Origin of the sequence: Labrenzia sp. 011, from assembly GCF_003075075.1 — a bacterium.
Taxonomy (GTDB): Bacteria; Pseudomonadota; Alphaproteobacteria; order Rhizobiales; family Stappiaceae; genus Roseibium.
The window spans coordinates 1-57,508 of sequence record NZ_QCYM01000010.1 but is presented as its reverse complement, the minus strand read 5'-3'; the positions used below and the strand labels follow the sequence as shown (position 1 = coordinate 57,508).

Sequence of the window (57,508 nt, the reverse complement as noted above, 5' to 3'; positions counted from 1 at the left end):
GGAAATGGCGGCCGAGATCTACGGGCTGGATATCCTGCGCCGTGATGTGGAGGACGCCGCCCACAACACGACCCGCTTCGTCATCCTGTCCCGCGAGCCGATGCAGGCGGCCTACAACGGGCAGCCGGTCATCAGCACCTTCATCTTCCGCGTCCGCAACGTTCCGGCGGCGCTCTACAAGGCGCTCGGTGGATTCGCCACCAACGGCGTCAACATGACGAAGCTGGAATCCTATCAGCTCGAAGGCCAGTTCTTCGCGTCGATGTTCTACGCGGATGTGGAGGGCCATCCCGATGACCCCTCCGTCGCCCTGGCGCTCGAGGAACTCGCGTTTTTCTGCGCGGAGCTCAATATGCTCGGCGTTTACCGCGCCAGCCCGTTCCGGGAGAAGATCAAGGAACCGGAAGCCAATCGCGCCCTGAGACCCAATCCCCATTCCTGAAGCCGCAATCAGCGGCATCACCAGAGGACCCCATGACAGAAACCAGATTTGACGCCTTGTGTATCGGCAATGCCATTTGTGACGTATTTGCGCATGTCGAGGAAGACTTCCTGCTTGATGAGGGCCTGATCAAGGGGTCCATGCGCCTGATCGATACGGAAGAAGCCCTGCGGCTGTTCGACAAGATGGGGCAGACCGTCCGCATCTCCGGCGGCAGCGCCGGCAACACGGCCGCGGGGATCGCATCGCTCGGCGGCAGGCCGGCCTATTTCGGCAAGGTCGCCGAAGATGAACTGGGCGACAGCTATTTCCACGACATGAACGGCACCGGCGTCTACTTCAACACGCCGCGCCTGCGCGACAGCAAGCCGACCGCACGATCGATGATCCTGATCACGCCGGACGGCGAGCGGACGATGAACACCTATCTCGGCGCCTGCACCGAATTCAGCCCTGCGGACGTGGATGAACAAGTGGTCGCGGTTTCGGCCGTCACCTATATGGAAGGCTATCTCTGGGATCCGGAAGAAGCCAAGAAAGCCTTCCTGAAAGCGGCGGAAGTCGCACATGCCCACGGCCGGAAGGTGGCACTCACCCTGTCGGACTCCTTCTGTGTGGACCGTTACCGCAGCGAATTCCAGGCGCTGTTGTCGGACGGGGTGGTCGACCTTCTGTTTGCCAACGAGCACGAGCTCAAGGCGCTCTACGAGACCTCAGATCTCGGATCGGCAATCTCCGGCGCCCAGGCCACCGGCGCCCTGACCGCCCTGACGCTGGGCGCGGAGGGCGCCATGGTGATCACCGGGAAGGAAACTGTGAAGGTCGCGGCCCGGCCGGTCGACAATGTGGTCGACCTGACCGGTGCGGGCGATCTGTTCGCCTCCGGCTTCCTGCTCGGCCTTGCCCGCGAGTACACGCTCACCGATGCCGCCGAACTGGGCTGCATCTGCGCGGCAACGGTGATCAGCCACGTCGGCGCCCGCCCGGAACGGCCGCTGAAGAATGTCGCGACCCAGAGCGGTTTCGAGGTCTGACAACAAAAAGGGGCGAAACCGCCCCTTTTTCCGCATGTCCGGTTCTGTCAGACGGTTCAGTCCGCCAGATCCTGCACGCTGAGAACTTCGCCGTTTTCGTCGAGCCGGTAGATGATCGGCGTTCCGGTGCCGAGTTCCCGCTTGAGGATTTCTTCCGGGCTGAGGTTTTCCAGATCCATGATGAGCGCGCGCAGGGAATTTCCATGCGCGGCGACAATCGTCCGCTTTCCGGACAGCACCTTCGGCAGGATCTCCGACTTGTAATATGGCAGGACACGCTCGGCGGTCATCTTCAGGCTTTCGCCTCCCGGAGGCGGAACGTCAAAGGAGCGGCGCCAGATGTGGACCTGCTCCTCGCCAAACTGCTTGCGGGCCTCGTCCTTGTTCATGCCGGTCAGGTCGCCGTAGTCGCGTTCGTTCAGCGCCTGGTCCCTGATGGTTTCCAGTCCGGTCTGGCCGAGTTCCTCCAGGATGATGTCCAGGGTCTTCTGCGCGCGGGACAGAACGGATGTGAATGCCAGGTCGAACGACAGCTTCAGGTCCCGAAGCTGCTGACCGGCCTGATGGGCTTCCGCAATGCCCTTTTCCGTCAGGCCCGGATCCTTCCAGCCGGTGAACAGGTTCTTCAGGTTCCATTCGCTTTGTCCGTGCCGGACAAGTACAAGAAGGCGGTCCATGCCATTCTCCCCGTTCTCGATCAACACCCCGCCATTTGAAGGCAGGACCCTCGATCTGTATTAAAATGTCAGAGCATCCTGTCCGGGTTCATCGGAACGCGGAAAGCTCCATAGTTTCTTCAAGCTCAATTCTCGAGGCCGAGCACATCGGCCATCGAATAAAATCCCGGCTTCTGGTCAAATCCCCACAGCGCCGCCTTGACGGCGCCACGCGCGAACAGCTGCCGGTCCTCCGCGCGATGGGTCAGTTCGATACGCTCGCCTTCACCTGCGAACACAACCGAATGCTCACCGATCACCGATCCGCCGCGCAGGGTGGCAAACCCGATGTCGCCGGGCCGGCGGGGCTCCATGATGCCGTCACGGGAGCGCACCGAATGGTCCGCCAGATCGATCCCCCGGCCGTCCGCCGCCGACTGGCCGAGCAGCAGGGCGGTGCCTGACGGGGCATCGACCTTGTGGCGGTGGTGCATCTCCAGAACCTCGATATCGAAATCCGCATCGAGGGCGGCGGCAGCCTTGCGCACGAGGTTTGCCAGCAGGTTCACCCCGAGACTCATGTTGCCTGACTTGATGATCCTGGCATGGCGGGCGGCCGTGTGCAGCGGCTCGTCTTCCCCGTCGGCCCAGCCGGTTGTGCCGATCACGTGGACAATGCGGGCCTGAGCCGCCAGTTCGGAAAACCACAGACTGGCCGCGGGAGCCGTGAAATCGAGAACACCGTCCGCCTTCGCGAAGGCGGTCAGGGGGTCGTCGGTCACCGGGACACCCAGGGTGCCCGCACCGGCCAGTTCCCCGGCATCCTGACCAAGAACCTCGGCACCTTCCCTTTCGACAGCCGCGACGATTTCCGCGCCGCTGGCTTCGGTCACGGCACGCGTCAAGGCGCGGCCCATCCGGCCCCCTGCTCCGACGACAACCAAGCGCATCTGCCCCATCCCGTTCCTTTCATGCAGCTATCGCAAGGGGGTATATCAGTTTCACGTAGGGAGGCAAACGTCTGATCACAGCCCTGCGGAGGGAAACAGACCGGACGATTCATTGTAAAATATGACGATAAATTCGAAGCTTTACGATAGGTAAAAGATAAGTTAAATTTCCATTTCCGTGTAATTACAGCCTGTTTTTATCAATATTTCAGATAAGCCATGAGAATATATGCCGAAAAAACAGATAATCTTTTCATGTATTTGGGACGTTCGCCCGGTTTTTCATGATAGTCTGTCCCTATGCACGTGATGCGTACAGGATTGACTTTTATGGGAAGATCAATGGCGCATTCGCCGATCGGCCAACCCGGACTGTTCCCGATGTCGCACGCCCGGGACACCGGGCATGGCAGGCACCCGCCCTGTGGAGAAACACGCCTGCCGGACGCATGGAGAACCTGATTGAAAAAAGGTTTTTCCATACCTTTCAGCCGGCTTGTCATGGCGCTGTTCACCTTCGGGCTGATCGGAACGGCGATTGCGCTTTTCCTGATCACCTATCTGGGCAGCCTGTCCATCGCGGAACACGAGATTGCCCGCAGCGCCAAATCCATCGCCACGCTCTCCAGACTGGTCTTCACGCAGCATCTGGAGAAGCTGGAGGGACATATCCGCGCCGTCGCATCCGACCCGGCAATCCGCACTGCGCTCGAAACAGACGACAAGGCCACGGCGAAGAAGGCCATCGAGCGGGCCACGGAGGGAATGACAAGCGCGGTTCTCGACATCCTGCTGATAGATCGCCCGGATGAGGACAGCTGGGTCAACGGCAGCCTGGGGCTGATCGATCTCAGCGACCAGCTTCCGGCCCAAGTCCGCACCGCCATGCCACCGGATATCTGGGTGACCTACACCGGTCATGATTCGGATCCCGCAATCGTGACCGCCGCCCTGTCGATACTGGTGCTCGATCCGGCAACCGGCGAGGCGATCGCAAGAATCTACGGCGGCACAACCGTCACGGATTCCTTTACGCTCCCCGGAGAACTGGCAAAAACCCTCCGCGCGCAGGATCTGGCCTTCTATCACGACGATTATCTGGTTGCCGGTATCGGTGACCTGACGACAGAAGTCCTGCCGGAGGCCCTGGTAACGACGAGCGACGAAGTGGGGTACCACCTGCGCGATGACAATCTTTATGTCTACGCACCGCTCATGAAGGGACTGGACGGGCATCTGCTGTCGGCCGTGACCAAGCAGCCGATAGACACGCTGCAGAACGTCAAGGAAACCTACAACCGGATGTTCACGCCCTTCCTGATCTATACGGCCGTTCTGGCGATCGGGGCTGCCCTGCTGGTCAACAGGATCACGAGCGCCGGACTCGGACGTCTCGTGACCTATGCGATGAGTCTGCGGCAGGAGCAGCTTGTCACACCGCCCCGTCCCGGACTGATCTCGGAGTTCAACAAGCTGGCCCGGATGTTCCAGGCTGCGTTCGAATCCGTGCGCGCCCACGATGCCCAGTTCAAGGACATGATCGATGGCTCTCTGCACGGGGTGCTGGTTCATGCAGACAACCGAATTCTCTATGTGAACGACGCCCTGCTGAAGATGCTGGGCTACGAGCCGGGCCGTCCCGAGCAACTCGTCGGCGCGCCCGCCCCGGCAATTTACGCTCAGGAGGAACACGGCCGTCTGGGCAGCTACTACAATGCGCTCGAAATCAGCGGCGCGCCCAAAGCCCTCGAGATCAAGGGGAACCGCAAGGACGGGAAGACCGTCTGGCTCGAGCAGCATGTGCGCATCACCGACTGGAACGGCGCCCCCGCCCATTACGCCACGATCACCGACATCAGCGAGCGCAAACGCCAGGAGGAGCTTGCAACCAAGAATGCCAATTTCGACATCCTGACCGGGCTCCCGAACCGGCGCCTGCTCATGGACCGTCTGCGGCAAACCCTGCAGCGCAACAGGCAGCTCGGCGAGCTGACCGCCCTGATGATCCTCGATCTCGACCGGTTCAAGACCGTCAACGAAACCTACGGGACGAACGCCGGAGACCACGTGATCGTCACCATCGCGAGCCGCCTGACAGAAGCCCTGGGAACGGATCAGACCGTTGCCCGCATCGGCGGAGACGAATTCGCCATCCTGCTGACCGACCCGGAAGACCGGTGGCGCGTCGAGCAGATGATCCGCGAGATTCTGCTGGAAGTCGAAAAGCCGATCGAACTGGACAGCGACATCCGCGTCGTCCTGTCGGGCAGCCTGGGAATCACCCTGTCGCCCCATGACGGCCACGAGGGCGAGGCCCTGCTTCAGCAGGCGGATACGAGCATGTATCAGGCGAAGGCGGAAAGCGGCTCCAGCTACCGGTTCTACGCCAGCCAGATGAACGAACAGGCCGCACGCACGGGGCAGATCGAGGCGTCCCTGCGGGAGGCGATAGAACAGGGCAGCCTGCGTCTGGATTTCCAGCCCATCATGGACTTCCCGCAGGGCAGGATCGTCTCCTGCGAGGCGCTGGCCAGATGGACGGATCCGAAGCTGGGTGTCATTCACCCGGCCGAATTCATCGCAATAGCGGAGGAGAGCGGACTGATCGTTCCGCTGGGCGAATGGGTGTTGCGCCAGGCCTGCGCCTTTTTCCGGACCTGTAACCAGAACGGACTGCAGCTCGAGAGCATCAGCGTCAATATTTCACCACGCCAATGCCGTGAAACCGGGTTCGTGAGCCGGCTGGAAGAGATTCTCACCGAGACGGGAACCGAGCCGACGCGCCTTCAGCTGGAAGTGACCGAGAGCGTCATGTTTGACGATCAGCGCGTCAATCCCGTCGATATCCTGGAGGCAATCAGTGCCCTGGGCGTCAAGGTTTCCCTCGATGATTTTGGCACCGGATATTCCTCTTTGAGCTATCTGAAGCGCCTGCCCATCGACACGCTCAAGATCGACCGGACCTTCATCAAGGACATCGAGGAGGACGCGGAAGGACAGGCCCTCGTCGCAGCGATCGTTTCAATGTCACGGTCGCTCGGCATTTCGGTCGTCTGCGAGGGGGCGGAGACCCGCGAGCAATGTGCCCTGATCGCCTCTTTCGGCTGCGCCCTCATTCAGGGCTTCGGCATCGCCCGCCCCATGTCCGCGGAAGACTTTCGCCAGTATCTCGGCCGGGTAAACGGTCTGGACGCGACGGCTGCCGGAACGGGTTGACACCAATGTTCGGGACTGACCCGGAGACGGCCGGCCGGATCAGGGCGTTTCGCGTTTGAGCGGTTTCATGGCGGCAGGCGATTTCCTGAAATCAATCCAACGAGACAGGCTAAAAAAAACGGGGGCCATGAAGGCCCCCGTTCGATTTTCCGTATCGGATGAACCGGCTTACTCGCCGTCTTCCTTGGGAATTTCCTTGCCGGTTTCCTGATCGACAACCTTCATGGACAGACGCACCTTGCCGCGCTCGTCGAAGCCCATGAGCTTGACCCAGACCTTGTCGCCTTCCTTGATCACATCGGTGACCTTGGCAACCTTGTGGGGGGCCAGCTGGGAAATGTGGACCAGACCGTCCTTGGCGCCGAAGAAGTTCACGAATGCGCCGAAATCAACGCATTTGACAACGGTGCCTTCGTAGATCACGCCAACTTCAGGCTCGGCGGCAATGGAGTTGATCCAGTTGATCGCAGCCTTGATCGCCTTGCCGTCGGAAGAGGCGATCTTGACGGTGCCGTCGTCCTCGATATTGACCTTGGCGCCGGTCTTTTCGACGATTTCGCGGATGACCTTGCCGCCGGAACCGATGACTTCCCGGATCTTGTCGACCGGAATCTTCATCACTTCGATGCGCGGCGCATGCTCACCGAGCTCTGCACGGGCTTCGGTGATCTCGTTGGACATCTCGCGCAGAATGTGAACCCGGCCGTCCTTCGCCTGGCCCAGAGCGACCTTCATGATCTCTTCGGTGATACCGTCGATCTTGATGTCCATCTGCAGGGAGGTGATGCCGTTTTCCGTACCGGCGACCTTGAAGTCCATGTCGCCAAGGTGATCCTCGTCGCCGAGAATGTCGGAGAGAACCGCGAAGCGCTCGCCTTCCTTGATCAGGCCCATGGCAATACCGGCCACCGGCGCCTTGAGCGGAACGCCGGCGTCCATCAGGGCCAGAGACGTGCCGCAGACGGTCGCCATGGAGGACGAGCCGTTGGATTCGGTGACTTCGGACACGACGCGGACGGTGTAGGGGAAGTCATGGTGCGGCGGCATCATCGGATGGATGGCCCGCCATGCCAGCTTGCCGTGACCGATCTCGCGGCGTCCCGGGGAGCCCATGCGACCGGTTTCGCCCACGGAATAGGGCGGGAAGTTGTAATGCAGCATGAAGTGAGCCTTCACGGTGCCTTCCAGAAGGTCGACGAACTGCTCGTCTTCGCCGGTACCGAGGGTGGCGACGGCGAGCGCCTGGGTTTCACCGCGGGTGAACAGGGCGGAGCCATGCGCACGCGGCAGGATGCCGACTTCGGAGGAAATCGAACGGACGGTGGACAGGTCGCGTCCATCGATACGGGTGCCCGTGTCGAGGATGGCGCCACGAACGATTTCGGCTTCCAGTTTCTTGAACTGGTCGCCAAGCACGGTGGTTTCGACCGCTTCGCCTTCGGCAGCGTTGGTGATCAGCGCCTCGACGACCTTTGCCTTGGCGGCATCGACCGCGTTCTTGCGTTCGGTCTTGGAGGTGATCTTGTAGGCGGCCGTCAGATCGTCGGCAGCGATGGACTTGATCTTCGTGAACAGGTCCGAATGATCCGGCAGAACCAGATCGCGCGGTTCCTTGGCAGCCGTCTCGGCGAGCTTGATGATCGCGTCGATGACAGGCTGGAAGCTCTTGTGGCCGAACATGACGGCGCCGAGCATGATGTCTTCGTCAAGTTCCTTGGCTTCCGATTCCACCATCAGAACCGCATCGCCCGTGCCGGCAACGATCAGGTCCAGATCGGATTCCGGCATGTCGTCAACCAGCGGGTTCAGGACATATTCGCCGTTGATGTAGCCGATGCGCGCGCCGCCGATCGGACCCATGAAGGGAACGCCGGAGAGCGTCAGGGCTGCGGAGGAAGCAACCAGCGCCAGGATGTCCGGCGCATTTTCCAGATCGTGCGACAGCACCGTGATGACGATCTGGGTGTCGTTCTTGTAGCCTTTCGCAAACAGCGGCCGGATCGGACGGTCGATCAGACGGGATGTCAGCGTTTCATGCTCGGACGGACGGCCTTCGCGCTTGAAGAAGCCACCCGGGATCTTACCGGCGGCGAATGCCTTTTCCTGGTAGTTCACGGTGAGCGGAAAGAAATCCTGGCCCGGCTTCGGTTCCTTCGCGGAAACGACTGTCGCCAGCACCTTGGTTTCGCCATAGGTCGCCATCACGGCGCCATCGGCCTGACGGGCAATCTTGCCCGTTTCGAGCACGAGCGGACGACCGCCCCACTCGACTTCTACACGATGAATATCAAACATCATCAGTCCTTGTTACAACTTTACCCGCCCCGCTGCTGCTTTCGGTACAGCACAAACGCGGGACAGGCACATTCCCGGTCGGCCCCGGATGGGCCGGTTACCGGCGGACATGCCACGGGCAAGACAACGGGCTGCTTTCGGATCGAAACCTGGAAAGAAGCCGGCAATCCTGCCCCATGACGTGTCACGAGGTTTCTATAGAGCGTTTGCCGGTAAAATGGAAACACTCATCAGCAAATCCGGAGCCACGGGTCCGGCGGGGCCGGTGACATGGTACGGTCTGCTCTCATGTCAGGGTCGGAGCTTTCCGTCCTGCAGACCGGCCTGCTTGCGCAAAGCGGTCCGGGGGAGAGGCCCCATACAAAAACGCGGCGGGCGTTTGTCCCACCGCGTTCTTTTCAGTCGAGATACTAGCGGCGAATGCCAAGACGCTCGATGAGTGTCTTGTAACGCTGTTCGCTCTTGCCACGCGTGTAGTCCAGAAGGGACCGGCGCTGCGCGACCATCTTCAGGAGACCGCGGCGGGAATGATTGTCCTTGCCATGCTCCTTGAAGTGTTCAGTCAGATTGTTGATGCGCTCGGTGAGGATGGCTACCTGGACTTCAGGAGAACCGGTGTCGCCTTCTTTGGTGGCGAATTCCTTCATGAGCTCTGCTTTACGCTCTGCGGTAATCGACATCGCTCTTTTCCTTTCAAAGAGTGGTGGTCCGTTGACCGGACACGTTGAACTGCCGGGGACCGGCCTGATCCGCGGGTTTCCAGAGCCGAGATGTCGTTCAGCAAAGGAGTCCTGCGGACGAATTGGACTGAACTGCCCAATGGCGGCGATATATGGCGGAAAATGCCGGGAAAAGCTAGTGGTATCTTTCACGAGTCGCCAGCCGTCTTCGGGTCCGCAACGTTCCGCGCTCCCGCGGCGTCGCCTCCGGCCCGGACGGTTCCGCGTGCCGACTACAGGTTGAACACCCGCGTCGGCTGGAACCGACCCTTTTCGATCGACCCGATCGCCACCGGAACATTGGCATGGCTGGCGAAAGCGATGTCCGTGTTGAGCGGCGCGTCGCGGCCGCGTAGGAGAACCGCCATGCCCTTGCGGATCTTCGCTGCATCGTCGAGGGACAGGGGCACTTCGATCAGGTCGTCCATGGCCTCGCGGACCGGCAGAACGAATTCGGCGACAAGCGCGTCGATGCCCTCGCCTTCTTCCAGTTCCCCGGCCGCTTCGAGAATATCGTCCAGTCCGACCAGATCCTCCTCGCCGAAGGGGCCGACCAGCAGGCGGCGGAGTTCCGTCACGTGACCACGGGTTCCGAGCCGGCGGCCGAGGTCCCGGGCCAGAGCGCGCACATAGGTGCCCTTGCCGCATTCAGCCTCGAAAACCGCGCGGTCGGCGTCGATGCAGTCGACCAGATCCAGACGGTGAACGTCGATGGGGCGGGCCGCGAGTTCGACCTCCTCGCCGTCGCGCGCCAGGTCGTAGGCCCGCTCTCCGGCCACCTTGATGGCCGAGAATTTCGGCGGCACCTGCTGGATGGTCCCCACGAATTCGCCAAGAACCGCATTGATCTCGTCGGCGCCCGGACGCAGGTCCGATGTCGCGACGACATGGCCTTCGGTATCGTCGGTATCGGTCTCGGCCCCCCAGGTCACCTCGAACCGGTAGACCTTCCGCCCATCCATGACGAAAGGCACCGTCTTGGTGGCTTCTCCGAAGGCGACGGGCAGCAGGCCGGAGGCCCGCGGGTCGAGTGTGCCGGCGTGACCGACCTTCTGCGGCGAAAAGATCCGCTTCAACTTGCCGAGCGCCTCGTTCGACGTGATGCCGAAGGGCTTGTCGAGCACCAGCCAGCCATTGATGGCATTCTTTTTTCTCTTGACCTGTTTCTGCCGTGCCATGTCAGCTTCGCCTGGGTGATGTGAGTGTTGTTGTCCGGTGAACGGGAGGAAACCGATGCCCCATGCCCTTGCCGGTCCTGCCGGCGACGTCCGGGAACCGTCCCGCCGACGCACCGAAACCGGGACCACGGGAGGGAACGGCGATGTCGTGCGAGATCAGTCCGCGTCGTCCGTGTCGTCCTTGCCAAGATCCTTGGCAACGTCCGGAGAATGCAACAGGGTGTCGATGCGGTCGTCGTCGTCGAACCGCGTGTCGAGCACGAAGCGCAGATCGGGCATGTATTTCATCGTCAGCCGCCGGGAGACCTGACCGCGCAGGAATTTTGCGCTGCGGTTGAGCGCCTTTTCGACCTTGTCGGCATTCTTGCCTCCGAGAGGCATCACGAGGCAGGTTGCCAGACGCAGGTCCGGTGTCATGCGCACTTCGGGAATGGTAACGATTGCCCCGTCCAGGTCCGGATCGGAGAATTCGCCGCGGGTCAGGATGTCCGACAGTTCCTTGCGCACGGTTTCGCCGACGCGCAACTGGCGCTGGGACGGACCACGGCTGTCTTGTCCGCTATGTCTAGCCATATCTATCGCCTTACGCTCTAACCGCCGTCACTACGGGCACCCGCAGGTTCATCCCGCGTCGCGTTCCGCATTCCGGCGCCTATGCCGCGTCATCACGTCAACGGATGCCCAGTCGGAAGCGACCGGCAGTCTGTTGATCGATCCAAAGATGCCGGAGTGTCCTGTCCGCGTCCGATTGAACGCGGGAGGCTCCGACGTGTCCAAATTGTGAAAAGAGCGCGCTTTCGCGCGCCCTCATGATCTGATGTACGGACCGGTTCGATCCTGCCTTGGGCTTTAAAGCGTTCTGGCGATCTGCTCGACGCGGAAACACTCGATGATATCGCCCGGACGCATGTCCTGATACTTGACGAAATTCATGCCGCATTCCTGGCCGGATTCGACCGACTTGACTTCGTCCTTGAAGCGCTTGAGCGTGCCCAGTTCGCCTTCGTGGATGACCACGTCGTCGCGGATGAGGCGAACGTTCGCGCCGCGTTCCACAACGCCCTCGGTGACCAGACAACCGGCGACCTTGCCGACCTTGGAGATATGGAAGACTTCCTTGATCTCCGCATTGCCGAGGAAGGTCTCGCGGCGTTCCGGAGACAACAGACCGGACATGGCCGACTTGATGTCGTCAACCAGATCGTAGATCACATTGTAGTACCGGATCTCGATCCCGTCGCGGGACGCCGCTTCGCGAGCCTGCTTGTTGGCACGTACGTTGAAGCCAATGATCGGCGCCTTGGAAGCCGCCGCCAGGGTGACGTCGCTTTCCGTGATGCCACCCACGCCGGAGAGCAGGATGCGCGCTCCGACTTCATCGGTGCCCAGCTCGTGAAGCGCATGGGCGATCGCCTCGGCGGAGCCCTGCACGTCGGCCTTGAGAACCAGCGGGAATTCCTTCTTGCCGGTTTCCTGCAGCCTGTTCATCATCTGCTCGAGCGAGCCGCGAGCGCCGGAGGCAACCACGGAGGCCTTTTCACGGACCTGACGCTGACGGTAGTCGGTGATCTCACGGGCGCGAGCTTCGTTCTCGACGACCGCAACCATGTCACCGGCCTCCGGAGTGCCCTGGAAACCCAGAACCTCGACCGGTTTGGACGGGCCGGCTTCCTTCACCTGCTTGCCGTTTTCGTCGAGCATGGCGCGGACACGGCCCCATTCGGACCCTGCGACCACGATATCGCCCGGCTTGAGCGTTCCCTTCTGCACCAGAACGGTGGCGACCGGACCCCGGCCGCGGTCGAGCTGCGCCTCGATGACGACGCCTTCCGCAGTGCGGTCCGGATTGGCCTGAAGTTCGAGAACTTCCGCCTGCAGCAGGATCATTTCCAGCAGCTTGTCGAGGCCCTGACCGGTCTTGGCGGAGACTTCCACGTCGATGACGTCACCGCCCATGGATTCCACGACCAGTTCGTCGCTCAGGAGCTCGGTGCGTACCCGGTTCGGATCGGCTTCCGGCTTGTCCATCTTGTTGATGGCAATAATGATCGGGGCACCCGAGGCCTTGGCATGCGCAATCGCTTCCTTGGTCTGCGGCTTGACACCGTCATCGGCCGCGACCACGAGGATCACGATATCGGTGGACTTGGCACCGCGGGCACGCATCTGCGAGAACGCGGCGTGGCCCGGCGTATCGATGAAGGTGATCTTCTGGCCACCCTGGTCGACCTGATAGGCGCCGATATGCTGGGTGATGCCGCCGGCTTCGCCGGTGACCACCTTGGATTTGCGCAGCGCATCGAGCAGCGAGGTCTTGCCGTGGTCGACATGGCCCATGATGGTCACCACCGGCGGACGCGGCTGCTTGGCAGACTCGTCGTCTTCCTGGGTGAACAGGCCCTCTTCGACGTCAGCCTCGGAAACGCGTTTGACCGTGTGGCCCATTTCCTCGGCGATCAGCTCGGCCGTATCGGCGTCGATCACGTCGTTCATCTTGAGCATCTGGCCCTGCTTCATCAGCAGCTTGATCACATCGACAGCGCGCTCGGCCATACGGTTGGCCAGCTCCTGGATGGTGATTGCCTCCGGCAGCACGACTTCACGGGAGATCTTCTCCCGCACCACCTGCTGCTGGCCGCGCTTTGCCTTTTCCTGACGACGGCGCATGGATGCGAGCGAGCGGGCACGCTGACCGTCATCGCCACCGGTGGCAGCGGAAATGGTCAGTTTGGAGCGACGGCGATCATCGCCACCGCGCGGACGTGCCGCGGGAGCCGGAGCCTGCTTCGGACGCTTGACCGGGCGCAGATCCTTCTTGCCGCGATCTTCTTCCTCACCCGGCTGGCGTGCAGCGGGTGCGGAACGGTCCTCTGCCGGCGCCTTCCGCCTGCCCATGTCATTCAGGCTCGGCGGTCTGCCGCCATCGGCATGGGCCGGCTGACGCACCGTGGCCGGGCGCTCGGGTTCGGCGCTGGCAGCCGGTTCGGCCGCAGCGGGCGCTTCCGCGGCTTTCGCAGCCGCAAGATGAGCGTTTTCCGCCTCATGCTTGGTGCGTTCTTCCGCTTCCGCCTTTGCGCGGGCTTCTTCTTCGATCTTGCGCTGCGCGGCTTCGGCAGCCCGGCGCGCTTCTTCTTCCTGGCGACGCTTGCTTTCCTCGACCTCACGCACCTTGGCCATCTCAAGCGCAGCCGCACGTGCGGCGGCTTCTTCCTTGGTCAGGGTCCGCAGAACGTTGCCATTGCCCTTCTGACGCTGGCCGGACGCGGAGCGGCGGGCCTGCTTGGCGGCCATGGAGTCCGGCTGCTGCGGCTTGCGCGGCGCTTCGGACGGCGTATCGAGACGCTGGGTCGTCGGAGCAGGCGCTTCCGGCTTGCCCTCCTGCCCCGGAATTACGAGACGGCGTTTCTTCTTTTCCACGACGACTGCTTTGGTCCGGCCATGCGAGAACGATTGCCGAACAGTTCCCTGATCGCCACCGCCGCGCTTGAGGCCAAGCGTTTTGCCACGCTCAACGCTGATTGTCTTGTCGCCTGGATTTTTCGTATCGCTCATATTGCCTTCAGTCCTGCGCAACTGCCTTATTAGCGTTGCCTGTATTGCCGTCTGCGTCGGAATAGCCGCGAAAACGCTCCAAGTCACGCACTCGTGCCAGGAAATTTTCGCTCGCCTGCCCCGCAAGCAGTGCAGCATGTATCACATTAGACCGGCCCAATGCCAAATCCAATTGAGACGAATCGAACAAACGGACGATTTGGCATCCGTTTTCCGGTTCCTCTCTGCCCGCGGCCACCGCCGCCAGCTTTCGTACCCCATCGTCTGCGGCGTCGGAGGCATGCAACAATCCGATGACCGGATCCCGTCGCAGCGCCGCGTCAACCTTTGCGTACCCGGTGACCAACCCACCTGCCTTGCGCGTCATGGAGAGCGCCTGCAGCGCCGATCGTTCCATGAGCGCATCGACACGATCCGCCAGTCCGGGCTCGACACGGGCTTCACACTTGAAGCCCCTGCCGAAAACTTTCTTCCGGTCCTTTTCGGCAACGGCGATGACATCGCTCGACGCCGTTACCCAGACACCGCGTCCGGGAAGGACCCGCTTCAGGTCCGGAACAACCTCGCCCTCGGGGTCGAGGACGAACCGGATCAGCGAACTCACGGGCTGAACCTCCCGGGTGACGGCACATTGCCGTTCGGTTGGTTCATTTTTCCTGGGCACGCGGCCACTCCCCCGGATCAACCTGCTCTCAGCCAGTTCCACACGAAAGCGGAAAAGCTGATCAATCTTAATTTGTCAAAGCTCCCGTCACACGCTCATGCGGTGACGGGAAACTCCGGCCGGGGCCTGCGCCCCGCCCGTTACCCGTTGAGGATTGCGCCGCCAGGCACTTCTTCCTGGACGGCCTCGACAGGTTCGACATCGTCTTCCCCGTCGTCCTCCGCCTCAGCCGCCTGCGCGGCCAGTTCCTCTTCGGTGACCCAGCCCGCCGCCAGGCGTGCCGACATCACCATATTCTCTGCATCCGCACGCGAAATATCGAATGCGGACAGCGCGCCCTCGAAACGTTTTGTCTCGCCGTCCTTGCGCTCGACCCAGCCGATGAGATCGTCCGCGGCACAGCCGGCCAGATCTTCCATGTTCTTGATCCCCTCCTTGCCGAGGGCAACCAGCATGGCGGTTGTCAGGCCATCGATCGAGCGGAGCTCATCGGACACACCGAGCGAGATACGCTCTTCGTCCTGTTTCGCCTCGAGTTCACCCAGGAAATCGCGGGCGCGGGCCTGGATCTCGACAGCGGTATCGTCATCGAAGCCCTCGATCATCGAGATTTCCTCGGGCTCCACATAGGCGACTTCCTCGACGGAAGAAAATCCTTCGGTCGCCAGCAGCTGGCCGACCATCTCGTCGACATTCAGGGCTTCCATGAACAACTGCGAGCGTTCCTGGAATTCCTTCTGACGGCGGTCGGATTCCTCCTGCTCCGTCATGATGTCGATGGCCCAGCCTGTCAGCTGGGAAGCGAGACGCACGTTCTGGCCGCGACGTCCGATTGCCAGAGATAGTTGGTCATCCGGCACGACAACTTCAATACGTTCGGCATCTTCATCCAGAACAACCTTGGCGACTTCCGCCGGCTGCAGGGCGTTGACGATGAAGGTGGCCGCTTCCTCGTTCCAGGGAATGATGTCGATCTTCTCGCCCTGCAACTCACCGACAACCGCCTGAACGCGGCTGCCGCGCATGCCGACACAGGCGCCGACGGGATCGATGGAACTGTCCTTGGAGATCACGGCGATCTTCGCGCGGGACCCCGGATCGCGGGCGACCGACTTGATCTCGATGACGCCGTCATAGATTTCCGGCACTTCCTGGGCAAAGAGCTTGGCCATGAACTGCGGATGAGTGCGCGACAGGAAGATCTGCGGACCGCGCTGCTCGCGGCGGACATCATAGATATAGGCGCGGATACGGTCACCGGTGCGGAAGATTTCCCGCGGGATCAGTTCGTCGCGCCGGACGATGCCTTCGCCGCGGCCGAGATCGACGATCACATTGCCGTATTCCGCACGCTTGACGACACCGTTGATGACTTCGCCGACGCGATCCTTGAATTCCTCGTACTGGCGGTCACGCTCGGCCTCACGCACCTTCTGCACGATGACCTGCTTTGCGGACTGCGCGGCGATGCGGCCGAAATCCAGCGGCGGCAGCGGTTCGGCGATGAAATCGCCAAGGCTGGCTTCCGGGTTCCGTGCCAGGGCATCCTCCAGCGAAATGTCGGTCGACACATTCTCGACGGTGTCGACAACCTGCAAAAGACGCTGCAGACGGATCTCGCCGGTTTTCGGATTGATCTCCGCGCGAACTTCCGTTTCCGTGCCGTAACGGGAGCGGGCCGCCTTCTGGATCGCATCTTCCATCGCGTTGATGACGATCATCCGGTCGATCGATTTTTCCCGTGCGACCGCGTCAGCGATTTGCAGCAGTTCCAGCCGGTTCGCGCTGATTGCCATATTCCACTCCTCTTGCGCCTTTTTCGTCTCGGGTCCGTACCCGGGCGCTTTTCTTCCTGCCGCCGAGCTGTGCGCTCAGTTGGGCGTGTTATCCTGTGTCAGCTCTTCCTGCGGTTCACGGGCGGCCAGAGCCGCCTTTTCCGCCTGAAGAGCCGCGGTAATCAAATCGTCGGTAAGCACCAGCCTGGCTTCGCCGATATTCTCGAGCGGCAGGGCCACAGTGTCTTCCCCGTCCTTGCCCGCATCGGGCAGGCGCAGTCTGGCCGCGCCGTTTTCAACGCCCAGCAGCATGCCCCGGAAGCGTTTGCGGCCATCAAGCATGACGGCCATCTCGACCTTCAGCTCATGGCCGGCCCAACGCTCGAAATCGCCGGTGCGGACCAGGGGGCGGTCGATACCGGGAGATGAAACTTCCAGATGATAAGCCCGGTTGATCGGGTCTTCGACGTCCAGGGCGGGAGACACCGCACGGCTGACGGTTTCGCAATCCTCAACCGTCATCGTGCCGTCCGGGCGCTCGGCCATGATCTGCAGCGTGCAGCCGTTGGCCGCGCTGATCTTCGTGCGCACAAGGCGGTAGCCCAGGTCTTCGATGACCGGCTCCACTATCGCGGCAACACGGGCATCCAGACCCTGTTCCGTCACAATCCTCGGTTCGTGTGCGCTCACACTTGGCTCCTGTTCGCAGCCGTTGCCGGCTCTTGAGCATCAGATGTGCCTGACTGTCGGTTTACATAGGGCAATCCTGCTCGAAATCTTCAGTTTCCGGTTTATGTAAGCCGAAAAGAGCGGGTCCCCGGCGGGCCCACTCTCAAATGCCCAGATAAGCCGTTGAGGTGAAACACGGGCTGTATAACGCCAAAGACAGCCAAAAGGCAAGAGGGCGCGGCGCCGAATCCGGGAAAGAAGTCGATTCGCGCGCAAAAGCCGCCCGCTACACCCGCCGGAACGTAAGGTAGCGACCGGTCCGCCCTTCGCGGATCGCCTTGGCTTCGTATCGCGTGCCGGGCCAGCCTTCCCAGGGCGTCTTCCAGTCAGCCGCCGTTTCCGCCGTCCATTCGAAGGCCGGGTGATCCCGGCAGTGGCGCAGGGTCCAGTCGATATAGGTGTCGATGTCACTGGCGAAGCGGAATTCGCATCCCGGCCGGAGCACCCGGGCGTAGCGGGAGAGATTCTGCTCATTGATGAAGCGGCGCTTCCAGTGGCGCATTTTCGGCCAGGGATCAGGATAGAGCTGATAGGCCAGATCCACGGAGGCCTCCGGCAGCCAGTCGAGCAGGACGACAGCATCGTCGTCATAGAGGCGAATGTTCTTCAGCCCCTCTTCCACCACGGCGGTCAGGGCCTTGGCCATGCTGCCGACAAAGGGCTCGACGCCGATGAAACCGGTGTCCGGATTGCTGCGCGCCCTGTGCAGCAGATGCTCGCCGCCACCGAAACCGACTTCCAGGCAAATGTCCCGGACATCCGCCTGGAACAGATCTCGCAGATCGGCGGGAGCCGGCTTGCCGGTGTCCAGCCCCAGGCGCGGCAGTTCCCTTTGCATCAGCGCCTCACGGCGCGGGCTCAGCGGCTTGCCTACACGGCGGCCGAAAAAGGAACCTTCGTAACGGTCAGCCATCTTGCAACAACTTCAAACAGCGGATCGCCGGCTCTCGGCCGGCGATCCTATTTTTCCTGTGCGTTTACGCAATGCTATCCGGCAAGCGGGCGAAGCTGGTCGACCAGATCGGTCTTCTCCCAGGAGAACCCGCCGTCCGCATCCGGCTGGCGGCCGAAGTGGCCATAGGCTGCCGTGCGCTCGTAGATCGGCCTGTTGAGCTTCAGATGCTCGCGGATACCACGCGGGCTGAGGCCCATGACATCGCGGAGCGCCGCTTCCAGTTTGGCCTCGTCGCAGCGGCCCGTTCCGTGCAGGTCGACGTAAACGGACAGGGGGTCGGAGACACCGATCGCATAGGAAAGCTGGATCGTGCAGCGGTCGGCCAGATCGGCGGCCACCACGTTCTTGGCGAGATAGCGTGCCGCATAGGCAGCGGAACGGTCGACCTTCGTCGGATCCTTGCCCGAAAAGGCGCCGCCGCCATGGGGCGCCGCACCGCCGTAGGTGTCGACGATGATCTTGCGGCCGGTCAGGCCGGCATCGCCGTCCGGGCCGCCGATGACGAAGGCGCCGGTCGGATTGACGTGCCAGTCGGTTTCCCCGGTGATCCAGCCGTCGGGAAGCGCGGTGCGAATGTAGGGCTCGACGATTCGCCGCACGTCTTCGGACGTCAGCGCCGGGTCCAGGTGCTGGGTCGACAGGACGATGGAGGTCGCGCCGACGGGCTTGCCGTTTTCATAGCGAACCGTGACCTGGCTTTTGGCATCCGGGCCGAGCGCAGGCTCCTTGCCGGACTTGCGGGCTTCGGCAAGCAAGTGGAGGATCCGATGGGAATAAAGAATCGGAGCGGGCATCAGCTCTTCGGTTTCGCGGCAGGCGTAGCCGAACATGATGCCCTGGTCGCCCGCACCCTCGTCCTTGTTGCCACCGGCATCCACGCCCTGGGCAATGTGAGCGGACTGGGCATGCAGGTGAACGGCGACATCGCAGTTCTCCCAATGGAAGCCATCCTGCTCGTAGCCGATGTCGCGAACGGCCAGACGCGCCAGATGCGCGATATAGTCGCTGGTGATGGACGCCGGGCCGCGGGTCTCACCCGCGATGACGATGCGATTGGTGGTCGCGAGGGTTTCACAGGCCACGCGGGCCTCAGGCATTTCCCTGAGATAGGCATCCACAACTGCGTCCGAGATTCGGTCGCAGACCTTGTCCGGATGTCCTTCGGAAACGGATTCGGAGGTAAACAGATAATTCTGACGTGCCATTGGCGATCGTCCTTCTGGGAATGAATATGACTGAAGCGGCGAATGACATCGCCGCTTCAAGGAGCATCAATCTTAGAAGTTGACCGTCACGTCAAGCGCGAGATGGATTTTTGTCATTCGTCACCGGCGAGGGAACGCACAAGATCAACGATCCGCCGACGGACTTTCGGGTCCTCGATCCGCACGAACGCCTTGTTGAGCGAAAGACCTTCGGAAGACGAGAGAAAGTCCACGACATAAGAGGTGGGTTGCGTTTCGCCGAATCCTTCGGCCTCATCCGGAGTGCCCGGTGCGTCCTCGAAGAAGAAGGCCACCGGAACCTTCAGCACAGTTGCAATATGCTGCAGACGGCTGGCGCCGATCCGGTTGGTGCCTTTTTCGTATTTCTGAATCTGCTGGAAGGTGATTCCAAGCGCTTCGCCAAGCTTTTCCTGGCTCATGCCAAGCATCATGCGCCGGAGCCGGACACGGCTGCCAACGTGAATATCAATCGGATTCGGAGACTTCTTACTGGGCATATACGTCGCACTTTCTTTTTCTCGCGGCGAATGTCCGCTCGTTGTCGTTTGCACAAGCGCTTCGGTGACCTCCCACAAGGTCAAGAAGATCGAAGTTTGCCCGCATCCCTTCACTTGCACATGAAGCAGCCTTCAATCGGCCGTTTCACGGTTGTATCACACTTCCTTCACTCAACTCAAACAAAAAATATCAATCTACGCGCGAACACCGGTTGTATCGAAAAATACCCGTAAAAAACACGATCAGTATCGCCGTCACGAGGAAAGGAGCATCGCCAAATCTGCCGTAAACAGTTTTGCCGAGCTGCCGGGGCAGCCTGCCGTCGATCACACCCTTCTCGAATACCGACAGGGAATCGATCACTTCCCCCTTTCCGTCGACGATCGCCGAGATGCCCGTATTCGCTGCCCTGACAAGCGGCAGGCCCGTCTCGATCGCCCGCATGCGGGACTGGGCAAAATGCTGGTAGGGGCCCGGCGTGCGACCGAACCAGGCATCGTTGGTCACATTGAGGAGAAATGATGGCGCACCGGCTTCTTCCGGTGGATTGACCGGGAAAATCGCTTCATAGCAAATCAGGGGCACAAACCCCGCCCCCCCGGCAGACGACATCATGCGCTGCTGATATCCGGCTTCGAACCCTTCCAGAGGCCCGGCCAGACCGGCAATGCCCAGACGATCGAACAGGGAGCGGAAGGGCACGAATTCGCCGAAGGGCACAAGACGCACCTTGTCATATACGCTGTGGACGGTTCCGTCGCCGCCGATCAGATAGACGCTGTTGAAGTAGCGGGCTCCGGCGGCATCGGCTTCAGCGCGAATCGCCCCGGTCACAAGCTCGCTCCCTTCACCAAGGGCCGCGGCCACCCGATACAAGGCCCCCGGTTCCTGGGTCAGCAGAAAGGGCACGGCCGACTCCGGCCAGACCACAAGCCGCGGCATGCCGACACGGGCGCTGCCGCCGAGCGGCGCTTCCGTCATGTCCAGATAGGTCTGGAAAATCCTGTCCCTGAGTTCCGGCCGCCACTTGTCCTTCTGGTCGATCGACGGCTGTACGATGCGAATATCAAGCGCCGCCTCCTGCGTTTCCACGCCGGCAAGACGGACGGCGCCGTAAACAAGGACAAGGGCGAGGCAGGCAACAGCCCCCCCCAAGGCCCGGAGGCGTTGCCGCAAGGGTCTCGCATCGGCAAGCACAGCCGGGGACGCGGCAAGGGCGAGCGTCAGGAAGGACAGGCCGTAGATGCCCACGAGACTTGCAGCCTGCGACAGCGTGAGAGACCCGGACACTCCGTAGCCGAAGGCATTCCAGGGAAAGCCCGTCAGCACATGGCCGCGCAGCCAGTCCGACAGGGCCAGGCAGGCAGCCAGAAGCACGATCCGGTGGAAGCGGTCGGTCCACAAGAGGGCGGCAAGCGCGACGCCCAGGCCCGTGAACAGGGCCAGCCCCACGGGCATTGCCAGAACCGCAAAGGGCATCAGCCAGGCAAAGCGCTCCGCCTCGACAAGAAAGGCCGCGCCGATCCACCACAGTCCGGACAGAAAATAGCCGAAGCCGAACAGCCAGCCGAGGGCGAAACCGGTCCGCAGCCGCTTGTAAGCCTTTCCCGGCCCGGGCTCCACCGCGCCATCCAGCAGCCAGACAAGACAGGGAAAGGTTATCGCCAGAACCGGTATCAGCCCGTAGGGCGGCAGGGCGAATGCGGTCGCCGCGCCGCACAACACGCACAAGATACGGCGCTGCCAGCCCCAGGCCAGAAGGAAGGTATTCGGCAGAACGGCGAGGCTTTGTGACAACCAGTGCATCGGGGACGGCTCTCCTGTTTCAGAGGTCAGGAGGTTTGTCGTCTCGCTGCAAGGCGGTCAAGGCATTTTATGAAAGCTTGCCCGCGCGCCCCAGGTCCCCGGAAACCACGCCTCTGTCCGTACCGGCGTCCTTGTCCTGACCGGCCTCGCCCGAAGGCGTATCGGGGCGTTTCGGGCGGCGACGCAATTCCGGCGGACGGGGCTCCGTCCGGCGACGGCGGATCTTCAGCCGCTTGATGCGCCTGGGATCCGCGTCCATGATCTCGAATTCGAACCCCGGCATTTCGTCAGGCACGAAAAGCAGTTCTCCGCGAACAGGCACGCGGCCGACAGAAACGTAGAGCAGTCCGCCCAGGGTATCGACATCCTCGGAGATTTCGCCCTCCGTCAGATGGGTCCCGAGCGCCTCGTCCAGATCCTCCAGAGGCAGGCGCGGATCGGCGATCCAGATGCCTTCTCCCTCCGAGGTCAGCATGGCCTCCTCGGCCTCGTCATGTTCGTCCTCGATGTCGCCGACGACCTCTTCGACAAGGTCCTCCAGCGAAACGAGCCCGTCGGTGCCGCCATATTCGTCGATCACCACCGCCATCTGGATCCGGTCCGCCTGCATCTTGGCCATCAGATCGGTTGCCGGCATGGAGGGCGGCACAAACAGCAGATCCCTGAGCAGCTCGGTCTCCTTCAGGGGAATCGACAGATCCACACCGGACAGATCCAGGTCCGGCCGGTTGTGGCCGCTGCGTGCCGAACCGTTGGACGACGGGGCGTTACCGTCGGCAGAATCGGAATTTTTGTCCACAGCAGTTGCAGGCCGCGCAGCGGCGGCGCGTTCGGCGATGTAGGTCATCAGGTCCTTGATGTGGACCATGCCGCGCGGATCGTCGAGCGTGTCTTCATAGACGGGCATGCGGGAATGACCGCTCTTCTGGAAGAGCTCCATCACGCGGCTCAGGCTGGTGTCCAGATCGACCGCATCGATATCGGCGCGCGGGATCATGACATCGTCGACGCGCAGCTCCCGAAGACGCAGGATATTGCCGAGAAGCATGCGCTCTTCGGGAGAGAACGCAGCGTTGTCGCTGCCTTCCCGTGCCAGTTCGTCTTCAAGATTCTCGCGCAGAGTCGATGACTGACGCCCGAATCGCAACACGCGCTTGAGGTTTTCAAAGAAGGCCGCAGGTCGCTGCGGCCCGGTCTGTTGCGGGTCTTCCCCGTCCTGAGATTGTCCTGACGTGGCGGCCTTCGGCTCGCCCGCCGGACTTTGCGGTTCAACTGCGGTCATCATCCATCAATACAAAACAACATGCGCCATGATGCCACCTAACTGCCGTCCGCCACAAGAGGCCTGTCCGCGTAGGGGTCATCCATGCCCAGAGAGGCCAGAATGGCTTTCTCCAGGCTCTCCATCAGCTCAGCTTCCTCATTATCCTGATGATCATAGTCGAAAAGATGAAGCAAACCATGAACAGTCAGATGGGAAAGATGATCGCCGAAATCAATTCCCAATTCTCCGGCTTCCCGGAAAACGGTCTCATATGCAAAGACTATATCGCCCAGCAGCGGCCCGTAGAGGTCGCCGTCCGGATTGCTTCCGGGAAACGACAGGACGTTCGTCGGCCTGTCCTTGTCCCGCCACTTGCCGTTCAACCGCCGGATACCGGCATCGTCGGTGAAAAGCAGCGAGACTTCCGTATCTTCAAGCACCTCCAGAGGGGCTTCGGCAAAGGCCGCCGAGATCGCCCGGCGTGCCAGCCGGGACAACTCGCCTTCGTCCGGCCAGTCTCCCGCCTCTATGGAGAGATCAATCGCAAATCCATCGGGCAAGGGGCCGGGCATCACTGTTCCAACGGTCTTCAGGTGGCCGCCGCTTCGCGGGCACGGGGTGTGGTTTCCTCCCGGCCGCCGCCGCGCCGGGTTTCGGAATAGCGCCGCTCGCGGGCTTCCGATTCCTCGCGGGAGGCATTGTCGTAGGCCGTGACGATCCGGCCGACGAGCTCGTGGCGGACGACATCGGTCTCATTGAAGCGGATGTGGGACACTTCCCGAATGTCCGTCAGAAGACCCAGGGCCTCCCGAAGCCCGGATTTCTGCCCGGGCGGAAGGTCGATCTGGCTGGGGTCGCCGGTCACGATCATCTTGGAGCCTTCCCCCAGACGGGTCAGGAACATCTTCATCTGCATCGAGGTGGTGTTCTGGGCTTCATCGAGCAGCACAACCGCGTTCGACAGGGTCCGGCCGCGCATGAAGGCAAGCGGGGCGACCTCGATCATGCCGGACTGCAGGCCGCGGTCCACCTTTTCCGCCGGCATCATTTCATAAAGCGCGTCGTAGATCGGGCGCAGATAGGGATCGACCTTGTCCTTCATTTCCCCCGGCAGAAAGCCGAGCCGTTCGCCGGCTTCGACCGCCGGCCGCGACAGGATCAGCCGGGCGACATCGCCGCGTTCCAGAAGCGCCGCCGCATAGGCGACGGCCAGGAAGGTCTTGCCGGTGCCGGCCGGACCGGTGCCGAAGATCAGGTCGGCGCGGTCCATGGCGCGGATATAGGCGTCCTGGGTCGGCGTGCGGGCGACGATGGTCTTGCGGCGGGTGGCGATCTGGGCGAAGGCCAGCCGGGACTTGGGCTCCAGGGTCGGCAGGGGCAATTGCGCATCCGCAGCCGCTGCCATGCGCAGGGCGCCGTCAACATCGCCCGGATGGATCTCCTGCCCCTGCAGAAGACGCTGATACATGGATTCCAGGGCCGTACGCGCCTGCGCGCAACTGGCCTGCGAGCCCTTAAGGGTGACCTGATTGCCGCGCGCAATGGCATCTATGCCCAGCCGCTGCTCGATCAGCGCCAGATTCTGATCGAATTGACCGAAAAGATCTCCAATCAGCCGGTTGTCTTCAAAAGCAAGGACGATATGGGTCATATCGGAGGCCGAAGCGGCGGCGGACGACGGGTCCGGGGACTTGCGGGGAGAAGAGTGGCTGTCACGCGTCAAACGACGTCTCCTGTGGTCAACCGGCCTGAGCCGCCGAAGCCGGGATGGCCCCTGAAAAGTCGCTTTCATCTTGCCCGTCAATCAGGCGCCCGAACAGCGAATTAGATCCTATCTCCACGATTTCCACCGCTTGTATGCTACCGATCAGGCTCTCGGGTGCGTCCAGCTGCACCGGCTGCAGCCACGGCGACTTGCCGACGATCTGGCCGGGATTGCGCCCCTTCTTTTCCACCAGCACGTCGCAGGTCATGCCGAGACGGGACCTGTTGAACGCCTTCTGCTGCTCGCTGACCAGCTCCTGCAAGGCGGCCAGACGCAGGGTTTTCACCTCTTCGGGCACCTGATCGTCCATGGTCGCCCCCGGCGTGCCGGGCCGCTGGCTGTATTTGAAGGAGAAGGCCGAGCCGTAGCCGACACGGCGGATCAGGTCCATCGTATCGTCGAAATCCCGGTCCGTCTCTCCCGGAAAACCGACGATGAAATCGCCGGACAGCGCGATATCGGGCGCCGCATCGCGGATGCGGTCGATCAGACGGAAATAGTCGTCACGGGTGTGCCGCCGGTTCATGGCCTTGAGGATCGCGTCGGACCCGGACTGCACCGGCAGGTGCAGATAGGGCATCAGGCTTTTCAGATCCCTGTGGGCGTCGATGAGGTCGTCATCCATGTCGCGGGGATGGCTGGTGGTGTAGCGCAGCCGGTCCAGGCCGTCGATTTCGGCAAGCCGCCGCAGCAGGCGCCCGAGCCCCCAGGTCGTCCCGTCCGGAGCCACACCGTGATAGGCGTTGACATTCTGACCGAGCAGCGTGATCTCCCGCACCCCGGCAGCGGCCATGCGCCCGGCCTCGTCGACGATCTGTTCCACGGACCGGGACACCTCGGCACCACGGGTATAAGGCACCACGCAGAAGGTGCAGAACTTGTCGCAGCCCTCCTGAACCGTGAGAAAGGCGGATGGCGGCCGCTTTTTCAGCGGCGTTTCGGTGCGCGCGGACAGGTGATCGAATTTCGCGTCGATGTCGAATTCGGTTTCGACAACCCTGTTGCCCTGCCGCGCCCTGTCCAGAAGCGCGGGAAGCTGGTGGTAGCTCTGCGGACCGACGACAAGGTCGACGATGGGTGCGCGGCGGGAAATCTCCGCGCCTTCCGCCTGGGCCACACAGCCGGCAACGCCGACCATCATCTCCTTGCCGGATTTCGCGCGCTCTTCCTTCACCTTGCGGATACGGCCAAGTTCGGAATAGACCTTCTCGGCGGCCTTTTCTCGGATATGGCAGGTGTTGAGAATGACCAGATCCGCGTCTTCCATGGTTTCCGTCGCCTGGAACCCCTCCGGCGCCAGCACATCGGCCATACGTTCGCTGTCATAGACGTTCATCTGGCAGCCGTAGGTGCGCACGAACACCTTGCGCGTGTTTCCTGCCACTGCGCCTGTCTTTTCATCGCTTATCGAAACGGCGGATGCGCTCGTTTCCTGGTCTGCTTCCGGGCGGCTTGTCATTCGCTCCTCGTGGCCTGCGTCACGCGGCCGGCATGTCGTGAGTGTAAGCGCCGTCGGGCGGGATCCTGTTATCCATCGCACCCTTTCCGTCCGCTCGGCCGGGGCCGCGGGCGGCGCTCGCCTAATTCAGGCGCCAGCTTTACCGGTTTTTTCCCCGTTTGAGAAGAACTCCGACGGCTCGATTTCGTCCGAATCGTTGCTTTCGCCCGAATCTTCAATTTCAAACGGCTTCTGCAGCAGGGAGGCGACGGTCATGGCCCGGACTTCCCCCTCCAGTTTGCGCGTCAGCGCCTTCCTGTCCGTGTCGCCGTCCACCAGAACCGGGTCGCCCCAGCGCACGATCACGTCAAGGGCTCCGCGGGTGAAGATGCCCCACAGATGGCCGGCAAGTTCCATGTCGCCGTACCAGGCGACATGCGGGCGATGCGCCCGGCCCATTGGCAAGCCGTAAAAGCCCTGATAGGCGATCGACAGCGGTTGCACCCAGACCTTCGCGCCAGCGCCGTTTCCCACCGCGCGCGTCGCCGCGCCCAGAAGGGCGGAGCGGAAGGGCAGAACGCCGTTGCCGTCATTGGAAGTGCCTTCGGCGAACAGAACCATCGCATCGCCCGCCGCCATGCGGTCGGCGATCGTGTCGGCCACCTCGGCGGTGCGCGCCCGCCTTGCCCGGTCGACGAATACCGTACGCTGAAGTTTGGCGAACAGTCCGAAGACCGGCCAGCCGGAGACTTCCGACTTGGCGATGAAGGACAGGGGCATGAGCGAGCCGATGACCGTGATGTCGACCCAGGAAGCATGATTGGCGGTGATCAGCAGTGGCCTGTCGGGACAGGGGCGGCCGATCTGGCGGATACGGATGCCGACCAGCCGTGTGGCGATCACATGCCAGAGCTGCGGCAGTTTCCGGCGCATGGGAAGCTGCAGCCGGATCGCGATCCATTGCAGCGGAATGAGGATCAGCGAAACAATCGTCAGAGCGAAAATAATCAGAACGGCCCTGATTTCAGCCATTGTCCTTTTCGTCCTTCGAAAGATCGAGGGGAACGCCATAGAGTTCCAGCCGGTGATCGACCAGCTTGTAGCCGAGTTTCCTGGCAATGAAATCCTGCAGGGCTTCGATGTCCTCGTTCCGGAATTCGATCACCTGGCCGCTGCGCAAGTCGATGAGATGATCGTGATGCTCCTCCGGAACGGTCTCGTAGCGCGAACGGCCGTCCCGGAAGTCGTGCCGTTCGATCATCCCCGCGTCCTCGAACAGCTTCACGGTCCGGTACACGGTGGAAATGGAAATCCCCGGATCGATGGCGACGGAGCGACGGTAAAGCTCCTCGACATCCGGGTGCTCTTCCGAGGCTTCCTCGATCACCGTGGCAATGACCCGCCGCTGCTCGGTCATGCGCATGCCTTTTGCGATACACATATCCGCTAGCGTAAAGTGCTCTTCGTCCGCCATTGAGATGCCGCCCGCTGGTATTTCCCGTTTGCCGGGGCATTCCGCGTCCGCTTGACACGCAGGAGATGCCCGACCCTTCAAAATCGATCGAATTTCCGCCCTCCGATCAATCGCGACCGGAGGAACGTCAAGTCAGCTACAGCGCTTATCGAAGATCAATGCGCATGACAAGCGCCGTACCGTCGCCGTCGCTGTCGCCGTAATAGCCCTTGCGGCGGCCGACTTCCTTGAAGCCAAGTCCCCGGTAAAGCAGCAATGCGCTGTCATTCGCCGCATCGACTTCCAGAAACAGATGCCGGCAGCGCTCCGCATACAGGCGAAAGAGGCCCGCTTCCATCAGCTTCTTGCCGATCCCCCGGCCGCGCTGACGGGCGTTCACGGCGATGGTGATCACTTCCGCCTCGTCGGCGGCCGTTCTGAGAATCAGGAAACCGAGCGCGCCCCGAGTGCCGTAAGGACTGGCCCGCCGGGCGACCAGGAAAGTGACGCCGTCCTGGGCCTTCATCCGCCCGAGTTCATCGACATTCCAGTTGTGCGCGAAGGAGGCTGCGTGAATTTCGGCAATCTTCGGCAGATCCTCGTCCAGCGCCTCTTCCACAACAGGCGGCTGGGTCCAGAACCACCAGAAACTCATTGCCGTTCAATCCTTCCCTTGGTCTGGGGCGTCGCATCGGGCGGCCGCAGATACAGCGGCGAAGGAGCCGCTTTCTCCGGAACCGCGGTGAGTCCCAGTTCGGCCACATCGCGAATACCCGGATAGCCGCTGCGGGACAAGATCCGGGCTGCCGGTATGGCGAGCGCTTCCGCAACGCTGTCAGCCGCGGAGCCCGCCAACCTTATGCCCTCCGGCAATGTCACCGCAAGATCCTTCAGGGTCCGCACACTTGCCTCGCCGGCAGGGTTGCCGGCAGAAGTGAATTCCTGGCAGTAGACCTCGTCCCCCTTGCCCGTCAGCGCGACCAGCAGCGGGGGGCCATCGTCCTGCGGGGCGGCTTGCCGGGCAATCGCCGCCAGCGTGGTGATGCCGACGACCGGCGTGCCGAGGACAAGTCCGAACCCGCGCGCCACGGAAAGACCGACACGCAAGCCGGTGAAGCTTCCCGGCCCGATGGTGACGACAACCCGGTCCAGGTCGGTGAAGGCGGTGGAGGTTTCGGCCATCACCTCGCCGATCATGTCCATCAGCCGTTCCGCGTGGCCACGGCCGATTTCCTCGCCGCAGGCCTCGAAGCATGCGGTCCCGGCGCCGTCGTCGAGGACAGCGGCGGCACAATTGGCAAGAGCGGTATCGATGGCCAGGAGGCGCATTTCAGGTCAATCGCTGTTCGTTCGGATTGCGGTTGGCGGCAGAGGCCGCTTCAATCCCTCCCCATGCCACTAACCCGCGCGGCGCGCAGAGTCGAGCCGCGCTTTGGACCTAAGCCCAAAGGGGGGCTTGCCTTCCACAGAGATCGGACATCGGAAATAGAAAAGGCCCGGCACACCGGCCGGACCTTTGAAATCAGGACTGAATTCCGCTCAGATCGGGCGGACTTCCTCAACTTCCGGCACGAAATGCTTCAAAAGGTTCTGGATGCCGTGCTGCAGCGTCGCGGTGGACGAGGGGCAGCCGGCGCAGGCGCCGCGCATCGACAGATAGACGATGCCTTCCTTGAAACCCTTGAAGGTGATGTCGCCGCCATCCTGGGCAACCGCCGGGCGGACCCGCGTTTCCAGAAGTTCCTTGATGGTGTTGACCGTCTCGGAGTCGCTGTCCTCGAAGAACTCGCCTTCTTCCGTGTCTTCGCTTTCCCCGGAGATCATGACCGGCTGACCGGACATGAACTGCTCCATGATCACACCGAGGATCGCCGGCTTCATGTGCTGCCAGTCGGTATCGTCCTTGGTCACCGTCACGAAGTCGTGGCCGAAAAACACGGCCTCGACACCGGGGACATCGAAGAGCTTCTGCGCAAGGGGAGACACGGCTGCATCCGCCCGGGAGCGGAAGTCATATGTGCCTTCCGGCAGGACCACGCGGCCCGGCAGAAACTTCAGGGTCGCCGGATTCGGCGTTGCTTCTGTTTGAATGAACATCTTGTGTTGTCCTAGCGCTGGTTCAACGCGTCCAGTTGCCGGTCGTGTCTTGCGTCTCTCCATCGCAAAACACCGATGAATGCTTCTATCGCATCTTCGATCAGTTTGGAACCATTAAAAACTAGATAGGAAGAGATCTCCGCCGGTCAAGCGCAACGGCCGAGATCATTCCAGGTTTCTCCCCCGGATCATGCCAGGGCGGAGATGGAATCGTCATCCAGATTGCCCGGCACGATGGTCACCGGGATGGGAAAGGGGCTCCCCGCCTTTCCGGCGATGGAGGACACGAGAGGCCCGGGCCCTTCCGATCCGGTGCCGGCCGCCAGCACCAGGATGGCGATATCGGCATCCGATTCGATCAGTTCCAGGATCTCATCGGCCTTGCTGCCTTCACGCACGACGGTTTCCGGTTCCGTCCGGGCGACGGAGCGGACACGCTCGGCGGCCTTGGCAAGGGTTGCTTCTGCTTCCTCCTGCGCCTCGGCCCGCATGATGTCCTCAACTCCCAGCCAATGCTGGAAGTCGCCCGGTGCGATGATATAGACCAGCGTCACGACACCGCCGGTGCGCGCCGCCCGTTTGGCGGCGTATACGATCGCCCGGTCGCATTCGGGCGTATCGTCGACCACGACCAGAAATTTCCGGCGGTGGCCTTCCTCGTTGCTTTTTCGAATAGCTACCATGGGCGCATGCTGCCACCGGCGCGTGCGCATCGCAAGCGGCGAAATTGCCGCTGGCAATGCGCCCGCCCGTTAAAGAATGAACTTCGAAAGATCGACATTCTTGGCAAGGTCGCCGATGTTTTCCCGGACAAATTCCCCGGTGATCTCAATCGTTTCCCCGGAACGGTCCGGCGCGGTGAAGGAAATCTCGTCCAGGATCCGTTCCATCACGGTCTGCAGACGGCGGGCACCGATGTTTTCGACCGACGCATTCAGATCAACCGCAACCGAGGCAATTTCCTCGATCGCATCGTCGGTGAAGGACAGGGTGACCTCCTCGGTTTCCATCAGCGCCACATACTGCTTTATCAGGCTGGCTTCCGGCTCGGTGAGGATGGCCCGGAAATCCTCCTTCGTCAGGGCGCGCAGCTCCACGCGGATCGGCAGGCGGCCCTGCAGCTCCGGCAGGAGATCGGACGGCTTGGCGACATGGAACGCGCCGGACGCTATGAACAGGATATGGTCGGTCTTCACCGGTCCGTGCTTGGTGGAAACCACCGTTCCCTCGATCAGCGGCAGCAGATCGCGCTGCACGCCCTCGCGCGAGACATCGCCGCCTGCCCGGCCTTCGCGGGCACAGATCTTGTCGATCTCGTCCAGGAACACGATGCCGGAATTCTCGACCAGGGAAATCGCTTCCTCGACAACCTTGTCCTCGTCGAGGAGCTTGTCCGATTCCTCGTTGATCAGCAGATCGTAGGATTCGCTCACGGTTGTCCGCTTGGTCTTGGTCTGTCCGCCAAAAGCCTTTCCGAGCAGGTCGGACATGTTCATGACCCCGACGCTCGCGCCGGGCATGCCGGGCAGGTCGAAGCTCGGCATCTGCGACTGGGCCCGAACCTCGACCTCGATTTCCTTGTCATCCATCTCGCCTTCGCGCAGTTTCTTGCGGAAGCTGTCGCGGGTCGCCGGGCTGGCGTTCTTGCCGACAAGGGCGTCGAGAACACGGTCCTCGGCCAGGATATGCGCCTTGGCCTTCACCGCCTCGCGCTTCTTGTCGCGCACCAGCGAGATGCCGGTTTCCACCAGATCGCGGATGATCTGCTCGACGTCGCGGCCGACATAACCCACTTCGGTGAACTTCGTCGCTTCCACCTTGGTGAAAGGGGCATTGGCCAGTTTGGCCAGGCGACGGGAGATTTCGGTCTTGCCGACCCCGGTCGGCCCGATCATCAGGATATTCTTCGGCAGAACCTCCTCACGCATCTGGCCCTGAAGCTGCTGCCGCCGCCAGCGATTGCGCAGGGCAATGGCGACCGCGCGCTTGGCGTCCTTCTGGCCGACAATGTAGCGGTCGAGTTCGGAAACAATCTCACGCGGAGAAAAATCGCTCATTTTCTAAGACACGCCTTTCGTGTTTACCAGTTCCATAAGCAGGTTGTTGCCCGTGCGGCCCTTCAGCTCAGCCATCTCGCGAAATCCCGCCTTGCGACAGGCTTTCACGGCGCGCTGGTTGGCGGGGTCGGGATCCATGAGGATCCGTTCGTGGCCCTCGCGGCGCAATTTGCCGACAAATGCCTGCAACACCTTCGTTCCGTATCCTTTGGACAGCACCGACCCGTCGGCAAGCGCCAGATCGACTCCGACCGCATCCATCGGCAGCAGAGCCAACCAGGGAGAGGCGGCAACAGCGTCGGGTCCTTGCTGATCCTTCACATGCCAGACCTGTGTGTATCCCGCGTCGCGGCCATCGAACCGGAAGATGAAGGGCTTCGTGGTATCATGCCCTCCGATCTTCTCGCGAAGCTTATCAAGTGCCTCTGCCGGCTCGCCCCACCATTCGCGCCAGTGCGGGCGCGCCATCCAGTCCGCGAGGATCGGCAGATCTTCACTTGTGACCGGACGGAACGGGACCATGACCGCCTACCCGGCCGTATCCAGGGATTCGACCGTCACGCTTTCATTGGTGTAGACGCAGATTTCGGCCGCCACGGCCATGGCCTTGCGGGCAATGGTTTCCGCGTCATGATCCGAATCGGCCAGTGCACGACCGGCCGCCAGCGCATAGTTGCCGCCGGACCCGATGCCCATCATGCCGCCTTCCGGTTCCAGCACATCACCGGTTCCGGTCAGGACCAGCGAGACATTCCTGTCGGCCACAAGCATCATTGCTTCCAGGCGGCGCAGATAGCGGTCGGTCCGCCAGTCCTTGGCAAGTTCCACACAGGCGCGCATGAGCTGGCCAGGATATTGTTCCAGCTTGGCTTCAAGGCGCTCGAACAGCGTGAAGGCATCGGCGGTGGCGCCGGCAAAACCGGCAATCACTTCGCCCTTGGCAAGCGGCCGTACCTTGCGGGCCGTGTGCTTGATCACCGTCTGGCCGAGAGAGACCTGACCGTCACCGGCAATCACGACCTTGCCGCCCTTGCGCACCATCATGATCGTCGTACCGTGCCATTGGGCCGGTTCGCGCGTTTCGCTCATTCAATCCTCTTGAGTCTTGTGTCGCTGACGCACTATGTAGGCGGCAATGGCGGCATTTCCAAGCAATCAATGGTCATTCCGGACACCGCCTGCTGCGCCGGACCGTCTCAGGCCCCCTTCACCGGGTATGACCTGGCCGCCCTGAGGAGGGCATCAACCAGCTTGTCCAGCTGACCGTCCGCCCGCTCGTCGATCAAGTCGCCGGCTTCGTCAAAGGCGCTCGCGGCCGTTGCCACCGAAACCATCTGGGGCAGGACCATGGCGCCAAGACCGACTTCCAGTATCGTGCGCATGCCGATCAGCCCGCGCATGCCGCCAAGGGCCCCGGGCGAGGCTGCCCCCAGCGCGAAGACCCTGTTCCTGAAGGCATCGCCCGGTTCCTTCACCCGGCTGATCCAGTCGAGGGTGTTTTTCAGCAGCGGGGCGATGCCGGCGTTGTATTCCGGACACGCCAGAAACACCCCGTCCTGCACCTCCAGGAGCCGTTTGAGCTTTCGCGCATTCTCCGGAACGCCTCCCTCAGCCTCGAGATCGCCGTCATAGACCGGCAACGGATAATCCTTCAGCGAAAGCCGGGTGACCTGCGCATCGAGAATTGCCAGCCGCTTGGCCACCAGCGCGGCAAGCCTGCCGTTGAAGGAGCCGCTCCGCGTGGAGCCGGAACACACAAGTATTCGGGGGTGTCGCATGAAAACTGTCCGCTTTGAAAATCCGGATATACGCCATGGTGCTGTCAAAGTTTGGCGACCCAGCGGCTCCGGAACCGGCTCCACGGCGTTTCAGCGGCTTCCGGAAGCTCTCGCGGTCAGCTGACCGCACATCTAGTGCCCCTTGCGGTAGACCCATACCCGCGCGGGCGGAAGATTTTTCCAGACCCACTCGGAGGAAATGACCGATACCCCGCGCCCGGTCAATTTGACCGGTGCGGCAAGGCCGTAGGAAAACTGTATGAACGGTGCTCCCGGCTTGAGCAGCTCCAGAGCTTCCTCCAGCAGTGCGTGCCGGACCGCTTCGGGACGGGTCAGCAGCGGCAGGGAGGACACAATGCCGTCAAGCAGGTGGTTCTGTTGCGCGTTGCCCGCGAGAAAACCGCCGGGCTTGTTCAGCGTTGCCCGCAGGGCATAGGCGTCCCCCTGAAGAACCGTCATCCCCGGATAGCGCAGGTTCAGAAGGTCGCAGAAATCGGCGCTGTATTCAACGAGATTGAGATGGTCATGAGCGAAGCCGCGCTCGACAAGAGCCCTGGTCACGACGCCGGTCCCCGGTCCGAGTTCCACCACGCGGGAACGGGGCGAAGGCGACAGGAAGGATGCCATCCGGGCGGCAAGGTCCGGGCCGGAAGGGGTCACGGCGCCGGTTCGCAACGGGTTCTGCGCCCAGGAGCGGATGAACTTGACCTCATCCAGCACCCTGGTTCGCACGGCATTGACCCTGTTGAGCCTCCGCCTGAGAGACTCGACGCGATTACCGTTACGCTTCAGCATGTTACCTCACCCGCATCCATCCGGCGAATATAGGGAGGTTTGCAGGCGGATGCTACCTGCGAGCGCACGGATTGCGCACTTAAATATCACGGAGCATCGATTTCGTCCCCCTGACCGGAGGAGGCATGATCGATTTGCCCGGGGGTCACGCACCGAGATTGTCGATGAATTCCTTCACCTTGGAGAAGAAGCCCGCGGACTCGGGATGATTTTCGCCCGAGGATTCCTGTTCGAATTCGGCAAGAAGTTCACGCTGGCGCCTGGTCAGATTGGTCGGCGTTTCAACGGTCACCTGAATATACATGTCACCGTGCTGGCTGGAGCGCATGATCGGCATGCCCTTGCCGCGCAACCGGAACTGCTTGCCGGTCTGCGTGCCTTCGGGGACTTTCACCCTGCTGGTCGATCCGTCGACGGTGGGAACATCGAACTGGCCGCCGAGAGTGGCCGTCGACATGGAAATCGGCACCCTGCAGTAAAGATCCGCGCCGTCGCGCTGGAACAGCTCGTGCGGGCGGACCGACAGGAAGATATAGAGATCGCCCGCGGGACCTCCACGGACACCGGCCTCGCCCTCACCGGCAAGACGGATGCGGGTGCCATCCTCGATGCCTGCCGGAATATTGACCGACAGGGTGCGCTCCTGGGTCTTGCGCCCGGAGCCGCCGCAGCTATCGCAGGGGTCGGTGATGACCTGACCGCGACCCTGACAGGTCGGGCAGGTGCGCTCCAGCGTGAAGAAGCCCTGCGCCGCCCGCACGCGGCCGGCGCCACCGCAGGTGCGGCAGGTGGACGGACTGGTGCCAGGCTTTGCGCCGGAACCGGAACACTCTTCGCAGGTGATGGTGGAGGGGACCTCGATCTCCACCGTCTTGCCGGTGAAGGCATCTTCCAGCGAGATGTCCAGATTGTAGCGCAGGTCCGCCCCGCGTTCGCGTCCGCCGGCGCGGCGAGCGCCGCCCATCCCGAAAAATTCCTCGAATATGTCCGACATGGTCGACGAGAAATCCTGCGCGCCGCCACCACCGCCGCCGCCAAAGCCGCCATTTTCAAAGGCGGCATGGCCGAAACGGTCGTAAGCGGCCCGCTTCTGCTCGTCTTTCAGCGCATCGTAGGCTTCGTTGATTTCCTTGAACTTTGCTTCGGCTTCGGAATCGCCCGGATTCCTGTCCGGGTGGTACTCCATGGCCATCTTGCGATAGGCGCTTTTCAGCACCTTGCCATCCGCGTCGCGCGAAACACCCAGCACTTCATAGAAATCACGTTTTGACATCAAGATCTCTCGGTCTTGTTGTTGCACCGTCGGCTGCCAGGATCTGTCCGGCGCCCATTACGGCGAAGGCGCCGGGCACAAGCGCCCTTGTCATCAGGCAGGCAAGCATCCGGCGCCATGAATGACGCGGCCAGCCCGTTACCGGGCCGGCCGCAGGTCTGGTTTATGCAGATTTCTTGTCGTCGTCGTCTTTGACTTCTTCAAAATCCGCATCGACAACATCGTCTTCGGCCTTGGCTTCGGCTTCTTCGCCGCCGCCTTCACCGTCAGCCTGGGCTTCGGCCTGGGCCGCCTGATACATGGCTTCGCCAAGTTTCATGGACGATTCCGCCAGGGCCTGTGTCTTGGACTTGATGTCTTCCAGGTCTTCGCCTTCCAGAGACGTCTTCAGGGAAGCCAGAGCGGTTTCGATCGCGGACTTGTCCTCTTCGGAAACCTTGTCGCCGTAATCCTTCAGCGACTTTTCGGTGGAATGGACCAGGGATTCGCCCTGGTTTCTGGTTTCCACCAGCTCCTTGCGCTTCTTGTCCTCGTCGGCGTGCGATTCGGCGTCCTTGATCATCTGTTCGATGTCGGTGTCGCTGAGGCCGCCGGAGGCCTGGATGCGGATCTGCTGTTCCTTGCCGGTCCCCTTGTCCTTCGCGGACACGTTGACGATGCCGTTGGCATCGATGTCGAAGGTGACCTCGATCTGCGGAACGCCGCGCGGTGCGGGCGGCAGGCCGACAAGATCGAACTGGCCGAGAACCTTGTTGTCCGCCGCCATTTCACGTTCACCCTGGAAGACCCGGATGGTCACGGCCGTCTGATTGTCTTCAGCGGTCGAGAACACCTGGCTCTTCTTGGTCGGGATCGTCGTGTTGCGGTCGATCAGGCGGGTGAAGACACCACCGAGTGTCTCGATACCCAGCGACAGCGGGGTCACGTCGAGCAGCAGGACGTCCTTGACGTCACCCTGCAGCACGCCGGCCTGAATGGCCGCGCCCATGGCAACGACTTCGTCCGGGTTGACGCCCTTGTGGGGCTCCTTGCCGAAGAAGGTCTTCACGGTTTCCTGGATCTTCGGCATGCGTGTCATGCCGCCGACCAGAACCACTTCGTCCACTTCACCGGTCGCAAGGCCGGCATCTTTCAGCGCTGCCTTCATCGGGGGAATGGTGCGCTTGACCAGGTCTTCCACCAGCGATTCGAATTTCGCGCGGGTCAGCTTCAGGGTCAGGTGCTTCGGACCGGATGCATCCGCCGTGATGAACGGCAGGTTGATTTCGGTCTGCGACGAGGAAGAAAGCTCAATCTTGGCTTTTTCGGCGGCCTCTTTGAGGCGCTGCAGAGCCAGCTTGTCATTCTTCAGATCGATGCCCTGGTCCTTCTTGAACTCGGACGCGAGGTAGTCGACGAGAACCATGTCGAAATCTTCACCGCCGAGGAACGTGTCGCCGTTGGTGGATTTCACTTCGAAGACGCCGTCGCCGATTTCCAGGATGGAAACGTCGAAGGTGCCGCCGCCAAGGTCATAGACCGCGATGGTCTTGCCTTCGGTCTTGTCGAGACCATAGGCCAGAGCGGCTGCCGTCGGCTCGTTGATGATGCGCAGGACTTCCAGGCCCGCGATCTTGCCGGCGTCCTTGGTGGCCTGACGCTGGGCGTCGTTGAAATAGGCCGGGACGGTGATAACCGCCTGGGAAACCGTTTCGCCCAGGAAGCTTTCCGCCGTTTCCTTCATCTTCTGAAGGATGAAGGCGGAGACCTGCGACGGAGAATATTTCTCGCCGTTGGCTTCCACCCAGGCATCACCATTGTCAGCCTTGACGATTTCGAACGGAACCAGCTTCTTGTCCTTGGCGACGGTCGGATCTTCGTACCGACGGCCGATCAGGCGCTTGACCGCGAACAGGGTGTTCGTCGGGTTGGTGACCGCCTGGCGTTTCGCCGGCTGGCCAACGAGACGCTCTCCGTCGTCCGAAAATGCCACCATGGATGGGGTGGTCCGGGCGCCTTCGGCGTTTTCGATAACTTTGGGTTCCTTGCCGTCCATGACGGCGACGCACGAATTGGTCGTGCCGAGGTCGATACCGATGACCTTTGCCATATCTGCCTCTCTTTCTAGCAAACCGAATAGACCCATGAAGGCGTCAGTCCGGCTCCTCTCAGTTGGGTTCCGGGATTGTCCCGGACATCGCGCCGGAACTTTCGGTTCGGGAATGGCGCGAAGCTTGAGTGCTATATAGGTGGATGAAACTTTGCCTGCAAGCCGTCTGTGGACGGACACATAGCAGACAGGCCCTCTCATGCCCGATATTTCTTCCCGGAAAGTTACCGGAGGCGGGGGCTGCGGCCCGTCACGCGATGCGCTAATAGTTCGTCATGAAGGATTTGTCACTCAACGGCCCGAGCGGCCTCGGCTATCTGCCCGGCTATTTCGACCGCGATGCCCAGGAGGCTTTGCTGGCGGAAATCCGCGCGGTTGTCGCCCGGGCACCGTTCTACAGACCCGTCATGCCCCGGACCGGCAAGCCCTTTACCGTCCGGATGAGCAACTGCGGTCCGCTCGGCTGGGTTTCGGATATCAACGGCTACCGCTATCAGCCGCTTCACCCGGACACCGGACTTCCCTGGCCGGCGCTGCCGGCGCGCCTGACCGCCCTGTGGAGAGACATTGCGCCGCAGGCACCCGACCCGGAAGCCTGCCTCATCAACTATTATGAGGAAAGCGCCCGAATGGGCCTGCACCAGGATCGCGACGAGGAGACGTTCGAGGCCCCGGTCATTTCGGTTTCCCTCGGCGACACGGCCACCTTCCGCGTCGGCGGCCTGACCCGGAAGGATCCGACGAAGTCCTTCCGGCTGCAGTCCGGTGACGTCGTCGTGCTCGCAGGAGAGGCGCGTCTCGCCTTCCACGGTATCGACCGGGTGCTTACAGGCACATCGACGCTGCTGAAGAACGGCGGACGGATCAACCTCACGCTCAGACGGGTGACACACCCCGCATGAGGGTCCGGGCAGGTGGCGGGCAGCCGCTTGCTGCCCGGGACACTGTCGTCACGCCGCGGCCGGTACGGCGCGGATCACGCAGACTTCGTGGTAGAGCGGCGTATCCGGGTTCCGGTCGAGCAGGGTCTGCGCCTCGCTGGCGGACAAGGGGCTGGCGCCCTCCGCATCCGCGAAAAACGCGCAGACCAGATCCTTTTCCAGCCCGGTGCCCTTCAATGCCTTTTCAAGCATGACGAAGAACGAGATATCGGTCCCCGCATCCTGGCGGACGATCTGGGAATACAGCTTTTCCGGCCGGAATCCATTGGCTTCGAACATTTCGAAAATAATGCCGGTTCCGATCCGGCAACCGAAATTCATGATCACCTGCGCGGCCGGCGCGTGGTCCCGGATGCGGCGCAGCAGCGCCTCGTTCAGACCCAGTCCTACCGAATTGAACGGATATTGGTCGAAAGCCGCCCAAGGATAATAATGAGCGATGTGGTCGTCAGCCTTTTCTTCCGCGCTCTCCGGCAGTTCGACGGACTGGGCCTCGCGAAAAGCCGTCAGCCGCCCGTCACCGGGATCGCCAACCTGCGGCAGACAGGCGATGATGACATCGGTCTCGGCGATCCGGGTCCGGGCTTCGTCGGTATCGATCAGGCTCACGGCGCCTCTGACCGGATGGAACATGTCGGCTTCTTCCGGAGCCAGGCTCCTGACGTTGCGCTCGGCCAGAACAACCAGCCGCGGGTCCAGATCGCTGCCCGACACATGCGCGACCCCGCACATGCGCAGGAGGAAGGCCACATTGATCCCGGTGCCGATACCCACTTCATAAATACGCTTGCCGGACAGCCCGGCGCGCTCCAGACCTTTCTGGAACGTCTCCGTCCAGGGGTCGGTCGGATCGAAAGCGAAATCCGGCACTTCCGGACTGATCCCATCGGCAGAACCCGGAACAGACGTTCCGGCTGGCATTTCGTCAACATTCAGATCGGGCAAAAAATCAGTTCCTTGTCTGCCTGCCGCATCGAACAGGCTGTCGCATCCCGCCGGCAAGCTGTCTCCCGGCCCGGACACGACGTGTTTGCAAATTTTTCCGCGCGGGAGCCGCAGCGGACACGGCTGTTCGCGGGCGCGATGCGGACGCCCCTGAAGCCTGAAAAGCGTTATTGCGGACGGGAGACCAGCCGAACGGCTTCACCGTGCCGCCCGAGCGAACGGCGCAATCTGTCCTGGTCGCACCCTGCGTCCACGAGGATCTCCAACGGCAGGGCGTTGTCGACCAGCCCAACCAGCGCCTGCTTGATCCGCAAAAGGGTGGGCGCTGCGGATAATCCGTTGCAGTCTATTGCGTTCGTAATGTCCATGAATCCAGTTCCTTGGCTTGCTTCAACAGCTTGCTGACGAGGTGCCGCGGCCGGACAGCAGTCACCGCTGGCCGACGCACGTCGAGGGGATCCGGCTTTCCGGCAAGGACACGGCTTTCCATAACCGGACTCTTGTCGGCCAGCTTCCCTGTGGCCCGGTGACCTGCATTCCAGATGTCTGAAATGCTCACCGGAGAAAGTGTGCTTGTTTGGCAAACTGGTCGGCTACAGAAGCGCAACCAGGAGGTTCGGGCTCTCAGTCGTATCTTGGCCCAACATCGCCGGGGAGCCGGCGATATTTCAACCCTCTGCCTTGTTTCACGGGCAAGCGTTTCACAGTCTTCCCAATCGCCCATTCCTGCGCGACACAGACCGGATCAAACATTTCATGCCCGCGAAATGCCGAAAGTCCGGCAAATCAGGATGCGGCAAGGCTAACACGCAGCCCCGCCAAGTCAAGGACCCGACTGACTATTTTGTGGGCAGGATCAAAATTGAAGCAACAATTTACATGTTGCTGAACAGTTTCATGAAAATACGACACCAACATTACAAAGGACTGAAAAATCTACTCGATTGGTCTATTCGCGAAAACCAGTATCGATGCGATCCGCAAGGCGCATCATTGCATCCCATTCAAGCAGCAAGTCTCCGTCGTCGAAAGCCATCTGGTCGTATTGCCGGGTGACATGCGCCGCCAGCGTGTCCCCGATCTGCGCAAGCGGCAATCCCATTGACAGCGTGGATTGCTGGATCTCGCAGGCCCGGTCGAGGTAGAACATGTTGGAAAACATCTGCCCGGCACTTTCTCCGACGGTGAGCAGACCGTGGTTGCGCAGGATCAGCGCAGGATAGGCTCCCAGACTTTCGACAATCCGCTCGCGTTCTTCAAGATCGAGCGCAATTCCCTCATAGTCGTGATAGCCGATACGGCCGTAGAACTGCAGGGCGATCTGGTTCAAGGGCAGCAGCCCCTCCTTCAACGACGAAACGGCGACCCCTGCCCTCGTATGCGTGTGCATGACCCAGGCCGCATCGCCGCGGGCCCGGTGGACAGCGCTGTGAATCGTGAAGCCCGCCGGATTGACCCGGTTGGGGCTGTCGCAGACCTTGTTGCCCTCCACGTCGATCTTCACCAGCGACGAGGCCGTGATCTCCTCCCACATGTAGCCATAGGGGTTGATCAGGAAATGCCCGGGCTCTCCGGGCACCTTCGCCGTGATGTGGGTATAGATCAGATCGGACATCCTGAAATGCGCCGCGAGCCGGTAACAGGCCGCGAGCTCGACCCGGGTTTCATATTCGGCCTTGCTCACATCGCCGGACCGGCTGGTCTGCAACATCGATCTTTCCCTTCACATGACTGCGGCCGCATCGCCCTTGCGGACGCCGACCTCCCGAACGCTTTACTCCTTAATATACATTTGTATAACTAGATGCGAGGGGCAAGGGAAAATTCCGACAGGCGCCGCAGGAGACATCATTTGGAACAGGCAGAGACGATCGACGGCGTGCTGTTGAGCAGCACGATGGATCTGAAAAGCTTCTATGGCCTCGACTTCAAGGGCAGCGGCAGGCAGGTGCGGCTGCTGGACCCGGAGGAAGTCTCCGATCCCGCCACCATACGCTTCGCGGTCTGCTGGCTGCCGGACGACGACGCCTTTGCCCGCTATCCGAACCTGGAGATGGCAATGTCCGTCGGTGCGGGGGTCGATGCCCTCATCGCCAACCCGAGCCTTGCCGGCGAAACCCTGATCTGCCGGGTGCGCGATCCCCACCAGGCGGATCTGATGGCCGGATACGCGGCGCACGAAGTGCTCCATTTTCTGCGTTCGTTCACGCAGATGAAGGACCAGCAGAACGCGCGCGTCTGGAACCCACTGCCCATGTCACCGCCGAAGAAAACCCGCATCGCGGTGCTTGGCAACGGCACAATGGGGGCGGCGATTGCCCGCGCCCTGGGCGCCATGGGCTTTTCCGTCGCGGTTGCCTGCCGCTCCGAACCGGCAGAGCCACTGGCGGGCATCAGCTACCATTCAGGCTCCGGCGCGCTGGATCTGGCCTGCAGGGACAGCCGGATCGCAATCAATGTGCTGCCGCTGACGAACGAAACGGAAAACATCCTGAACGGTCGCCTTTTCAACCAGCTTGCCCCAGGTGCCTGGCTGATCCAGATCGGCCGGGGCGAGCACCTGCACGAAGCCGATTTCGCCGCGGCTCTGGACAGCGGTCAGCTGGCCGGGGCCAGCCTCGATGTCTTCCGCGAAGAACCCCTGCCGGAAAGCCATCCGTTCTGGGAGGATGCCCGGCTGAGGATCACGCCGCATATCGCCAGCGATTCCACACCGAGCGTGGTGGCGGAACAGATCCACGCCTCTGCCGTCGAGCTTCTTCAGGGCAGACGGCCGCGCCTAGCAATCGACCGGCACCAGGGATACTGACCCGGCCACGCGGTGCCGGCTTGTGCTTTCCACAATTTTATACAAATGTATAACTACACTATCGAACCCATGGACCACCCCTTCGACAATGAGCCGAAAAGCCTTCCGCCGCCTGACGCTTGACGAGCGCAAACGCACCCTTCTCGAGGCAACGCTGACCTGTGTCGCGCAACAGGGACTGAAGGGCGCGACCGTGCGCAGGATCGCGGAAGAGGCCGGTGTCACCGCGGGGCTCCTGCGCCATTATTTCGGCAGCAAGAACGGTCTGATCACCAGTGCCTACGCCTATCTGATCGGGCAGCTCACCGCGGAAGCGGAAACAAGGGCCCGCCAGTCCACAGGCGACGCGAACGATCAGCTGCGCCACTTCCTGATTGCCAATATGACCATGCCCAACCTGTCCGAGGAGAAAGTATCCCTGTGGGCAACCTTTATCGGCCGTGTCCGCTACGAGACCGATTTCGCCGACATTCACCGCGAAGGCTACAGGGACTATCTCTCACTGCTGGAAGGCCTGATCGAGCCAGTCCTTGCCGCCCATGGCCTTCCCCGAAGCGCCGCCGCGTGCCGCCGTCATGCCATTGCGGTGAACGGCCTGATCGACGGTCTGTGGATGGAAGGCTCCCTCAATTCGGGCCTCTACAGCCGCGCCATACTACCAGATCTTGTCACCGAAGCCTGCGAACGCCTGCTCGAGCTGCCGGCGGGCAGCCTTTCGGGCGAAAAGCAGCCTACTTGAATACAGGGACGTCCAGATGCGCTACGCAGGTATTACAGATCGCCTCGCCAACCTCGGCGGAGAAAAATGGGCCGTGCACAACGCCGCCCGGGAGAGGGCTGCCGCCGGTGAGGAGGTGATCGAACTGACGATCGGCGAACCGGATATTCCCGTCGATCCGCAGCTGGTCGATGTCTGCGCGGCCTCCATGCGCCGGGGCCGGACCCATTATTCCAACGGACGCGGCGAACAGGGACTTCTGGACGCGCTGGTCGAGAAATATGCGCCGCGCTTTCCCGGAATCACCGGCGCCAATATCCTGTGCTTTCCGGGAACCCAGACCGCCCTGTATGCCGTCATCACGGCGCTTGCGGGAGCCGGAGACGGCGTTCTGGTCGGAGACCCCTATTACGCGACCTATGAAGGTGTCATTCGCGCCCCCGGCGCAATCCTGCAACCCGTCCCGCTGAACATCGAGGACGGTTTCATCATGCGCCCGGCGGACCTTGCCCGCGCCATCACGCCGGCCAGCCGCGTCCTCCTGCTCAACACACCGCACAATCCGACCGGCTCCCTGCTCGACCGGGATACGCTCGTGGAGCTTGGAGCCCTGGCCTGCGAGCACGACCTCTGGATCGTCTGCGACGAGGTCTACGAAGACCTCATATTCGAGGGCGAATTCGCCTCACCACTCGAGATCGAGGCTCTTCGGGACAGGACAATTGTCACCTCCTCCATCTCCAAGACCTTTGCGGCAACAGGCTTTCGCAGCGGCTGGGCGATCGGACCGGAAGAATTCTGCACGAAGCTCCTGCCGATTTCCGAAACCATTCTGTTCGGCAACCAGCCCTTCATCGCGGATATGACCGAAGCGGCCCTGCGCGGGACATTCGACACGGCCCAGCGCATGCGTGAAAGCTATGCCGCGCGCGCCCGGTCGATTGCGCGCGACCTGGCAGGCTGCGCCTCTCTCAAGACCGGCAAGGTATCCGGTGGCATGTTCATCATGATCGACGTGTCGGGGACCGGACTGGACGGGGAAGAATTCGCCTGGAGCCTGCTTGAGACCCATGGGGTCGCGGTCATGCCCGGTCCGTCGTTCGGCCAGAACGCGCAATCCCTGATCCGGGTGGCGCTGACCGTTCCGGACGAGATGCTGCGCGAGGCAATGCGGCGCATTCATGCCTTCGCCGATGCCCGCGCGGCCGCCTGACCTGCCGGCACACTGTCTCCCGTACGGAAGACGGAACCGGTCAGACGATGAGATGCACCGCAATCGCGCCGAGCGAAAGGGCGATCACCCAGAGTGCGATCCTGCCCGAGCGGGTGTGCCGCGCTTCCGCCCTGCCGATGGCCTCGGCGGTTTCCCGGTCGAAACGCAGGCCTGAAGCGGTCATCTTTTCCAGCTCTTCCGACATGCGGCCGACCCTGTCGGCGAACAGCGGCATGTCGTTGGCGATGCGGGCCAGCGCGGAAAAGGCATCCCCCGCATCGCGGAGCTTGCCGGCCGGGCCGAGGTTTTCCCGGATCCAGGTTCCCACGACCGGCTCGGCCGTCCGCCACATGTCGAGATTCGGATTGAGCGAACGGGCCACGCCCTCGACCACGACCATGGTCTTCTGCAGCATGAGCAGCTGGGTCTGGGTGCGCATTTCGAAAAGTTCGGTCACCTCGAAGAGCTGGGTGAGCAGCCGGGCCATGGAAATCTCGCTGGCGTCGTGCCCGTGGATCGGCTCGCCGATGGCGCGGATCGCCTGGGCGAACATGTCCACATCCTGATGGGCGGGCACATAGCCGGCCTCGAAGTGCACTTCCGCCACGCGCTTGTAGTTGCGGGTAATGAAACCGAACAGGATCTCCGCCAGAAAGCGGCGCTCGCGCTTGTTCAGACGGCCGACAATGCCGAAGTCGACGGCGACAAGCGTGCCGTCGCTCTGCACGAACAGATTGCCCTGATGCATGTCCGCATGGAAAAAGCCGTCCCGGAGGGTGTGGCGCAGGAAGCTCTGGATGACCGCCGCGCCGAGTGCTTCGAGGTCATGCCCCTCCTCCCGCATGCCCTCGATGTCCGACATCTTCCGGCCGTCGATCCACTCCATGGTGAGCACGCCCTTGGCGGTGCGCAGCCATTCGACTTCCGGCACCCGGAACCCCGGATCTCCGGCGGTGTTTTCGGCCATTTCCGACAGGGCGGCCGCCTCCAGGCGGAAATCCATTTCCATGGCGACGGATTGCGCCAGCGTGTCGATGACGGCAACCGGCCTGAGGCGCCGGGAAGGCGCATGGAAGCGCTCGGCCAGGCGCGCGACAAGGTAGAAGCTTTCCAGGTCGCGCTGGAACCGGCGGGCGACCCCCGGCCGCAGTATCTTGACCGCGACCTTGCGTTCCGTATCGTCCGTGCCGCGGATCACGGCCGGATGCACCTGCGCGATGGAGGCGGCGGCGACCGCTTCTCCGAATTCGGCGAAGATCTCCTCGACCGGCTGCCCCAGCTGTTCGGAAACCGCGTTGCGGGCCTCCTCGTCATCGAAGGCGGGAAGCCTGTCCTGCAGCGCCGACAGCTCGCGGGCCGCGTCCTTGCCGACCACATCCGCACGGGTGGCGAGGAACTGGCCGAGCTTGACGTAGGACGGGCCGAGTCTGTTCAGGGCATCCGAAAGGCGCAGGTCCGCGCTCTTGCTCTTCACGGCCCGGCGCTCCAGCAGCCGCGCCGCCGCAATGGCGAATCTGGGACCGGCCGGCAGGTCGGGAAGGGAGACGAGGCCGAACACGCCCTCGCGCGCCATCACGTATCCCGCCCGCACCAGACGGAAGAAAGGCATCACCGGAAGCGCCATCTATCAGAGTTTCCAGCCGTAATGCAGGGCGGCGATGCCGCCGGAATAGTTGCGGTAGCCGACCCGTTCGAAGCCGGCCTCGCGGATCATTTCGGCAAACCGCTCCTGATTGGGAAAATTGCGGATCGATTCCACCAGATACCGATAGGGGTCGCCGTCTCCCGTCACCATCTTGCCCATGACAGGAATGGCCCGGAAGGAGAAGGCGTCATAGACCTTGTCGAGACCCGGGACGTCGACCTCGGAAAATTCCAGGCAGAGGAAGCGCCCTCCGCGCTTGAGCACGCGGTATGCCTCGCGCAGCGCCCTGGGAATGTCCGGCACGTTGCGGATGCCGAAGGCGATCGTATAGGCGTCGAAGCTCCTGTCGGGATAGGGGAGCTGTTCCGCATTGCCCTGGGAGAAGGTGATCAGCGGCGACAGACCGGCCTTTTCGGCCCGGTCACGGCCGACGCCCAGCATGGATTCGTTGATGTCGCAGACGACAGCCTCGACCGTTTCGCCCGACCGGCGCACGACCCGCGTGGCGATATCTCCGGTGCCGCCGGCCACATCCAGCAGACGCCAGCCCTTGCCGGCCGTCTTCGGCGGCGCCAGATAGGAGACCATGGCGTCTTTCCACACCCTGTGGAGACCGCCGGACATCAGATCGTTCATCAGGTCGTAGCGCTCCGCGACCTTGTGAAAGACATCGTCCACCAGGGCCTGCTTGCGCCCCTCGTCAACCCTTGTGAAGCCGAAGCTGGTCGGCATGTCTTCCGGCGAACGGCGGGATGTGCCGGTTTGCCCGTGTGCCTGCTGCGTCATGATGCGCCTCCAAGGTCAACTTCTTCGCGTTCACTTGGCCGCGAACGCCGGTGCGGTATCAGTCTGTCGTCAAAGTGCGCCGGACCATAGTACAAGCCCCTGCAAAGCGCTATCTTCGCCGGGATCGAAAAGCCATATGACGCAGGCCTATAACGTGCAACGGAAGCCGAAACCAGACCCCGGGCGCAACTAATCTGCGATGCCATGACCGCATATACCCAACCACGAGAAGCTCAAGATGCCTGAACTGCCGGAAGTCGAAACCGTCAAACGGGGGCTCGCGCCAACCTTCGAAGGCGCACTCATCACGCGGGTCGAGCAGAACCGCCCCGACCTGCGCTTTCCCTTTCCCTCCGGGTTTGCGGACCGGCTGACCGGGCGGCGGGTGGCAGCGCTCTCCCGCCGGTCGAAATATCTGCTGGCGGATATCGACAGCGGCGACGTGCTGGTCATGCACCTCGGCATGTCCGGATCCTTCCGGGTCGAAACCGCCCTTGCGGCGGAGCTTCCCGGCCAGTTCGCCCATGCGCGCGGCAAGAACCCGAAGCATGATCACGTGGTCTTCCACCTGGAACCGGCTGCCGGCCCCGCAGCGCGCATTGTCTATAACGATCCGCGCCGCTTCGGCTTCATGGATCTTGTGTCCCGGCCGCAGCTGGACACCCATCCCTACTTCAGGGACCTCGGGCTGGAGCCGCTCGGCAACGAGCTGAGCGGCGAAACCCTGGCGCGGCTGTTCGCGGGGCGCAAGACGCCGCTGAAGGCCGCGCTCCTGAACCAGAAGTACATCGCCGGTCTCGGCAATATCTATGTCTGCGAAGCCCTGTGGCGGACAGGCCTGAGCCCGCAGCGCCCCGCCGGGATCCTTGCGACGAAAGCCGGCCGGCCGACTGCCAAGGCGGAGCTGCTTGCCGCCAACATCCGGACGATCCTCGAGGAAGCCATCAGGGCCGGGGGGTCCTCCCTGAAGGATCATGCACAGACCGACGGCACGCTCGGCTATTTCCAGCACTCCTTCGCCGTTTACGACCAGGAAGGCGAGCCCTGCAGGACAGCGGGTTGCCCGGGGACCGTTGCCCGGCTGGTGCAATCGGGCCGCTCGACATTCTACTGTCCGGCGTGTCAGGCCTGAGGATGCCGGCAGTTGAATGGCAGCCTTGCCAGACCCGCCCCCGGTCGGTTAGGCATGACCCGTAATCTTGAGACGTCCTGGCACAGGAGCGGGTGAAATGGGATATGAGAACATCCGCGTTGAAAAACGCGGCAAGGTCGGTCTGATCACACTGGATCGTCCGAAAGCCTTGAACGCGCTGAATTCGGCCTTGATCCGGGAACTGGGCAAGGCACTGGACGGGTTTGACGCGGATGAGCGCATCGGCTGCGTCGTGATCACCGGATCGGAAAAGGCCTTCGCGGCGGGTGCGGACATCAAGGAAATGCAGCCGCACGACTTTTCCTCCGCCTATCAGAACGATCTGATCACGCCGTTCGACCGGGTGTCGCGCAACCGCAAGCCGATCATTGCCGCTGTTGCCGGCTATGCCTTGGGCGGCGGCTGCGAACTTGCCATGCTTTGCGATTTCATCATCGCCGCAGAGACCGCCAAGTTCGGCCAGCCGGAAATCACCCTTGGCGTCATTCCGGGCGCCGGCGGCACGCAGCGGCTGACACGCTTCGTCGGCAAGTCGAAAGCCATGGAAATGGTGCTGACCGGCCGCATGATGGACGCACAGGAAGCCGAACGCAGCGGTCTGGTGAGCCGGATCGTGCCGGCGGACGATCTGATCGAAGAGGCCCTCAAGGCCGCCGAAAAGATCGCCGACTTCTCGCTCCCGGTGGTCATGATGGCCAAGGAAAGCGTCGACCGGGCGTATGAGACCACCTTGTCGGAGGGCATCCGCTTCGAACGGCGCGTGTTCCAGGCAATGTTCGCCCTGGAGGATCAGAAGGAAGGCATGAGCGCCTTCGCCGAAAAGCGGACGCCACAGTTCCGGAACAAATAATCTTACGGGATTCAACGATAAAGCCGTTGACGGCGGTGCCAACCGCCATTATAAGCTGCGCCCAACCGGTGGCGGACTTTCGCCGCCGTTGTTGTTTTGATCGGGTCTTGCCGCCCTTGCGTTCCGGCCCCGATCGCCACCGGACACCAGTCCCAAAAACCGATCAGGATAGAGCCCATGGCCAACACACCATCGGCCAAGAAGGCGGCCCGAAAGATTGCCCGCCGGACGGCCACGAACAAAGCCCGCCGGAGCCGCATGCGCACATTCCTGCGCCAGGTAGAAGAAGCGATTGCTGCCGGCGACCAGAGTGCTGCCAACGAAGCTTTCAAGGCCGCACAGCCGGAACTCATGCGCGCGGCGTCGAAAGGCGTTCTGCACACAAATACGGCATCCCGGAAGGTTTCCCGCCTCAACGCCCGCATCAAGGCGCTCGGCGCGTAACCACTCCGTCACATGACCATCAGGAAAACCCGGCCAGCGTGCCGGGTTTTTTTTAGCCGCGCAATTTTGTGGATGACGCAATTTCAGCAACCATAACGCGTATTTCCGGAAATTTAGACGCCTAGAATGCTGACACAAATTATCTCATGTTTACAGTGACTTGCGCACATGTAGGAATTGCCCGCAGCCCTCAAACCAGATTCGATACGAGTCAAGGCGTCTGTTCGGATATTTTTTTGAAAAATGTTGTTTTTGCAATATGACAGGTTCGCTTCTCGGCAAAAGTCATTGCGGTAAAAAGCATTTGTTCCGTCGCCCACAGTCGGCCAGATATCTGTGACGTCGGGGCAGAAACAGGCTCCTTCCCGAATTCGCCAAACGCCCTGTTGCCCCGCCGGTCCCTGTCTGTATATTAACAGGCGACTGGCAGGGAAAGACCAGCGGACAACTCAGAAACGGTGCTTGGATCAACAATGAACAAGACTCTAAAATCTAAACCTAAGCACACGACTCGCATACCTCTGGATGAATACATTAGTTTATTCGGCACCCACGGTGCCTAGCTTCGGCTTCGGCTAGATCTTCTTCCCGAAAATTTGTTTTTCTTCAAATCAATAACTCACGGTTATTGAAGGGGGCAGTAGTGCATTTTACGACTGGTTATGCTGGCGATGTCGAGGCAACGGAGGCTTTCACCGAGCTTACCAATACGCCGGACGCGACGCTCGTCGATGTGCGCACACAAGCGGAGTGGACCTTTGTCGGCCTGCCCGATTTGCGTGCGATCGGCAAAGAACCCATCCTGGCGGAATGGCAGAGTTTCCCATCCTCCGGTCCCAGCCCGGTCTTCACTGCAACGGTTACCGACCTTCTGGTCAAAAAAGGACTTGACCAGAACGCGCCAATCTATTTTCTCTGCCGCTCCGGAGCCCGGAGCCAGGCAGCGGCAATTGCCCTGACCCAAGCCGGCTACACCCGGTGCTTCAATATCTCCGACGGTTTCGAAGGCCCCCTCGACGAAGATGGCCACCGCGGGACCAGGTCCGGGTGGAAGGCGGCAGGACTGCCCTGGATTCAAAGTTAGATACCCCGCACCAGACGGGGTCGGGTGACGGGCGTATTCCCGTCGCCAGAACCATAACCGTCCCAAAAGGGACACTATAATGCTGCAAAAGCAGCAAGACGTGGAAGAATGGCTGTGGCGGACATTCTTCCCCGATACAGGAGGCAGATAATATGCAGGTTCAGGAGGCAGGCGGCTCGGAACAATGGAAACGGGTTAAGAAGCAGCTCCGCGCTCAATTGGGCGATGACGTTTTCACCAGCTGGTTTGCACGCGTTGATCTGGAGGAACATCAGGACGGCACCGTACGTCTTTCCGTTCCCACCCGGTTTCTCAAACAGTGGATCCAGAACAATTACAACGACCAGCTCATGGGTCTGTGGCAGAGCGAATGCGACAATGTCCATCGCATCGAGCTGACGGTCCGCGGTGCCATCCGGCACCGTCAGGTGCCGGCGTCCACACCCAGCCTTGTGGCGCCGTCCGGCTCGAAACCGGCTGCGGCCGACGCACTGGCCGACGTCTCCCAGGTCACCCGGGCCCAGGCAGCAACCGCGGCCCTCGGCCGCGGCGACACGGGTGCCGACACGCCGCGCGATGTCCTTCAGGGGGCCTCGCTCGATCCGAAATACACGTTCGACACCTTTGTCGAGGGCGAATCCAACAATCTTGCGCTGGCGGCAGCCCGGCAGGTTGCCTCGGGCGGAGCGGTGACATTCAACCCGCTCTACCTGCATGCGGCGGTGGGCCTGGGCAAGACCCACCTGATGCAGGCCGTTGCCGCCAAGGCGCGGGCCAGCGGACGCAAGGTGCTCTATCTGACGGCAGAGCATTTCATGTACAAATTCGTCGCGGCCCTGAAGTCCCAGTCCGCACTGGCCTTCAAGGACACCCTGCGCACCATCGACCTGCTCCTGATCGATGACATGCAGTTTCTGCACGGCAAGCAGGTTCAGCAGGAGTTCTGCCATACGCTCAACGCCCTGATCGACGGCGCCCGCCAGGTGATCGTGGCGGCGGATCGCGCGCCCTCCGAACTGGACACCCTGGATGACCGCGTCCGCTCCCGCCTGTCTGGCGGTCTCGTGGTCGGCATACAGGAACCGGATTTCGCCCTGCGCCGGAGCATTCTGGTCTCGCGCGTGGCAGCCGCCCGCAAAGCCTATCCGCAATTCGAGGTGCCCGATGGCGTGCTTGACTATGTGGCCCGTCACGTCGCCTCCTCCGGCCGTGATCTGGAAGGCGCCCTCAATCGACTGATCGCCCACAATCAGCTCACCAACCAGCCGATCACCCAGGAGATGGCGGAGCTGACCCTTCGCGATCTGGTCCGCTCCAGCGAACCGCGCCGGGTCAAGATCGAGGACATCCAGCGGGTGGTCTCCAAGCACTACAACGTCACCAAGGCGGATCTCCTGTCCGCGCGCCGGACCCGCACCATCGTGCGGCCGCGCCAGATCGCCATGTATCTGGCCAAGGTGATGACCCCTCGCTCGCTGCCGGAGATCGGCCGGCGCTTCGGCAACAGGGACCACACCACAGTCCTGCATGCCGTACGGAAGATCGAGGAACTGGCCCGGGGAGACTACGCCCTCGCGCAGGAGCTCGAGCTGCTCAAGCGCATGCTCGACGCCTAGACCGGGATTGTCGGCAGGTTGCGCCAGACACCTTGAAACCGGGCAACCATCCCGCAGCCTTGCGGACGCGGGATGGTCTGGATTAACCTGTTTCGCGCAGCTGCGCGAGAAAGCGGAGAGGCTGGCCCGGTCCCCGATTCCAATCGTGAGACATTCCACCAGAATCGGGGGTGTTCGGACAGGACGCCCCCTTGCTTTTGAACCCGGTTAAGGGCAGTGTCTTCCACCCCGCTCCCGACCGGAGCCCAATTGACCAGTTTGGCCAGGCAGCCCTGTCTGGCGTTTCATGAGTACGGAACGAGTGTATGAAAGCGACCCTCGAGCGGACCGACCTCCTCAAGTCCTTGACCCATGTTCACCGGGTGGTCGAGCGCCGGAATACCATCCCCATCCTGTCCAACGTCCTGTTGCGTGCGGACGGCGGCGCGATCAACCTCAAGGCAACCGACCTTGACCTGGAGATCGTCGAATCCGTGACCGCCATGGTGGAAATGCCGGGGGCGACGACGGTGCCGGCGCATATGTTCTACGAGATCGTGCGCAAGCTGCCGGACGGCTCCCAGGTGGTCCTGGAGACCACAAGCGACAACGCCACGCTGGAGATCCGCGCCGGACGGTCGAGATTCACCCTGCAGATACTGCCGGAAACGGATTTCCCGGATCTGACCGCGGGCGACTTCAGCCACGGCTTCTCCCTGTCCGCCGCCGACGTCCGCAAGCTCATCGATACCACGCAGTTTGCCATCTCCACGGAAGAGACCCGCTACTATCTGAACGGGATCTATCTGCACACGGTGGATACACCGGCCGGCCAGCATTTCCGCGCCGTGGCCACGGACGGTCACCGTCTGGCCCAGGCCGAAGTGCCCGCCCCGTCGGGCTCGGCCGGCATGCCGGGCATCATCGTGCCGCGCAAGACCGTCGGCGAAATGCAGAAGCTTCTGGAAGACCCGGAAACCGACGTGCAGATCGAGCTGTCGGACACCAAGATCCGGATCACCACCGGATCCGTGGTTCTCACCTCCAAGCTGATCGACGGCACCTTCCCCGACTACGGCCGGGTGATCCCGCAGGGCAACGACAAGGAAATGCGTGTCGACCGGGACGAATTCAAGGAAGCCGTCGACCGTGTCTCGACAATCTCCTCCGAACGTGGCCGTGCCGTGAAACTCGCGCTGAGCGAAGGCCGGCTGATCCTGACGGTGAACAACCCGGATTCCGGCAGCGCCACGGAAGAACTGGCGGTCGAGTTCGATGCGGAGCCGCTGGAAATCGGGTTCAATTCCCGTTACCTGCTCGACATCGCCAACCAGCTCAGCAGCGATACCGCCCTGTTCCGGCTGGCCGATTCCGGATCGCCGACCCTCATTCAGGACAGCACGGTCGATGACTGCCTGTTCGTCCTGATGCCGATGCGGGTCTGACGGCCGGAGCCTGTTGCCTCCGGGCGAAGGCGGAAGACCGAGAAGCGGAAGTGGGTTCATGACAGAGTTCCGGACGGCGCAGCTGACCCGTCTGTCCCTGACCGGCTTCCGCAACTACGCCACGCTGACGCTGCCGATCGGCGCCAAGCTGGTGGCCCTTGTGGGCCCCAACGGCGCCGGGAAGACCAATATCCTCGAAGCGATTTCGTTCCTGACCGCCGGCCGCGGCCTGCGCCGCGCGGCGCTCGCCGACATTGCCCGCATCGGCGGCGACGGCGGCTGGAGTGTCGCCGCCGGCGTCCTGCTGGACGGCATGGAGACCCGGATCGGAACCGGGCTCGTGGCCGGGTCCCCCGGACGCAAGGTGCGCATCGACGGCGAAGAGGTGCGCGGCTCCGAAAGCCTGCTCGACTACATGCGGGTACTGTGGCTGGTGCCGTCCATGGACGGACTCTTTACCGGTCCCGGTTCCGACCGGCGCCGCTTTCTCGACCGGCTGACCCTGGCGATCGACCCCACCCACGGGCGCCGCGTCAGCGACTTCGAAAACGCCCTGCGCCAGCGCAACCGGCTTCTCGACCAGGGCGGCTCCGATTCCTATCTCGGCGCCCTGGAGCAGCAGGTTGCCGAGCTCGGCACGGCCGTCTCCATCGCCCGGGGCGAAACCGTCGGCCTGCTTGGCCGGATGATCGCGGATCAGGCGGGCGAGGACCTGCCCTTTCCGCATGCCTCGGTCGCTCTTGAAGGGGCCTTCGAGGCCGAAACGATCGGCCTGAGCGCCTCCGACCGGGAGGATATCTACCGGCAGATGCTGCGCGAGGGCCGTGCGCGCGACCGGGCCGCAGGACGGACGCTGAACGGCCCGCACCTGAGCGACCTGAAGGTTCTGCACGCGGCGAAGAACATGCCCGCCGCCCTGTCCTCCACCGGCGAACAGAAGGCGCTGCTGATCGGGCTCATTCTGGCCCATGCGGAGCTGACCGCAAAACTCTCCGGCCTGACACCCCTTCTGCTGCTGGATGAAGTGGCCGCCCATCTCGATCCGGACCGGCGGGAAGCACTGTTCACCAAGCTGAATTCGCTGGGCGGACAGGTCTTCATGACGGGGACGGACGAGGCGCTTTTCGAGGCCCTGCCACGGGAGGCTGAAATATTCGAAATCCGGGACGGCACCGGCCGGCCGCTGCGCGCCGGCGGCACCCCTTAAATCCGCCTGATTCTTGTGGTTTTCCACCAGAATTCCGTTGCTGACCCGGCTATGGACCGCGCGTGGTTGAACGCCCGCCGGAACCCCGTATAACGGGGGGACAAACGATAAACCGATTGGTGATTGATTCGCATGAGCGACACGTCCACGTCTGAGCCCATTCCGACCCCGGATCCCGACAACGGCGCCGAATACGGCGCGGACAGCATCAAGGTTCTCAAAGGCCTGGATGCCGTGCGCAAACGGCCCGGCATGTATATCGGCGACACCGATGACGGCTCCGGCCTGCATCACATGGTCTATGAGGTGGTGGACAACGCCATCGACGAGGCGCTTGCCGGCCATGCGGACCACGTGACGGTGACGCTCAATCCGGACGGCTCTGTGACCGTGACCGACAACGGGCGCGGCATTCCCACGGACATTCACACCGAGGAAGGCGTTTCCGCAGCGGAGGTCATCATGACCCAGCTGCATGCGGGCGGCAAGTTCGACCAGAATTCCTACAAGGTGTCCGGCGGGCTTCACGGCGTCGGCGTTTCGGTGGTGAACGCGCTTTCCACGCGGCTCGACCTGCGCATCTGGCGCAACGACAAGGAACACTTCATGACCTTCGCCCATGGCGAGGTCCAGGCCCCCCTGAAGGTCGTCGGCCCTGCCAACGGCAGGAAGGGCACGGAAGTCACTTTCCTGCCGTCACCGGAAACCTTCACCAAGATCGAATTCGATTTCGCCACGCTGGAGCACCGGTTGCGGGAACTGGCCTTCCTCAACTCGGGTGTCAGGATCATCCTGACCGACAAGCGCGGCGTGGAAACCCAGGTCGAGGAACTCTACTACGAGGGGGGGCTTGAGGCCTTCGTCCGCTATCTGGACCGGGCCAAGCATCCGCTGATCGAAACACCGATCAACATGAAGGGCGAGCGCGACGGCATCACCGTCGAAGCCGCCATGTGGTGGAACGACAGCTATCACGAAAACGTCCTGTGCTTCACCAACAACATTCCGCAGCGCGACGGCGGCACGCATCTTGCCGGTTTCCGGGGCGCGCTGACGCGCCAGCTCACCGGTTACGCCGAGTCGACAGGCCTGATGAAGCGCGAGAAGGTGTCGCTGACCGGCGAAGATTGCCGTGAAGGCCTCACCTGTGTCCTCTCCGTCAAGGTGCCGGATCCGAAGTTCTCCTCGCAGACCAAGGAAAAACTCGTGTCCTCCGAGGTCCGCCCGGTGGTCGAGAACCTGGTCGCGCAGATGCTCAGCGAATGGCTGGAGGAAAATCCGGCCCCCGCCAAGATACTCGTTTCCAAGGTTGTCGAGGCCGCCTCCGCCCGGGAAGCAGCGCGCAAGGCGCGCGAGCTTACACGGCGCAAGGGTGCACTCGACATCGCCTCGCTTCCCGGCAAGCTGGCGGACTGCCAGGAACGGGATGCCTCGAAGGCCGAACTCTTCCTGGTGGAGGGTGATTCCGCAGGCGGATCCGCAAAACAGGGCCGGCATCGGGAAAACCAGGCCGTGCTTCCCCTGCGCGGCAAGATCCTCAACGTGGAACGGGCGCGCTTCGACAAGATGCTGTCCTCCAACGAGATCGGAACCCTGATCACCGCACTGGGCACCGGTATCGGCAAGGAAGAATTCAACATCGAGAAGCTGCGCTACCACAAGATCATCATCATGACCGATGCTGACGTCGATGGCGCCCACATCCGCACCCTGCTTCTGACCTTCTTCTTCCGGCAGATGCCGGATCTGATCGAAAACGGCTACATCTATATTGCCCAGCCGCCGCTCTACAAGGTCAAGCGCGGCCAGTCGGAACAGTATCTGAAGGATCAGCTGGCCCTGGAGAACTATCTGATCGGCCAGGGGCTGGACGACGCCTCGCTGACCCTCGCCGGAGGCGAGGTGCGGACCGGTCAGGACCTGCTGACCGTGGTCGAGACGGCCCGCAAGATCTCGGATGTCTTCGACGGCTTGCATTCGCGCTACAATCGCGACGTGGTCGAACAGGCTGCGATCGCCGGTGCGCTGACCCCGGAAATCCTGGAGGACGCGAACAAGGCGAAGGAGGCGGCAGCCTATGTCGCGCGCCGCCTGGACATTCTGGCGGACGAATTCGAACGCGGCTGGACCGGTGAGGCGCTGGAAGACGGCAGCCTTGTGTTCAAGCGCACCGTGCGCGGCGTGGAGGAAGCGGCGACCATCGACGCGGCCCTGCTCGATTCCGCCGATGCCCGCCGTCTGGCGGCGCATGCCCCCCATCTGAGCGAGATCTACGGCAAGGCCGCCGTATTGCGCCGCAAGGACACATCGACCGAAATCCGCGGGCCCAGAGCCATGCTTCAGCAGGTCTATGCCTTCGGCCAGAAGGGCATCTCCCTGCAGCGCTACAAGGGCCTCGGCGAGATGAACCCGGAGCAGCTGTGGGAAACCACCCTCGATCCGAACGTCCGCTCCCTGCTGCAGGTGAAGGTGCGCGAGGCCGACGATGCCGACGACATCTTCACCAAGCTGATGGGGGATGAGGTGGAACCGCGCCGCGAGTTCATCCAGGACAACGCCCTGTCGGTCGCCAATCTCGATATCTGACCGGTTTCAGGCGTCCAGGCGCAGAAGATCGCATCGGGCGCCCGTCAGGACGCCTGAAACCGGTGTAGTTATGCACGTAATGTTTCGCGACCTTTCTAAAAAATCAAGAAGTTAAGAGGCGTTTTGTTCGCATAAAATTCGCGGACTTGGCACATATAATTTCGTTTATGTCCTCTCTAAAGGAAATTCTCGAGAACTAGGCATTGGTTCTTTCGATTATCCAAGACTCCATCGCAGACTAATCGTCAAAAGCATTTGAACCGCGCCGGGTTTGCCGGAGGCTCCAACTCCTGAGTAGGATGGAGCACGATGAGCAAAACGACGAACAAGTTTTCCCCTGAAGTACGCGAACGAGCGGTACGCCTTGTGCTGGACAATGAAGG

At 62.2% G+C, this 57,508-nt stretch carries 51 protein-coding genes (1 of these 51 cut by a window edge); 15 read left to right on the top strand and 36 right to left on the bottom strand.

Annotated elements, in window-relative coordinates:
* Both DCO57_RS12365 and DCO57_RS12360 read left to right on the top strand, forming a co-directional pair.
* Nucleotides 1–442 carry the 3' portion of a prephenate dehydratase gene (locus DCO57_RS12365; protein ID WP_116699216.1) on the top strand. Its footprint begins 449 nt before the window's first position, so 442 of the gene's 891 nt are visible here — the last part of the coding sequence; the start codon falls outside the window, past its left edge; it ends in the stop codon at nt 440–442.
* 32 nt (nt 443–474) lie between these two features.
* On the top strand, nt 475–1,476 hold the full coding sequence (locus DCO57_RS12360; protein ID WP_116699215.1) for an adenosine kinase: 1,002 nt from the start codon (nt 475–477) through the stop codon (nt 1,474–1,476).
* A 56-nt stretch (nt 1,477–1,532) separates the two neighbouring features.
* Here DCO57_RS12360 and DCO57_RS12355 read toward each other — a convergent pair whose 3' ends face one another.
* Both DCO57_RS12355 and dapB read right to left on the bottom strand, forming a co-directional pair.
* Entirely contained in the window at nt 1,533–2,153 is a 621-nt protein-coding gene (locus DCO57_RS12355) for a 2,3-bisphosphoglycerate-dependent phosphoglycerate mutase (RefSeq protein ID WP_116699214.1), read from the bottom strand.
* Between the two features lie 125 nt (nt 2,154–2,278).
* A complete protein-coding gene (gene dapB / locus DCO57_RS12350) occupies nt 2,279–3,082 on the bottom strand; it encodes a 4-hydroxy-tetrahydrodipicolinate reductase (protein WP_116699311.1) in 804 nt (267 codons plus the stop codon).
* Nucleotides 3,083–3,544: 462 nt separating this feature from the next.
* On the opposite strand from dapB, the gene DCO57_RS12340 reads away from it, so the two are divergent.
* Complete coding sequence (locus DCO57_RS12340; protein ID WP_133192664.1) at nt 3,545–6,298, top strand: EAL domain-containing protein; 2,754 nt, start codon at nt 3,545–3,547, stop codon at nt 6,296–6,298.
* A 168-nt stretch (nt 6,299–6,466) separates the two neighbouring features.
* Here the strand turns inward: DCO57_RS12340 and pnp are convergent, their stop codons facing one another.
* From pnp to dnaK, 29 genes are all read right to left on the bottom strand, one after another.
* Nucleotides 6,467–8,593 carry a polyribonucleotide nucleotidyltransferase gene (gene pnp, locus DCO57_RS12335; RefSeq protein WP_116699310.1) on the bottom strand — a complete coding sequence of 709 codons (2,127 nt, stop codon included), beginning with the start codon at nt 8,591–8,593 and terminating at the stop codon, nt 6,467–6,469.
* Between the two features lie 410 nt (nt 8,594–9,003).
* Complete coding sequence (gene rpsO / locus DCO57_RS12330) at nt 9,004–9,273, bottom strand: 30S ribosomal protein S15 (RefSeq protein WP_116699211.1); 270 nt, start codon at nt 9,271–9,273, stop codon at nt 9,004–9,006.
* Between the two features lie 272 nt (nt 9,274–9,545).
* Nucleotides 9,546–10,490 (bottom strand): tRNA pseudouridine(55) synthase TruB, encoded by a 945-nt coding sequence (gene truB / locus DCO57_RS12325; RefSeq protein WP_116699210.1) that lies wholly within the window; start codon nt 10,488–10,490, stop codon nt 9,546–9,548.
* A 156-nt stretch (nt 10,491–10,646) separates the two neighbouring features.
* Nucleotides 10,647–11,063, bottom strand: coding sequence for a 30S ribosome-binding factor RbfA (gene rbfA, locus DCO57_RS12320; RefSeq protein ID WP_116699209.1), 417 nt, complete (start codon nt 11,061–11,063; stop codon nt 10,647–10,649).
* Nucleotides 11,064–11,339: 276 nt separating this feature from the next.
* Nucleotides 11,340–14,042, bottom strand: coding sequence for a translation initiation factor IF-2 (gene infB, locus DCO57_RS12315; protein ID WP_116699208.1), 2,703 nt, complete (start codon nt 14,040–14,042; stop codon nt 11,340–11,342).
* Between the two features lie 7 nt (nt 14,043–14,049).
* Entirely contained in the window at nt 14,050–14,706 is a 657-nt protein-coding gene (locus DCO57_RS12310) for an RNA-binding protein (protein WP_116699309.1), read from the bottom strand.
* A 140-nt stretch (nt 14,707–14,846) separates the two neighbouring features.
* Nucleotides 14,847–16,502 (bottom strand): transcription termination factor NusA, encoded by a 1,656-nt coding sequence (nusA, locus tag DCO57_RS12305; protein WP_116699207.1) that lies wholly within the window; start codon nt 16,500–16,502, stop codon nt 14,847–14,849.
* A 75-nt stretch (nt 16,503–16,577) separates the two neighbouring features.
* On the bottom strand, nt 16,578–17,171 hold the full coding sequence (gene rimP, locus DCO57_RS12300) for a ribosome maturation factor RimP (protein WP_116699206.1): 594 nt from the start codon (nt 17,169–17,171) through the stop codon (nt 16,578–16,580).
* A 265-nt stretch (nt 17,172–17,436) separates the two neighbouring features.
* Nucleotides 17,437–18,123 (bottom strand): tRNA (guanosine(46)-N7)-methyltransferase TrmB, encoded by a 687-nt coding sequence (gene trmB / locus DCO57_RS12295; protein ID WP_116699205.1) that lies wholly within the window; start codon nt 18,121–18,123, stop codon nt 17,437–17,439.
* A 74-nt stretch (nt 18,124–18,197) separates the two neighbouring features.
* A complete protein-coding gene (gene metK, locus DCO57_RS12290; RefSeq protein ID WP_116699204.1) occupies nt 18,198–19,370 on the bottom strand; it encodes a methionine adenosyltransferase in 1,173 nt (390 codons plus the stop codon).
* A gap of 113 nt (nt 19,371–19,483) precedes the next feature.
* The gene (locus tag DCO57_RS12285) at nt 19,484–19,888 is read right to left on the bottom strand and encodes a helix-turn-helix transcriptional regulator (protein WP_068409002.1); all 405 of its coding nucleotides are present in this window, start codon (nt 19,886–19,888) and stop codon (nt 19,484–19,486) included.
* A gap of 190 nt (nt 19,889–20,078) precedes the next feature.
* A complete protein-coding gene (lnt, locus tag DCO57_RS12280; protein WP_116699203.1) occupies nt 20,079–21,695 on the bottom strand; it encodes an apolipoprotein N-acyltransferase in 1,617 nt (538 codons plus the stop codon).
* Nucleotides 21,696–21,762: 67 nt separating this feature from the next.
* The gene (locus tag DCO57_RS12275; RefSeq protein WP_208977918.1) at nt 21,763–22,977 is read right to left on the bottom strand and encodes a hemolysin family protein; all 1,215 of its coding nucleotides are present in this window, start codon (nt 22,975–22,977) and stop codon (nt 21,763–21,765) included.
* Nucleotides 22,978–23,015: 38 nt separating this feature from the next.
* Complete coding sequence (ybeY, locus tag DCO57_RS12270; protein WP_116699201.1) at nt 23,016–23,531, bottom strand: rRNA maturation RNase YbeY; 516 nt, start codon at nt 23,529–23,531, stop codon at nt 23,016–23,018.
* Between the two features lie 17 nt (nt 23,532–23,548).
* Nucleotides 23,549–24,610 carry a PhoH family protein gene (locus DCO57_RS12265; protein ID WP_116699308.1) on the bottom strand — a complete coding sequence of 354 codons (1,062 nt, stop codon included), beginning with the start codon at nt 24,608–24,610 and terminating at the stop codon, nt 23,549–23,551.
* A gap of 88 nt (nt 24,611–24,698) precedes the next feature.
* Complete coding sequence (gene miaB / locus DCO57_RS12260; RefSeq protein WP_116699200.1) at nt 24,699–26,183, bottom strand: tRNA (N6-isopentenyl adenosine(37)-C2)-methylthiotransferase MiaB; 1,485 nt, start codon at nt 26,181–26,183, stop codon at nt 24,699–24,701.
* A 126-nt stretch (nt 26,184–26,309) separates the two neighbouring features.
* Nucleotides 26,310–27,194, bottom strand: coding sequence for a lysophospholipid acyltransferase family protein (locus DCO57_RS12255; protein ID WP_205756144.1), 885 nt, complete (start codon nt 27,192–27,194; stop codon nt 26,310–26,312).
* Nucleotides 27,187–27,636, bottom strand: a complete 450-nt coding sequence (locus tag DCO57_RS12250; protein WP_116699199.1) for a Fur family transcriptional regulator — start codon at nt 27,634–27,636, stop codon at nt 27,187–27,189. Before DCO57_RS12250 ends, DCO57_RS12255 begins: the two co-directional genes overlap by 8 nt.
* A 145-nt stretch (nt 27,637–27,781) precedes the next feature.
* Nucleotides 27,782–28,270 (bottom strand): ribosomal protein S18-alanine N-acetyltransferase, encoded by a 489-nt coding sequence (rimI, locus tag DCO57_RS12245; RefSeq protein WP_116699198.1) that lies wholly within the window; start codon nt 28,268–28,270, stop codon nt 27,782–27,784.
* Nucleotides 28,267–28,944, bottom strand: coding sequence for a tRNA (adenosine(37)-N6)-threonylcarbamoyltransferase complex dimerization subunit type 1 TsaB (tsaB, locus tag DCO57_RS12240; protein WP_116699197.1), 678 nt, complete (start codon nt 28,942–28,944; stop codon nt 28,267–28,269). The genes rimI and tsaB overlap by 4 nt, the downstream gene beginning before the upstream one ends.
* A 210-nt stretch (nt 28,945–29,154) precedes the next feature.
* Nucleotides 29,155–29,712 (bottom strand): NifU family protein, encoded by a 558-nt coding sequence (locus tag DCO57_RS12235; RefSeq protein WP_116699196.1) that lies wholly within the window; start codon nt 29,710–29,712, stop codon nt 29,155–29,157.
* Nucleotides 29,713–29,900: 188 nt separating this feature from the next.
* A complete protein-coding gene (locus DCO57_RS12230) occupies nt 29,901–30,395 on the bottom strand; it encodes a universal stress protein (RefSeq protein ID WP_116699195.1) in 495 nt (164 codons plus the stop codon).
* Between the two features lie 69 nt (nt 30,396–30,464).
* Complete coding sequence (gene hslU / locus DCO57_RS12225; RefSeq protein ID WP_116699194.1) at nt 30,465–31,769, bottom strand: ATP-dependent protease ATPase subunit HslU; 1,305 nt, start codon at nt 31,767–31,769, stop codon at nt 30,465–30,467.
* Nucleotides 31,770–31,772: 3 nt separating this feature from the next.
* Entirely contained in the window at nt 31,773–32,291 is a 519-nt protein-coding gene (locus DCO57_RS12220) for a GNAT family N-acetyltransferase (RefSeq protein ID WP_116699193.1), read from the bottom strand.
* Between the two features lie 6 nt (nt 32,292–32,297).
* Entirely contained in the window at nt 32,298–32,858 is a 561-nt protein-coding gene (hslV, locus tag DCO57_RS12215) for an ATP-dependent protease subunit HslV (protein WP_116699192.1), read from the bottom strand.
* A gap of 107 nt (nt 32,859–32,965) precedes the next feature.
* Complete coding sequence (locus DCO57_RS12210; RefSeq protein ID WP_116699191.1) at nt 32,966–33,547, bottom strand: NAD(P)H-dependent oxidoreductase; 582 nt, start codon at nt 33,545–33,547, stop codon at nt 32,966–32,968.
* A gap of 132 nt (nt 33,548–33,679) precedes the next feature.
* On the bottom strand, nt 33,680–34,342 hold the full coding sequence (locus DCO57_RS12205; protein WP_116699190.1) for an rRNA adenine N-6-methyltransferase family protein: 663 nt from the start codon (nt 34,340–34,342) through the stop codon (nt 33,680–33,682).
* A gap of 145 nt (nt 34,343–34,487) precedes the next feature.
* A complete protein-coding gene (gene dnaJ, locus DCO57_RS12200) occupies nt 34,488–35,615 on the bottom strand; it encodes a molecular chaperone DnaJ (RefSeq protein WP_116699189.1) in 1,128 nt (375 codons plus the stop codon).
* Nucleotides 35,616–35,778: 163 nt separating this feature from the next.
* Nucleotides 35,779–37,704, bottom strand: a complete 1,926-nt coding sequence (dnaK, locus tag DCO57_RS12195; RefSeq protein ID WP_116699188.1) for a molecular chaperone DnaK — start codon at nt 37,702–37,704, stop codon at nt 35,779–35,781.
* A gap of 275 nt (nt 37,705–37,979) precedes the next feature.
* On the opposite strand from dnaK, the gene DCO57_RS12190 reads away from it, so the two are divergent.
* Nucleotides 37,980–38,606: an alpha-ketoglutarate-dependent dioxygenase AlkB gene (locus tag DCO57_RS12190; protein WP_116699187.1), complete on the top strand. Its 627-nt coding sequence runs from the start codon at nt 37,980–37,982 to the stop codon at nt 38,604–38,606.
* Nucleotides 38,607–38,654: 48 nt separating this feature from the next.
* Here DCO57_RS12190 and DCO57_RS12185 read toward each other — a convergent pair whose 3' ends face one another.
* The 3 genes from DCO57_RS12185 to DCO57_RS12175 all read right to left on the bottom strand — a co-directional run bounded on the left by DCO57_RS12185 (nt 38,655) and on the right by DCO57_RS12175 (nt 41,301).
* Nucleotides 38,655–39,515 carry a hypothetical protein gene (locus DCO57_RS12185; RefSeq protein WP_205756143.1) on the bottom strand — a complete coding sequence of 287 codons (861 nt, stop codon included), beginning with the start codon at nt 39,513–39,515 and terminating at the stop codon, nt 38,655–38,657.
* Between the two features lie 242 nt (nt 39,516–39,757).
* Complete coding sequence (locus tag DCO57_RS12180) at nt 39,758–39,958, bottom strand: hypothetical protein (protein ID WP_116699186.1); 201 nt, start codon at nt 39,956–39,958, stop codon at nt 39,758–39,760.
* 581 nt (nt 39,959–40,539) lie between these two features.
* Nucleotides 40,540–41,301: a class II aldolase/adducin family protein gene (locus DCO57_RS12175; protein ID WP_116699185.1), complete on the bottom strand. Its 762-nt coding sequence runs from the start codon at nt 41,299–41,301 to the stop codon at nt 40,540–40,542.
* Between the two features lie 141 nt (nt 41,302–41,442).
* Between DCO57_RS12175 and DCO57_RS12170 the strand changes: the two genes are divergently transcribed.
* The 3 genes from DCO57_RS12170 (at nt 41,443) to DCO57_RS12160 (ending at nt 44,330) form a co-directional block, all read left to right on the top strand.
* Nucleotides 41,443–42,399 (top strand): NAD(P)-dependent oxidoreductase, encoded by a 957-nt coding sequence (locus DCO57_RS12170; RefSeq protein ID WP_116699184.1) that lies wholly within the window; start codon nt 41,443–41,445, stop codon nt 42,397–42,399.
* 88 nt (nt 42,400–42,487) lie between these two features.
* Nucleotides 42,488–43,138 (top strand): TetR family transcriptional regulator C-terminal domain-containing protein, encoded by a 651-nt coding sequence (locus DCO57_RS12165; RefSeq protein WP_116699183.1) that lies wholly within the window; start codon nt 42,488–42,490, stop codon nt 43,136–43,138.
* A 16-nt stretch (nt 43,139–43,154) separates the two neighbouring features.
* A complete protein-coding gene (locus DCO57_RS12160; RefSeq protein WP_116699182.1) occupies nt 43,155–44,330 on the top strand; it encodes a pyridoxal phosphate-dependent aminotransferase in 1,176 nt (391 codons plus the stop codon).
* Between the two features lie 40 nt (nt 44,331–44,370).
* Here the strand turns inward: DCO57_RS12160 and ubiB are convergent, their stop codons facing one another.
* Both ubiB and ubiE read right to left on the bottom strand, forming a co-directional pair.
* Nucleotides 44,371–45,954: a 2-polyprenylphenol 6-hydroxylase gene (gene ubiB, locus DCO57_RS12155; protein ID WP_116699181.1), complete on the bottom strand. Its 1,584-nt coding sequence runs from the start codon at nt 45,952–45,954 to the stop codon at nt 44,371–44,373.
* A gap of 3 nt (nt 45,955–45,957) precedes the next feature.
* On the bottom strand, nt 45,958–46,707 hold the full coding sequence (gene ubiE / locus DCO57_RS12150; RefSeq protein WP_205756151.1) for a bifunctional demethylmenaquinone methyltransferase/2-methoxy-6-polyprenyl-1,4-benzoquinol methylase UbiE: 750 nt from the start codon (nt 46,705–46,707) through the stop codon (nt 45,958–45,960).
* A 292-nt stretch (nt 46,708–46,999) separates the two neighbouring features.
* Here ubiE and mutM point away from each other — a divergent pair, with 292 nt between their 5' ends.
* The 8 genes from mutM to gyrB all read left to right on the top strand — a co-directional run bounded on the left by mutM (nt 47,000) and on the right by gyrB (nt 57,125).
* Complete coding sequence (gene mutM / locus DCO57_RS12145) at nt 47,000–47,893, top strand: bifunctional DNA-formamidopyrimidine glycosylase/DNA-(apurinic or apyrimidinic site) lyase (protein ID WP_116699179.1); 894 nt, start codon at nt 47,000–47,002, stop codon at nt 47,891–47,893.
* A gap of 97 nt (nt 47,894–47,990) precedes the next feature.
* Complete coding sequence (locus DCO57_RS12140) at nt 47,991–48,764, top strand: enoyl-CoA hydratase (protein WP_116699178.1); 774 nt, start codon at nt 47,991–47,993, stop codon at nt 48,762–48,764.
* Between the two features lie 177 nt (nt 48,765–48,941).
* Nucleotides 48,942–49,208 carry a 30S ribosomal protein S20 gene (rpsT, locus tag DCO57_RS12135; RefSeq protein ID WP_116699177.1) on the top strand — a complete coding sequence of 89 codons (267 nt, stop codon included), beginning with the start codon at nt 48,942–48,944 and terminating at the stop codon, nt 49,206–49,208.
* A 643-nt stretch (nt 49,209–49,851) separates the two neighbouring features.
* Nucleotides 49,852–50,292: a rhodanese-like domain-containing protein gene (locus tag DCO57_RS12130; protein WP_116699176.1), complete on the top strand. Its 441-nt coding sequence runs from the start codon at nt 49,852–49,854 to the stop codon at nt 50,290–50,292.
* Nucleotides 50,293–50,444: 152 nt separating this feature from the next.
* Entirely contained in the window at nt 50,445–51,908 is a 1,464-nt protein-coding gene (dnaA, locus tag DCO57_RS12125; RefSeq protein ID WP_116699175.1) for a chromosomal replication initiator protein DnaA, read from the top strand.
* Nucleotides 51,909–52,213: 305 nt separating this feature from the next.
* Nucleotides 52,214–53,332: a DNA polymerase III subunit beta gene (gene dnaN, locus DCO57_RS12120; RefSeq protein WP_116699174.1), complete on the top strand. Its 1,119-nt coding sequence runs from the start codon at nt 52,214–52,216 to the stop codon at nt 53,330–53,332.
* Between the two features lie 58 nt (nt 53,333–53,390).
* Nucleotides 53,391–54,539, top strand: a complete 1,149-nt coding sequence (gene recF / locus DCO57_RS12115; protein WP_116699173.1) for a DNA replication/repair protein RecF — start codon at nt 53,391–53,393, stop codon at nt 54,537–54,539.
* Between the two features lie 132 nt (nt 54,540–54,671).
* A complete protein-coding gene (gene gyrB / locus DCO57_RS12110) occupies nt 54,672–57,125 on the top strand; it encodes a DNA topoisomerase (ATP-hydrolyzing) subunit B (RefSeq protein ID WP_116699172.1) in 2,454 nt (817 codons plus the stop codon).
* The last annotated feature ends 383 nt before the right edge of the window (nt 57,126–57,508 follow it).

Bases quoted from the DNA above. Each gene is read 5' to 3' on its own strand.
- DCO57_RS12360 (WP_116699215.1), top strand. From the start codon at position 475: ATGACAGAAACCAGATTTGACGCCTTGTGTATCGGCAATGCCATTTGT.
- DCO57_RS12355 (WP_116699214.1), bottom strand. From the start codon at position 2,153: ATGGACCGCCTTCTTGTACTTGTCCGGCACGGACAAAGCGAATGGAAC.
- dapB (WP_116699311.1), bottom strand. From the start codon at position 3,082: ATGCGCTTGGTTGTCGTCGGAGCAGGGGGCCGGATGGGCCGCGCCTTG.
- pnp (WP_116699310.1), bottom strand. From the start codon at position 8,593: ATGTTTGATATTCATCGTGTAGAAGTCGAGTGGGGCGGTCGTCCGCTC.
- rpsO (WP_116699211.1), bottom strand. From the start codon at position 9,273: ATGTCGATTACCGCAGAGCGTAAAGCAGAGCTCATGAAGGAATTCGCC.
- truB (WP_116699210.1), bottom strand. From the start codon at position 10,490: ATGGCACGGCAGAAACAGGTCAAGAGAAAAAAGAATGCCATCAATGGC.
- rbfA (WP_116699209.1), bottom strand. From the start codon at position 11,063: ATGGCTAGACATAGCGGACAAGACAGCCGTGGTCCGTCCCAGCGCCAG.
- infB (WP_116699208.1), bottom strand. From the start codon at position 14,042: ATGAGCGATACGAAAAATCCAGGCGACAAGACAATCAGCGTTGAGCGT.
- nusA (WP_116699207.1), bottom strand. From the start codon at position 16,502: ATGGCAATCAGCGCGAACCGGCTGGAACTGCTGCAAATCGCTGACGCG.
- trmB (WP_116699205.1), bottom strand. From the start codon at position 18,123: ATGGCTGACCGTTACGAAGGTTCCTTTTTCGGCCGCCGTGTAGGCAAG.
- metK (WP_116699204.1), bottom strand. From the start codon at position 19,370: ATGGCACGTCAGAATTATCTGTTTACCTCCGAATCCGTTTCCGAAGGA.
- DCO57_RS12285 (WP_068409002.1), bottom strand. From the start codon at position 19,888: ATGCCCAGTAAGAAGTCTCCGAATCCGATTGATATTCACGTTGGCAGC.
- lnt (WP_116699203.1), bottom strand. From the start codon at position 21,695: ATGCACTGGTTGTCACAAAGCCTCGCCGTTCTGCCGAATACCTTCCTT.
- DCO57_RS12275 (WP_208977918.1), bottom strand. From the start codon at position 22,977: ATGACCGCAGTTGAACCGCAAAGTCCGGCGGGCGAGCCGAAGGCCGCC.
- ybeY (WP_116699201.1), bottom strand. From the start codon at position 23,531: ATGCCCGGCCCCTTGCCCGATGGATTTGCGATTGATCTCTCCATAGAG.
- DCO57_RS12265 (WP_116699308.1), bottom strand. From the start codon at position 24,610: ATGACCCATATCGTCCTTGCTTTTGAAGACAACCGGCTGATTGGAGAT.
- miaB (WP_116699200.1), bottom strand. From the start codon at position 26,183: ATGACAAGCCGCCCGGAAGCAGACCAGGAAACGAGCGCATCCGCCGTT.
- DCO57_RS12255 (WP_205756144.1), bottom strand. From the start codon at position 27,194: ATGGCTGAAATCAGGGCCGTTCTGATTATTTTCGCTCTGACGATTGTT.
- DCO57_RS12250 (WP_116699199.1), bottom strand. From the start codon at position 27,636: ATGGCGGACGAAGAGCACTTTACGCTAGCGGATATGTGTATCGCAAAA.
- rimI (WP_116699198.1), bottom strand. From the start codon at position 28,270: ATGAGTTTCTGGTGGTTCTGGACCCAGCCGCCTGTTGTGGAAGAGGCG.
- tsaB (WP_116699197.1), bottom strand. From the start codon at position 28,944: ATGCGCCTCCTGGCCATCGATACCGCTCTTGCCAATTGTGCCGCCGCT.
- DCO57_RS12235 (WP_116699196.1), bottom strand. From the start codon at position 29,712: ATGTTCATTCAAACAGAAGCAACGCCGAATCCGGCGACCCTGAAGTTT.
- DCO57_RS12230 (WP_116699195.1), bottom strand. From the start codon at position 30,395: ATGGTAGCTATTCGAAAAAGCAACGAGGAAGGCCACCGCCGGAAATTT.
- hslU (WP_116699194.1), bottom strand. From the start codon at position 31,769: ATGAGCGATTTTTCTCCGCGTGAGATTGTTTCCGAACTCGACCGCTAC.
- DCO57_RS12220 (WP_116699193.1), bottom strand. From the start codon at position 32,291: ATGGTCCCGTTCCGTCCGGTCACAAGTGAAGATCTGCCGATCCTCGCG.
- hslV (WP_116699192.1), bottom strand. From the start codon at position 32,858: ATGAGCGAAACGCGCGAACCGGCCCAATGGCACGGTACGACGATCATG.
- DCO57_RS12210 (WP_116699191.1), bottom strand. From the start codon at position 33,547: ATGCGACACCCCCGAATACTTGTGTGTTCCGGCTCCACGCGGAGCGGC.
- DCO57_RS12205 (WP_116699190.1), bottom strand. From the start codon at position 34,342: ATGCTGAAGCGTAACGGTAATCGCGTCGAGTCTCTCAGGCGGAGGCTC.
- dnaJ (WP_116699189.1), bottom strand. From the start codon at position 35,615: ATGTCAAAACGTGATTTCTATGAAGTGCTGGGTGTTTCGCGCGACGCG.
- dnaK (WP_116699188.1), bottom strand. From the start codon at position 37,704: ATGGCAAAGGTCATCGGTATCGACCTCGGCACGACCAATTCGTGCGTC.
- DCO57_RS12190 (WP_116699187.1), top strand. From the start codon at position 37,980: ATGAAGGATTTGTCACTCAACGGCCCGAGCGGCCTCGGCTATCTGCCC.
- DCO57_RS12180 (WP_116699186.1), bottom strand. From the start codon at position 39,958: ATGGACATTACGAACGCAATAGACTGCAACGGATTATCCGCAGCGCCC.
- DCO57_RS12175 (WP_116699185.1), bottom strand. From the start codon at position 41,301: ATGTTGCAGACCAGCCGGTCCGGCGATGTGAGCAAGGCCGAATATGAA.
- DCO57_RS12165 (WP_116699183.1), top strand. From the start codon at position 42,488: ATGAGCCGAAAAGCCTTCCGCCGCCTGACGCTTGACGAGCGCAAACGC.
- DCO57_RS12160 (WP_116699182.1), top strand. From the start codon at position 43,155: ATGCGCTACGCAGGTATTACAGATCGCCTCGCCAACCTCGGCGGAGAA.
- ubiB (WP_116699181.1), bottom strand. From the start codon at position 45,954: ATGGCGCTTCCGGTGATGCCTTTCTTCCGTCTGGTGCGGGCGGGATAC.
- ubiE (WP_205756151.1), bottom strand. From the start codon at position 46,707: ATGCCGACCAGCTTCGGCTTCACAAGGGTTGACGAGGGGCGCAAGCAG.
- mutM (WP_116699179.1), top strand. From the start codon at position 47,000: ATGCCTGAACTGCCGGAAGTCGAAACCGTCAAACGGGGGCTCGCGCCA.
- DCO57_RS12140 (WP_116699178.1), top strand. From the start codon at position 47,991: ATGGGATATGAGAACATCCGCGTTGAAAAACGCGGCAAGGTCGGTCTG.
- rpsT (WP_116699177.1), top strand. From the start codon at position 48,942: ATGGCCAACACACCATCGGCCAAGAAGGCGGCCCGAAAGATTGCCCGC.
- dnaA (WP_116699175.1), top strand. From the start codon at position 50,445: ATGCAGGTTCAGGAGGCAGGCGGCTCGGAACAATGGAAACGGGTTAAG.
- dnaN (WP_116699174.1), top strand. From the start codon at position 52,214: ATGAAAGCGACCCTCGAGCGGACCGACCTCCTCAAGTCCTTGACCCAT.
- recF (WP_116699173.1), top strand. From the start codon at position 53,391: ATGACAGAGTTCCGGACGGCGCAGCTGACCCGTCTGTCCCTGACCGGC.
- gyrB (WP_116699172.1), top strand. From the start codon at position 54,672: ATGAGCGACACGTCCACGTCTGAGCCCATTCCGACCCCGGATCCCGAC.